The organism is Pararhizobium sp. A13 (genome assembly GCF_040126305.1).
Lineage (GTDB): Bacteria > Pseudomonadota > Alphaproteobacteria > Rhizobiales > Rhizobiaceae > Pararhizobium.
Window position 1 is genome coordinate 1,376,236 of record NZ_CP149511.1, and the last position, 56,837, is coordinate 1,433,072.

Sequence of the window (56,837 nt, forward strand, 5' to 3'; positions counted from 1 at the left end):
ACGCCCGCAAGGACTTCGGTCCAGATTTTGTGTTCGGTGTCGCGATGGCGGCCCATCAAATCGAAGGCGGACAGGCCGACGGCAGGGGCTCATCCATATGGGACAGCTTTGCCGCCACGCCTGGCAATATCAAGAACGCTGAAAACGGCGCGGTTGCCTGCAACCACTATAACCGATGGGCGGAAGATCTCGATCTTATCCGGGACGGCGGGTTTGACGCTTACCGGTTTTCATTTTCCTGGTCCCGTCTCATTCCAGACGGCACAGGAGCCCTGAACGAAGCAGGGTTCGACTTCTACGACCGCCTCATCGACGGCATGCTGGAACGCAATATCAAGCCATTCGCGACGCTCTATCACTGGGATCTTCCCAGCGCCCTTCAGGACAGGGGCGGTTGGATGAACAGGGATACACCCGGTGCTTTTGCGGACTACGCCACGCAGATCACGCGGCGTTTCGGTGATCGGCTGGCCACCACTGCGACCCTCAATGAGCCTTGGTGCATCACGATATTGAGCCATTTTCTCGGGATACACGCACCGGGCTATCGCGACATCCGTGCTGCATCCCGGGCGATGCACCATGTCTTGCTCGCCCATGGCCTGGGCATCGACGCCATGCGCGCCGAGGGCGGCAAAAATCTCGGCATCGTGGTGAACATGGAAAAAGCTGAACCGCTCACTCAGGCCCCGCAGGACATTGCGGCCGCTGAACTCGGCGACGCAATCTTCAACCAATTTTTCCTCGATGGCGTCCTGAAAGGACAGTATCCGAAGCTCGTCACCGACAGAATCGAGCAATATCTGCCCGCAAACTGGCAGAGCGATCTCGATTTGATTTCCCCTCGATTGGACTGGATCGGTCTCAATTACTATACCCGGTCCCTCTATCGATATGATCCCACCGTACCGGTGTTCCCGTTCGCTCAGTCCAGAGGCGAACTCGAAAAGAACGACCTTGGCTGGGAAACCTACCCACAAGCGCTGACGGAGTTTCTCAAGCGCGCCTCCGATCGCTACCCCGGGTTCCCGATCTATGTCACCGAGAACGGCATGTCGGAGAGTGATGACGGCAAGCGCATCGATTTCTTCGACAAGCATTTCGGCGCTATTCGCGATGCGCAGGCGCAAGGGGTCGATGTTAGGGGTTACATGGCCTGGACTTTGATCGACAACTTTGAATGGGCTGAAGGCTACAGCGCAAAGTTCGGCATCGTTGCCATGGACCCGGTCACGCGAAACAGGGCGCCCAAAGGCAGCTATCGGGCGTTTCAGAAAATGCTTGGCAGATGATTTTCGTGTGATGAGGCATCGGCGCACATCGACAGCGCTCATCCTATTGTCCTGTCTCATCGTCTTCTCCTCGATTTGAAGACCCATCGCGGTCCGTCACGGCGGTCGAAGCGCGAAGGCCGGTTACGGCGCACTGGTTGGCGACATTCGAGGTTTCAGAGGATGAGATCCGGGACCGACCGCATGGACGTGACATGCGCACACAACAAAGCCGGCGCCCTTGCAGCCCGACCGCATCAATCGGAACGAGAGCGGGGCCGAAGCCCCACCGTCGTCCTGTTCGAATGCTGCCATCTGGGCAGTGGCCGCATTTCTGAGAACGTGGGCCTGCAGGCCCATGTCGGCGGCGAATTCGCGTTTGCGCTGGGCGCGGCTGTCGAACCCGACAGGACCTTCAGGATTTTCGTCGCGATAGTCGTTGGAGAGTTTGGCGGTGAGGTCGCGGGCTTCTGTCACCGAGCGGCTGTGCTGGAAAGTCTCCACCGTTTTTGCGATCTCGGGATCATCGGCCGGGTCGCCGTCCGGCTGATAGCCGAATTGCCACAGAAGGAAGTCGCTTGCCACCCGGCCCTGGTCACGCTGGAGATCAACACCAAGGCCATATTACTCCTCACTGGCCCATGGTATGATTTCAGGTCTGGCGAAATGCGCGCCGCTGGCATAGCGGCTGGCGATTGCCGGCAGGCGGGCCCGCTGCGCAGTTTGTGGGCACCGCTCTCGTGTGCCAAATTGCGGTATCAAGGCGGAAGGCTTTTCCATGCACCGCATCCTTGCCGTCGCTGTTGTCGCGCTTGCAGCCGTGGTTGGTTACTCCGCGCAGGCCGAGGTGCTGGTCGGAGTTTCCGCCGCGATGACAGGACGGCTCGCCTGGATCGGTGAGCAGGGCCAGCGTGGCGCAGAGATGGCGGTTGCCGATCTCAATGCGACGGGCGGCGTGCTCGGCCATCAGGTGCGGCTCATCACCGTCGACGACTTCTGTGATCCCGAGCAAGCAGTGGCCGCCGCCGAAAAGCTCGTGGCTGATGGTGTCGTGCTCGTCGTCGGGCATTACTGTTCTGGAGCCTCGATCCCGGCATCGAAAGTGTACGAGGCGGCGGGAGTTTTGCAGATTTCGCCAGGGTCGACCAATCCGCTGTTGACCGAACAAGGCCGTGCCAACGTGTTCCGCGTCATTGGTCGCGACGATGCGCAGGGGGTCGTGGCCGGCAACTACCTGGCCGATCATTGGGGCGACAAGAAGATTGCGATCCTTCACGACGGCACCACGTATGGCAAGGGTCTTGCCGATGAGACCAGAAAGCAGTTGAAGAAGCGGGGTGTGGCCGAGGCGATCTATCAGGCGTACACGCCTGCGAAGAGCGACTATTCGGCTGAGATCGCTGCACTAAAGGCTGCGGATGTCGCCGTGGCGTATGTTGGCGGCTATCATGCCGAGGTTGCGCTGATTGTTCGTGGCGCACGTGACCGCGGCGACACGGTTCAGCTCATCTCCGGCGATGCCCTGGCGACCGAGGAATTTGCCCTGATCGCCGGTCCCGCCGCCGAGGGAACTCTCTTTACGTTCTCCGCGGACGCACGGCGAAATCCCCAAGCGGCCCCGGTGGTGGAGCGGTTCCGTGCAGAAAATTTCGAACCCGCAGGCTATACGCTGCTGAGCTACGGCGCCGTTCAAGCCTGGGCGCAGGCGGTCAAGGAAGCCGGTTCGCTGGACCTGCGCGAAGTCATTACGTCATTGCGCACCCATCAATTCGATACCGTGCTGGGCCGTATCGACTTTGACGACAAGGGCGACCTCACGGTCCAGAGCTGGGTATGGTATATCTGGAAGGATGGCGAATACGTGCCATTGAAATAACACAACGCTGATCACTGCGGATCGCGTTCGAGAAAAAAGCTGTGCGGGCCATGTTGACCACATCAGCCGGATCGATGGGTCGCCGCGATGTTTGAACGTCTCGGCATACGTGGCCGGTTACTCTTCGCTTTCTTTGGGATCAGCACCTTCGCGGTGCTCGCGACCGCCGCGGCCGTGTATGCCTTCCTCCAGGTGGGCGAGGTCGTCGAGCGGATCACGGATCGCCGGGTTCCGTCCGCGCTCGGATCGCTCGAAGTCTCCCGCCAGGCTGAGCGGGTCGCCGCCACAGCACCGGCCGTCCTTGCTACCACCAGCACGGTTCAGCACAATGAGGTCTCGGCTGCGATCGGAGCGGAGATGGCGCGCCTCGAAGATTTGCTCGCCGCGCTCAAAGGCACCGCGGTAAACGCGGCGGCCGTAGCTGAGATCGAAGCCGCGGTGATCGGCCTGCGGCGCAATCTCAAAGCTCTCGACGATCTTGTCGCCGCTCGCCTCACCGTGGTTGCACGCAAAGAGGAACTCCTGCGCCGTTTGTCAGCGACGACAACTGCAAGCGAGCGTCTCGTGGCGCCCGGCATTCTGGTGATGAACTCGAAGGTCCCCCAGTGGCGTGCAATCGTGGCGGATGCCGCCGCGCCACCGACGCGCGCGCGACAGCGACGACAGACCTTGCGCAGGCAATCTCCTCCTACATACCGCAACAGAAGGCGCAACGGGAGATTTCGGCGATCAACGAAGCGCTGCTCAAGGCGGCGATAGCGCCGACGCCCGGCGATCTGGAGCTGATGTCCTTTCCGTTGCGCCGCTCGGTCGACTCCCTTGCGGCGGTGACGCCTGAGATAGATGAGAAGCTGCGGACGCGGTTCCGCCAGCGCGTTGACGAGTTCGAGGGGCTGATCGACGGTTCGACGAGCATCCCAAAGGCGCGCGAAGAAGAGCTCGCAGTGCTCGCAAAGGGCGGGAAGCTCTTGGCGGAGAATGATCAGCTGTCGCACAATTTAACCGGTGCCGTGAACCGTCTCGTAGCCGCGGCCAACCGCGACATCTCCGAGGCTGGCCGCGAAGCAGCAACCGTCCAGCACTTTGGTACCGGAGTTGTCCTTGGCTCAGCTGTCCTGAGCCTACTCAGTTCAGTTCTGGTCGTTTGGCTGTATGTCGACCGCAGTCTTCTCGCTCGTCTGGCGGGCTTGAGCCAAAGCATGCTCGCCATCGCCGGTGGCAATCTTCGGGCGCCACTGCCTGCCACGGGCCGCGACGAGATCGGTCGCATGGCCAAGGCACTTCGGCTGTTCCGTGACACTGCGGTCGAGGTCGAGGAAAAAAATCTGCGCGAGGTCGCCGAAGCGCGCCAGCGACTCGTCGATGCAATCGAGAGCATCTCCGAAGGCTTCGCCCTATACGATGCTGAGGACCGACTTGTCCTGTGCAACAGCCGCTACAAGGACATCCTCTATCCCGACATAGCCGATGCCGTGGTGCCGGGCGCGCAATTTGAGACGATTGTCCGCAAGGCCGTGAAACAGGGCCTCGTCGAGGATGCGAAAGGCCAAGAGGAGGAATGGCTCGCCGCGCGGCTTGAGGCACATCGCAATCCTAAGCAGACGCTGGTTCAACATCGCAGCCACGACCGCTGGGTTCAGGTTAATGAGCGACGCATTACCGGCGGCGGCACGGTCGCGGTCTACACAGACATCAGCAAGCTCAAGCGGCACGAGACGGAGCTCGAGATCGCGCGGGACGTGGCCATGGCGGCGACCCAGGCCAAGAGCAAGTTCCTTGCCAGCATGAGCCACGAGTTGCGCACCCCGCTGAACGCCATCTTGGGCATTACCGAAATGCTGCAGGAAGATGCCAACGAAGCTGGCCAAGGCGAATTGATCGAACCGCTTGGACGGGTCGCGGGAGCCGGCAAGCATCTGCTCAAGCTTATTAACGAGGTGCTCGATCTGTCCAAGATCGAGGCCGGCCGCCTGGAATTGCATATCGAGGCATTCGATATCGCAGGTATGGTTCAAGATGCCGCGACAACCGCGCAGCCACTTGCACAGAAAAACCGCAACCGGCTCATCATCCACCGCCCGGATGACATTGGCAGCATGCGCGCCGATCCGCTTCGGGTTCGTCAGATCCTCCTCAACCTGCTGAGCAATGCATGCAAGTTCACGGAAAATGGCGAGGTGACAATTGCGGCGACGTGGGCGAAGGTTGATGGAGCCGAGGGCGTGTTGTTTACGGTTGCCGATACCGGCATCGGCATTACGCCGCAGCAGATGACGAACCTGTTCCAGGAGTTTAGCCAGGCCGACAGTTCCACTACCCGCAAGTACGGCGGCACCGGACTTGGGCTTGCCATCAGCCAACGCCTGTGCCGCGCAATGGGTGGCCACGTCACCGTGGACAGCACTCCTGGCGTCGGCACCAAGTTCACCGTGTGGCTGCCGTCGGCGATCGAGGCGCCTCCCACGCTGGCACAGCCGCCGATCCCTGGCGTCGCCGCTGACGATCATGTTCGCCTCGTCTCGAACGTGGTCCTCGTCGTTGATGACGATGAGGCGGTGCGGGACCAGATGCGCCGGTTTCTGGTCCGCGAGGGCTGCGATGTGGTGACGGCCAAGGACGGTGCAGAAGGCCTTAAACTGGCACGGCAACTGAAGCCAGCACTCATCACCCTTGACGTGCTGATGCCGGGCTGCGACGGCTGGAGCGTCCTGCAGGAACTGAAGGCGGATCCTGAACTCGCGACTATCCCCGTCGTGATGCTCACCATGGCCGACGAGAGGAACCGGGGGTACACGCTCGGTGCCGCCGATTACATGGTTAAGCCGATCGAGCGCGATACGCTGCGGAAACTCATTGCGAAATTCTGGTCCGGCGCGTCTGGCTCAGCGCTGCGGGTTCTGATCGTCGAGGACGATGAGAACACGCGTCAGCAATGGCGGCGCATATTGAGCACAGAGGGTTGCGACGTGGACGAGGCCGAGAATGGCCGGTTCGCGCTGGAACGTCTCATCCACGCGCTTCCGGACCTCATCATTCTAGATCTCATCATGCCGGAAATGGACGGCTTCGAGTTCCTTGTCGAATTGCGCAGACAGCCTGCCTTCAAGGCGGTGCCGGTCGTGGTCGTGACGGCGGCGACCCTCAGCAAGGAAGATCACCGGCGCCTCAGCGGTGGTGTCGAGCGCGTGCTCGCCAAGACCGCCTTCAGCCACGACGAGCTTCTTGAGGAGCTGCGCAAGACGGTTGCACTATACGTTCTCAAACGAAACTCGCCTGACAAGGATCGCCATCGTGTTTAGGATCCTCTACGTCGAAGACAATGAGGACAACATCTACATGCTGTCCGCGCGGCTCAGACGCAAAGGCTACGAGGTAATCGTCGCCACGGATGGCGATCAGGGTGTGGCGCGTGCGCGATCGGACGCACCGGCGCTGATCCTGATGGACCTGAGCCTTCCCGTCCTTGACGGCTGGGAGGCGACAAGACGTCTCAAGGCATTGGCTGAGACACGCGATATTCCCGTGATTGCGCTCTCGTCGCACGCGATGGCTGGCGACCGCGAAGCAGCAATGGCAGCCGGGTGCGATGACTTCGATACCAAACCCGTCGACCTCGCGCGCCTGCTTGCAAAGATCAAGGCCCTACTCCCAAAGGGGTCGATGCCATGAGCGAGGTTGGACCTGCTCTGCTCGTCGTCGATGATAACGATGACAATCGCTTTACGCTGACCGAGCGGTTGAAGCGAGAAGGCTACGGCACCGTGGTATGCGCCAGCAATGGACGCGAGGCGCTCGAGCTGCTGGCGACGAGGCCATTCGATCTCGTACTGCTCGACATTACGATGCCGGAAATGGACGGCTACCAGGTGCTCGAGCAGGTCAAGGCCGACACAACGCTGCGCAACATTCCGGTTGTCATGATATCGGCGGTCGATGAAATCGACAGTGTGGCGCGCTGCATCGGCCTCGGCGCTGAGGATTATCTCGCCAAACCGTTCAACGCGGTTCTTTTGCGTGCGCGTGTGGCCGCCTGCCTGGAAAAGAAGAGGCTGCGCGACCAAGAGGCGGTGTACACGCAACAGATTGAAAACGAAAAGCGCCGAGCAGACGAGCTTCTGTACGCCATGCTGCCCCCCGGCGCCGTGCGCGAGCTCAAAGCGACCAATGAGGTCCGCCCCCGTCGCTACAACGAAGTCGCGGTGCTATTTTGCGATATCGTTGGCTTCACGGCCTACTGCGACGAGAATTCGCCGGAGAAGGTGGTGGAGGATCTCCAGGCGCTGATCGGCGAATATGAACGAATCGTGCGTCAGCATGAGATGGAGAAGATTAAAACGATCGGCGACGCCTTTATGGCGACGGCCGGCCTGTTCAATACCATGCCAGATCCGGTTTTTGCCAGTTTGCAATGCGGTCTCGACATGGTGAAGGTATCACGCCGCATCGAACCCAAATGGGAGGTTCGGGTCGGCGTCCAGTTCGGGCCTGTCGTGGCGGGTATCATCGGGCACCGACAATACGTGTTTGACCTGTGGGGCGACACAGTAAATATGGCCTCCCGGATCGCAGCCCATGCTCGTCCTGGAACTGTAGCGACCAGTGGGGCCACCTGGCATCGCGTTCGCGAACGAGGCCGCGGGCACTCCCTGGGCTTCGTGGACATCAAGGGCAAGGGTCGGATCGAACTCATCGAATGCCAGGAACTGAGGGAACCGGAACAATCCTAGAAGCACTTGCCATTGCCATTGCCGGAATCTGACATTCGCGGAGCCGTCACCAGACGATCAGCTCGCTTTAGGCGAAGGAGCGCAGGCGCCGCAGCGGACGGGACACTGTCGGAAAGCACCCTGCGGCTACTTCCTTTTTGGATAAGGGAACCTCGCCGCGCGTGATTCGTTATCAGTCTCGAAGGAGGTGCGCCATGGAAGCTACCTGGATGCTCGCCTTGCTTATTGGAGCCACGATCATTGGCTCTTCGCTCGCCTACGGCGTGTTTATCAACCGGCAATGCAATGCCCAAATGAGGCCGACCAAGCAGGACAGGATTGATGAGATGTCCTGGCGAGAGGAACTCCTCGGTGACTAGATGTCTGTCGTGTGACATAGTGCGAAGATGACAGCGCGGGAAGTCCTGATACTGATAGTCAGCGCGTTCTGAGTGGTCGCATTGCTGCTCATTTACAACGGCTATTACACTCCGGTTTCACAAAGCGACACAGTCTACGCTGGTCGGGCCCTTCCGCGTTGCGGACCACCGCGCGAACAGGATCTGTGATGTGAGCGCCGGGCTGCCTGGCATAGGCCGAGCGAGGAAATGCGGCACGGTACTGGTCGTTGCAGAACACCAGCCTGCCCTCGGGATTGAACATGGCAAGCCCGTCCGACATTTCTCTCATAGCTTGTGAAAGCACGTTCCGGCTATCAAGGGCCCTCCTGTACCAAGCGCTTTTTCTCGGTTACGTCACGGGTCACGCCCGCGAGCCCGAACAATGCGCCCTGACGATTTCGCAACGGCACCTTTGACGTCAGGAACCAGCGCTCTTGACCATCCTCTTCGTGAAAGGGTTCTTCGAAGTCTACCAGCGGCTGTCCGCTCGACATAATCGCCTGCTCGCGATCGAAAAAGGTTTGAGCCATTTCGCGGGGGTAGAGATCGAAGTCCGTGAGGCCAACCATCTCAGACGACTTCGTGCGGCCATGTTGATGCGCGACATTCAGGTTGGTGACTGGAATGCCGAGCGCTGCGAGTGGGAGTGCGGCCAGACACGATGAAGGCGCAAGAAACATAATCCCTACGCCTTCAAATTCGGTCTACCGAACGGAGCGTGCCTTATTGCAATCAGCTTGCAATCAGCGCTGAGCGACTGTTGACCTCCTCAGCGGAGCTTCACGTTGGCGTGCTGGTTGGCGGCATCCGTGTCGGTGGCCGGCGTCTGGGTGTCGTGACCGGTGAACGGACTTCCCTGACCGGGTGCCGAGGTCCCGCTGTGGCCGGCACTGTTGGTCGTAAAGGCGTGCGTCGTGGACGACGCCGTGCCGCCGGACTTCAATCCATGCTGTTGCGCCTGGAAAAGGTGGTCGTCCGCCTGGGCAAGGGCGCAGGAGGAGATCAGAAAGGCCGCCGACGCGGTCATCAAGGTGTGCATCTTCATCACAAAACTCCTTTTGTTTTCTGCCCCACACGTACGACACACCAGCTGCCGCCGATATTCCCCGATTCCCATCACATCGTCGTGAGCCGCATCCTGAAGAACGATCACATCGGCTCCGACGTCGAGGATAGGTATCGGCCCTGATTGGCCCTGCTAGACTGATTGCGAAGGAGTTGTTCGCGCAGGACGACCCGACGGGACCGCAACACTGCTGCGGCTGCGGCGAGCCATTCGGCAGCTACTACCGGCCCGACGCCGGAGATTGCCATAATGCCCAGACCAGTTGAATGCCCCCAGCACCGATGCCCGCCCCAGTGCCCGCACCCTCTGCCGCCGCTGTCGCTTCGAACACGTTGATGAGCGCCCCCCCAACGGAGAAACCCCAGGAAGACCTTGGAGAATTGTTAGATCACCCCCTCAAAGACGTCTAGCTCGCTGATTTACAGGGGCGTACGTTAGATGCCGAGCGCACCCTATCAAAAACCGGCCGCGGGATGCGCGGCCGGTTTTTCAGAGTTTGAATTGTGACCCGGAAGCCTTACGCCGCGGTAGCGGACTTGACGGCAGCTATCGCCTTCGCGACCGGCGCTTCGTAGGGCTTGTAGGCGTCCTTGGCGAGATTTGCATACAGTTCGCCGATCTTCGTGGCTTCGGCGATATAGCCTTCGTAAGCAGACTTCACATATTTGGTCTGCAGTTCGAAAGCAGCTTCGACGCTCTTGACGGTGCTGATCTTCTCGATGTGAGCAACGCTGTCTTCAAAAGACTTCTTGGAATAGTCGGCGGCTTCGGTGGCGATCGCCTCAAAAGCCTTTGTCACCGCTGCATAGCTCTTGAAAACCGTATCCATCGTCTCTTTGCTTTTCTTGTTTGCATCTTCGAAATTGAACATCAGGCTGCTCCTCTTTTGACGCCTTGCAACGATATCACTTTATGTGCACCGCACAATAAAGTCAATGTATACGGCAATGCGATAAAGTACTTCCATTGCAACATCTTGATGAAAAATGGCGGAGGTGGAGCTTTTTTTCGCGGGAAAATAAATAAAAGAATAAACAAAAGTATGACTTTACTAACAAATAATTCCTTAATATTAGGAGCTGATCAAAAAGGATGAGCTCAACTGTAACGAGCGATTGGCGCTCGATGTGCAGTTCGCCATTGTTTGCCGAAAGCTCGGTATGTTCACGAGAGGCACCGATGCAACTCCATTTCCGCCGTTACGCCCTCGTGAGCAGGCTATCAGATCATAGGCAATCGCTCTTGGTCGCGGTTGCGCTGATCGGGCTTGTTGGCGGATTCGCGCTTCAATTCATGGACATGCCCTCTTCATCGCGACTCCTGTGGGGAAGCGCGACAGTTCCCATATTGGGCATGCTGCTTGTGACCGCCGGCAACTCCCTTTTTCGAGGCGACTTCGGCCTGGACCTGATTGCCGCTCTCTCCATGACCGTGGCCCTGGCGTTCGGCGAAACGCTGGCAGCAAACGTCGTTGCACTTATGTACGCTGGCGGACAAATGCTCGAAGCGTTTGCATCCGGCCGCGCGGCGCAAGAGATGACCGCATTGCTCGGGCGGGTACCGAAACGGGCAATGCGTTACAGCGGTGACCGACTTAACGAGGAGCCCATCTCCTCACTCGTTCCTGGTGACCGACTTCTGGTTCGACAGGGTGAGGTTATACCTGTCGATGGTTTGATCGTGTCGGGATCCGCCCTGCTAGATCAGTCGGCCCTGACCGGTGAGTCCCTCCCCGTCGAGCGCCGGCCGCGGGATGAAGTCCTGAGCGGCAGTACCTCGCTCGGTCGCGCCTTTGACATGCAGGTCCTCCGTCCGGCGGCCGAGAGCACCTATGCAGGTATCGTGCGACTGGTGGAGGCTGCGCAGAAAAGCAAAGCGCCGATGGCGCGCTTGGCTGATCGCTATGCCGTCGTCTTTCTCCTTCTGACGATTGGGTTGTCCGTCGCAGCATGGCTTCTGTCCGGTGAGCCCCGCCGCGCACTCCCCGCCGCGCACTGGCGGTCCTTGTTGTCGCAACCCCCTGTCCGTTGATCCTTGCCGTACCGATTGCTCTCGTCTCCGGCCTCTCCCGCTCTGCGAAAATCGGGGTATTGATAAAGGGAGGCGATGTTCTTGAGGCGCTCAGCCGCGTGCGTGTGGCTGTGCTCGACAAGACCGGCACATTGACCTTGGGCTCTGCGGAAATCGTGGAAATCCGTGCGGTTCAATGGGTCTCGGATGCGGAGCTTCTCCGGCTCGCAGCATCGCTGGACCAGGCGTCAAACCACGTGATGGCGGCAGCGCTCGTCGCCGCTGCCGGCAAGCGCGGGCTGCTACTCTCGTCACCCACCAATGTTCGAGAAGAAGCTGGCGCTGGGTTGGAAGGCCTCGTTGACGGAAAAAAGGTCATCATTGGAGGAAGCGGTTACGTTGTCGCCAACAGCAACGAGGGCGATCCGAGATCGTTCCGCTCAGATGTAAAACCGGGTCAAATGGTCGTGGCGGTAGCAATTGACGGCATCGTTGCCGGGATAATCGTCATGGCCGATCAAGTCAGAACGGACGCGTCCGCAGCCGTTGCCCGCTTCCGGGAAGCAGGAATTACAAAAATCATACTTGCAACGGGGGATCGTCTCGACGTCGCGTCTGTCATCAGCGATGGATTGGGAATTGATCAGGTTCTCGCAGACCTTACGCCGGAGCAGAAAGTGGGGGCCATTCTCGCCGCTCGTCGATCCGGTCCTGTGATGATGGTCGGTGATGGCGTCAATGATGCCCCGGCCCTGGCATCCGCCGATGTAGGTGTCGCCATGGGGGCACGCGGTGCGGCGGCCTCCTCGGAGGCCGCCGGTGTGGTCCTGCTCGTCGACAAACTTACACCTCTCGCACAGGCGATCGCGATTTCGCACCGGGCACTTGCGATTGCGCGGCAAAGTGTGATTGCCGGCCTCGGTCTGTCGTTAGCCGCAATGTTTCTGGCGGCTTTCGGTTACCTGCCTCCGGTCCAGGGCGCACTCCTGCAGGAGATCATCGATCTCACTGTCATCCTCAATGCAATGCGTGCGCTACGGTGAGTAGACCGCAAATCGCCTGCCGCGCTCGGTCGATCAAACGACGACCAACCTACCTTCGACCGCTGTGACGCCTGGCACGGACCAGGCAGCACTTTCTGCCGTGGTGCGTTCTCGCCATGTATTTACCTTGCCGTTCAACGTCACCTTTCCCCCCGAAACATCGACGTTAATGCCGTCTGCCTCAATCTCCGCATTCCGCGTGAGCGCGGTTTCGATGGAATTTTTGATGCTGGCAATGTCGATCCGCGGGCGGATCGACAACATATTGTTGACACCCGAAACGCCGGAGTTTGCACACCGCTTTTTCCGCTGCAGCGCTTGGAAGTGCCAGTCAACTTGACCCGATAGCGTCACACATCCCCTTTGAACATTGATATGAACTTTTCCGTCCGGAATGGCCACGTTCCACGCAATGATCTTCGCGGCGCGCCCGGCGATCTCGTCGTCTGCCGTCTTCTTGTCTTCGGGAAATCTGACTTCGATATCCTGCGCGATGGCGCGCACTCCCTTGATGTGTTGTACCACACGTTCAGTCATCGTCTTCTCCGCGTAGCTACCGACATGCCCGGTAAGCGTGACAACACCGTTGTCGACAGTGACACCGATGTGCTCGGCCTCGAGGCTTCCGGTGCGGGCCGGATGACGCCGGCCGGTTGCGCGACCGGCCAGCGTCATCGCGAAACGTCTTCAATGGATCATCAGTACCGGAATGTTCGCCGACTCGAGCATCGCTCTCGTGACGCCGCCGAAGATGCGTTCCCGCAGACGAGAGTGACTATAGCCCCCCATCACCATCAGATCAGCCGAAACGTCAAGCGCATGCTGATTGAGGACGTCGTCGACGGGTCGGCCGCCGCTTGCCAACCGGTCGACCGTGACCTCGATCCCATGCCGCGCAAGATAGGCGGCAATATCGGCGCCGGGTTCCTCTCCGTTTCTCGCGGAAGATGCCCGAGGGTCAACGAGGGTCACATGGACCTCGGCGTTCTTCATCATGTCGATCGCCTCGCGCGCTGCCCTGGCGGCTTCCAGGCGGGAGTCCCAGGCAAGGATGATCGTCCTGGGAGAAAGTGTCGGCTTGCCGCGTTTTGGAACAATGAGAACAGGTCGCGCAGACTTGAAGAGACAGCCGTCGATGGCACGCACCCGGAGTTCCGGGTCCAGTTTAAGGCCGGGCCCAAGGAGTGAGATGTCGGCATAGGAGGCACGCTCACCGATTTCCTCATCGGACCACGCAATCTCCGTGTAGATCGTATCGACGTCGAAAGATATGCCGGTTTGGGCAAGTAAGGCCTTGGCATCTTCCGCCCGTTCGTCAAGTTTTGCAATTTCGCGGCTGCGCTCATCGAGCCAGTCAACCGACACGGCGGCAGCATATTCACCAATCGGTGGCGATGCCGACAACGCGACGACCAAGGCGGAGAGATGCGCGCCGGCGGAAGCGCATAGCTCTGCCGCTGCCCGCAGATCATCGTCGGACTGATGAATCCCAGTCACGCTGAGAACGGTTTTATAGCTCATTGAAATGTCCCTTTCGAAGATCATTGAACTGTGAGTTCGCAGCTTAGGCCTTACCGCCGCGTTCACATTGATCTCCGTCAAGGATGTCCGCGCGGTTGGTCAGGAAGAGCGCCTCATCGAGCAGCACTCGCTCGGCAGCGCCATCGAGGTCATCGTACTGGCCGCTTCGCAGTGCCCATAGAAAGGAAGCAAGACCCATAGCGCCGAGGAAAAGCGCTATCGGAAGGAGATAGATCAAGGTTGCCATTATAGTGGCACCTCTTTTTTGGGCGACGAATGCTGGCGAAAAGTACGCGCAGACATCGTATGTCCCTTGCCGGATCGCAGCCGCAGTGCATTACCGATGACCAGCAGCGACGAACCACTCATGGCAATGGCCGCAATCAGCGGCGTGACGAAGCCGAGGATGGCGATCGGCACTGCGATCAGATTGTAGATGACGGCCAGCGCGAAGTTCTGTCTTATGAGCCGGTCGGCGTTGCGGGCGATCTGCAGCGATAATGGCACCGCCATCAGACTGTCCCGCAGGAAGATGAAATCGGCCGCGTTTCGGCCAATGTCCGCTCCTGTCGCGGGGGCCATGGAGACATGCGCCGAAGACAAAGCGGGCGCGTCGTTCAAGCCATCCCCGACCATCAGAACCTTGTTGCCCGCTGCGCGTAGTTGGTCGAGACGATCGACTTTCCCGCTGGGCATGACCGACGCATTGAACATGCCGATCGACAATAAATCGGCAACCTCTGCGACCGCCGACGCCTTGTCGCCGGAGAGAATCTCCAGCGACAGGCCAGTCCCGGCCAGTTCGCAAATGGCGACCTTTGCCCCCTCACGCAGGCTGTCGATACAATCGAATGACGCGCGCAGGGCGCCATCAACGGCAAACGCAGTTCCCGCCGATGAATTCGGAATTTCTCTCCCATCCAGCGCCCACGACGTTCGTCCGAGCCTGTAACGCCTGCCATCAAGCGTCGCCTCTATACCGAGACCCGGATGCTCGACCACATTCTCGTAGGTCACCGGCTGGCGTGAACGCCCGGAGAAAGCCGCATCGATCGCGACGGAAACCGGGTGACGGGAAAAACTGGCGAGACTTGCCGCCATTGCCAGGTCGTCTTCGTTCACGAAGGTCACGTCCCTCGGCCCCACCCGTCCCATGGTCAGCGTGCCGGTCTTGTCGAAGACGACCGTATCGATCTCGGCCAACCGCTCCATGGCCGAGCCGTCCTTGACCATGATGCCCTTTTCGAACAGGCGGCGGGCGGCGACCACCTGGACGATCGGCACGGCAAGGCCGAGCGCGCAGGGGCATGTGATGATCAGCACGGCGGTCGCGATCGTGACCGACAAGTGCCAATCTCCGGTGGCAGCCATCCAGCCGAGAAAGCTCAGGAGCGCGGCAAGGTGCACGACGGGGGAATAGAGCGCCGAGACCCGGTCGGCGATGCGCCGGTAGGCGCCCTTGCCCTGCTCGGCCGCCTCCATCAACCGCACCATCTCGGCAAGGAATGAATCTTTGGCCGCGGCGGTTGCCTCGATGGTGAGCGGGCCTGTGAGGTTTTGAACGCCCGCCAGCACGGCTCCACCCGGCTCGATGCGCTGCGATCCGCTTTCGCCCGTCACTAGCGAACAATCGAGATCGGAACGCCCCTCAAGCACGACCGCGTTCACGGGGATACGCTCGCCGGCAGCAACAAACAGCCGCATGCCGGGCTCGATATCGGCCAGCGGCAGATATCCGCGCCGGCCATCGGCACCGATGACCACGGCACCGCGCGGCGACAGGCGAATGAGACCGCTGACAGCGGCGCGCGCGCGGTCGCGCATGAGATGATCAAGCGTCCGGCCGATCAGAAGGAAGAACAGCAGCGAAACCGAGGCGTCAAAATAAGCGTGGTGCCCGTGGGTGATCGTCTCGTAGAGGCTCATCGAATAGGCGAGAGACACACCGAGCGAAATCGGCACATCCATGTTCATGCGTCCGTGCCGCAGGGCATTCCACGCCGAACGGAAGTAAATGCGTCCGGAAAAGGCCATGACGGGTGCGGCGATCAGGGCCGACAACCAGTGAAACAGGTCGCGTGTCGCGCCGTCGGCACCGGCCCACACGGATACCGACAGGAGCATGATATTGCCGGTCGCAAAACCGGCGACGGCGACGGCCGTGATCAGTTCGGCCAGGGTGCCGTCCTTCTCGATCGCAGGATCATCGGCAAGGTGAGCGGGATAACCAAGCCGGGCGAGCGTCGGGACGATGTCCGGAACATCGCCGCCGCGCCAGCTTACGGAGACGCGTTTGGTCGACAGATTGACACGGGCGCGTTCCACACCGAAAAGCCCGGACAGGCCGGTTTCGATGGCCTGAATGCAGGCACCGCAATGAACGGATGGCACGGAGAGATCAATCTGGCTCAGCCCATTGCCGAGTGCGCGGCGCGCCAGTAGAATCTCGTCATCGGAAGGACCGGCGCTTTTCGCCCGCTCGATGTCGAGCACCATGTCGATCGCCGGGGCGCAGCAGCTCATTGGATGCCTCCGTTGCTGATTGTGACGCGCCGTACCTCGGCATAGGGCCTCTCAAGGCCGATGTCGCTTTCGATCGTCACGATCCAGACGCCGTCGCGCAGGTCGTGGCGCCCGGAAAATCTCTCGCCATTTCCTGCCGTCAGGTCGATGGACCAGTCTGCGGTCTCATAGACGGGGTGGCGGAAAACGACGCGAACAGCCGTTGCCTGCACAGGTTTGCCCTTTGCGTCGGCCAACTCGTAGGCGACCTCGCCGTCACGCGCAGTCAGGGTACCTTTTAGCCCAAGTGCCAGTTGCTCGCGGCTTTCCTGGAGCCGGCGATTGAAATCCTGCCCCGCGACGTAGGAATTCTCGACAACCAGTCCGGACCAGGACGATCCGGCAAGCATAGCCATGGTCACGTTCACCACAATGATGGTCGCAAAGAAGGCGATCATGACGCACAGCATATGGATGCCGGTGAACGGTTGCCGTAGGTTGGTCTGTAGTTTCATCGCGCTTTCTCCGGTGCGTTGAAGGTCGCCTTGTAGTCCGCACGTTCCCCGGTGTTGTCTTCGATAGCCAATTCAAACTCCTGCGTGGATGCGAGCGCTTGCGCTGCAGGTTGCCGGACAAACACCCGGATGGTCTTCAGCCGGTCAGGCTCAAGATTGATGTCGAACGAGAGCCCCTCCGACCGGTCGCTGCCCAGCACCGACATCGATGCAGCCGGCAGATCACCCGCCAGGGAGAGCTTCACGCTGCGCTGCCGCGGCACCATATTGAGCAGCTTCAGCGTATAGCCGTTGCGAATGGAGCCATCGGACAACACGACGAACTGCGGATTGCGATCATGCAGGACGTTGAGCTCCAGCCGGTCGCGCGTGAGCAGCGCGTAGATCATGAGCACGCCTGCAGCACTCCAGACGCAGAGATAAATGAGGGTGCGCGGCTGCAAAAGCTTTCGTAGGTTCATATGCGCCACTTTGCCCGAGAGGCGGCCGTCCGGTTCCCGAACACGGACGGGATTGACCGGAGACGTTCCCCCGGCGGTTGCGAGCGCCATATTGGCATTGTAGTCATTAAGCGTCGTGTAGGAGATCAGTCCGCGCTCCTTGCCGAGCTTGTCCATCACGCCGTCGCAGGCGTCGACGCACAGGGCGCAGGTGATGCATTCGAGTTGCTGGCCTTCGCGAATATCAATGCCCATCGGACAGACCGCGACGCAGGCATTGCAATCAACGCAGTCGCCGATGCTTTCGCCGGCCGCTGCCATCTTCTTGGTGTGACGCGACCGCGGCTCGCCCCGCCAGTCATTGTAAGTGACTGTCAGAGAGTTTTCGTCGAGCATGGCCGCTTGAATACGCGGCCATGGGCACATGTAGGTGCATACCTGCTCGCGCATGAGCCCGCCGAAGACATAAGTGGTCGCGGTGAGGATCGCGACAGTGATATAGGCGGCGGGCACCGCCTGTCCGGCGACGAAATGGGCGACCAGTTGCGGCGCATCGGCGAAATAGAAGATCCATGCACCTCCAGTCGCCACCGCGATGCAGAGCCAGACGGTGTGCTTGAGGACGCGGACGGCCATCTTGCGCGGCGACCACGGAGCCGCATCGAGCTTGATCCGTGCGTTGCGATCCCCCTCGACGGCCCGCTCGACCACCAGGAACAGATCGACCCAGACGGTTTGCGGGCAAGCATAGCCGCACCAGGCGCGGCCAACCGTCGACGTGACGAGAAACAATCCTATGCCCGCCATGACCAGCAGGCCGGCCACGAAGAAGAATTCCTGCGGCCATATCTCGATGAAGAAGAAATAGAAGCGGCGGTTCGCCAGGTCAACCAGCACTGCCTGATCCGGTGCGAACGGACCGCGGTCCCAGCGCAACCATGGCGTCAGATAGTAAATGCCGAGCGTGATCGCCATGACGATCCATTTGAACCGACGAAAATCGCCCGAGGCGCGTTTGGGGAAGATCTTGCGGCGCGCTGCATAGAGGGGCTGGCGAATCCTGGCTGAATTTACGGCGTCCGCTTCCAGCTGAACGACTTCGCTTTGATCCTGCATCGGGGCACCAGTTTCCAAATAAGAGTTTGCGTCACCGACGCTCGCCGAGTGGACGTCATCAACTGACACGCCCACCATGCGGACCCGATGTCCGGCGCGCCTTGATCAAAATCAAAGCGCGCCGGACAGTTCGTCACTCGCCACCCCCGAGCGAGTGGACGAAAACGGCAAGTTCCTTGATGGTCGTCTCGCCGAGGCGATCGCCCCATGCGGGCATGACGCCCATTTTCGGAGCCTTCACCTGCGCGGCAATCGCTGCCTCGCCCGAACCGTTCAACCAGATGGCATCGGTGAGGTCGGGCGCGCCGAGCTCGCGATTGCCCTTCGCCTTTTCGCCATGGCAGGCGGCGCAGTTTTCCGCGAAAATCGCCGCGCCCGGGGCGAGACTGCTCTGCTCGGCTACCGGACCGGAGAGGCTCGCGACGAAGGCGCTGACCTGCAGGATCTGTTGGCGGTCAAGGACATCCACGAAGGCGGGCATCACGGAATCGCGCGCTTGGCCGTCACTTGCAAAGCGGATGCCATGGTTGATCGTCTGCTGGATCGCATCCGGTTTGCCGCCCCACAGCCAGTCGTCATCGTTCAGGTTCGGATAGCCGGACGAGCCCTGCGCACCCGACCCATGGCACTGGACACAGTTCACCTTGAACGCGGCCCCCCCGGCGGAGACGGCGATCGCGCGCAGCGTCTCGTCGCCGAGGATGTCGTCGATCGTCTTGCCCTTGATCATGTCGACATAGGTGCCCTTAAGGGCATCCGCAGCGGCGATGTCCCGGGATACCTCGGCGCGGCTCGAATAGCCGAAAAGTCCTTTCGTCGAGGACGTGAGAAGCGGCCAGGCGGGATAGGCGATAGTATAGGCGAGCGCCCAGAAAATCGTCAGATAGAACGTCCAGAGCCACCAGCGCGGCAACGGATTGTTCAGCTCGCGTATGCCATCCCACTCATGTCCCGTGGTTGAAACGCCGGAAACCTTATCGATATGCTTGTCGGTCATGTCAGTCATCCTTCAGGGGGATGCGGGAGGCCTCGTCGCTGAGCGCCTTGCTGCCGGGGCGGAAGGCGAAGATCGAAGCGCCGATGAAGAACATGAGCATTGCAAGGAGGCCCCAACTGTCCGCAAATGTCCGCATTATGTGATAGTCCATTGCTGCCCCCTTAGCGGTCTCCGCCGGTTTCGACATAGGTTTTGAAATCGACGAGCGTGCCCAGCATTTGCAGATAGGCGATCAACGCGTCCATCTCTGTCAGCTGCTGCGGGTCGCCGTCGAAATCGCCGACCTTGGCTTTCGGGTAACGGGCTTCGAGCCCGGACGTGTCGGCGTTTGGATCAGCCTGCGCCCTGACATCCGCATCGGCATTGTCGATCATCTCCTGGGTGTAGGGCACAGTCACCGCAGCATTGGCTTTGAGATGCGAGGCCAGATCTTTGGCATCGAGTGGCGTGGTCTTCAGGAAGGCGTAGCTCGGCATGATCGATTCCGGCACAACGGCGCTCGGTTCGATCAGATGCTGGGCATGCCACTCGTTGGAGTAGCGGTCGCCGACACGGGCAAGATCCGGTCCGGTTCGCTTGGAACCCCACTGAAAGGGGTGATCGTACATGGACTCCGCCGCCAGGCTGTAGTGGCCGTAGCGTTCCACCTCGTCGCGAAAGGGCCGGATCATCTGGCTATGACAGACATAGCAGCCCTCGCGGACGTAGATGTTGCGTCCGGCAAGCTCCAGTGGCGAATAGGGCCGCATCCCCTCCGCCTTCTCGATGGTGTTCTGCAAGTAGAACAGCGGAGCTATCTCGACGATGCCGCCGATCGTGACGACCAGGAGAGAACCGACCAGAAGCAGGGTGGCGTTGCGTTCGATGATCGCGTGTTTGTCCATCAATGACATGGAAAGTCCCCTATTCTGCTGGCTGCATGACGGTAGGCGCACCGCCGATGGCCTCTTCGTCGCGTTGATAACCGAGGATCGTCATGGTCATGTTCCACGCCATGATCAGTGCTCCTAGTAGGTAGAGCCCGCCACCGAGAGCGCGGATCAGGTAGTAAGGATGCAGCGCTGCAACGCTTTCGACGAAGGAATAGACCAGGAAGCCCTGCTCATCGTGCTCGCGCCACATCAGCCCCTGCTGGATGCCGGCCACCCACATTACCGCCGCATAGATGACGATGCCGAGCGTGGCGCACCAGAAATGCCAGCTGACCATCCGCATCGAGTAGAGCCGCTCGCGGTTCCACAGCTTCGGCACCATGTAGTAGAGCGCGGCAAAGGCGATCAGTCCGTTCCAACCGAGCGCCCCGGAATGCACGTGGCCGATGGTCCAGTCGGTATAGTGGGAGAGCGAATTGACGGTCTTGATCGACATCATCGGCCCTTCGAAGGTCGACATGCCGTAGAAGGCGATGGCGGCGACCATCATGCGAATGATCGGGTCGGTGCGCAGCTTGTCCCAGGCGCCCGACAGCGTCATCAGGCCGTTGATCATCCCGCCCCAGGACGGCATCCACAGCATGATCGAGAACACCATGCCGAGTGTCTGCGCCCAGTCCGGCAGGGCGGTAAAGTGGAGATGGTGCGGCCCGGCCCAGATATAGAGGAAGATCAGCGCCCAGAAATGGATGATAGAGAGGCGGTAGGAATAGACCGGGCGGTTGGCCTGCTTAGGCACGAAATAATACATCATGCCGAGAAAGCCCGCGGTCAGGAAGAAGCCCACGGCATTGTGCCCGTACCACCATTGCGTCAGCGCATCCTGCACGCCGGAGAAAGCCGAATAGCTCTTGCTTCCGAGCAGCGAGACCGGCATCGACAGGTTGTTGACGACATGCAGCATTGCGACGGTGACGATGAACGACAGATAAAACCAGTTCGCCACATAGATATGCGGCTCTTTCCGTTTCAGGATCGTGCCGAGGAAAACCACCAGATAGGCAACCCAGACGACGGTGAGCCACAGGTCGACATACCATTCCGGTTCAGCATATTCGCGGCTTTCCGAAATGCCGAGCAAATAGCCGGTCGCTGCCATGACGATGAAGAGCTGGTAACCCCAGAAGACGAACCAGACGAGATCGCCGCCGAACAGGCGCGCCCTTGTCGTCCGCTGCACGACATAGAATGACGTCGTCAGCAGCGCGTTGCCGCAGAAGGCGAAGATCACCGCCGATGTGTGCAGCGGCCGCATCCGGCCGAAGTTGAACCATGGCTCGATGTTGAGATCGGGATAGGCAAGCTGCAACGCGACAACGACGCCGACGAGCAGTCCGACGACAGCCCACAACATGGTCGCAATGGCGCCGTAGCGGACTGGCTCATCCATGTAGGCAGATGGATTGACGACCGGCGCCGGTTTAAAATTCGTGCTCCGCAACAGCACGACGACCGATATCAGCAGCACGAAAAACAGGACCCACATGTGGCTGGCAAAAGCCGCGTCATAGGCGAATCCGGCGGCAAGCAGCGCCAGGAACGTGGCGGTGCTCAGACCGATGATGGCGGAACCGTGCTTCATTGAATTTTCCCCAAACGCATGTCTGGGGCCACATTTCTCGCATCGGGGGCAAAGACGCTTTGATCTATGTCAAGGCTAGTGCCGCGGATGTCCGCCAATGCTTCAACGACCAGAGCGGAGGAGGCAAGATGTCAATGAGAGGCGGGCGATACAGCCAGGGACCGCGGCACTACCGCGCACCTTTCCGACCGCTTCGAAACGATCAGAGAATGCGCCTGTCCCTCCAGGAAATGCTCTTGATGCATGAGCGAAAACTCACCCTGTGCAGCACGCTGGAGGGCATCGCCGATTCCTTGCCGGACCGAATTGAAAGGCTGACATGCCTGACGGTCGCCAATACGCTCCTGCCTCTCCTGAGCCGTGCTCACCATCTGGAGGAGGCGATCATTTTCCCCGCATACGATGCCCTGCCGGACGCAGCCAAGACGGCTGGGTCCACGCAGCGATTGCGGATCGAGCATGTCGAGGATGAGTGCTTCGCAGACGAACTGACCGAGATTCTGTTCAAGGTTGGGCATGATGGTGTGGTTGCGAATGCCGAAATGTTCGGCTTCATGCTGCGCGGTTTTTTCGAAGGCATGCGCCGGCATGTTGCTTTCGAGAGCGAGCATATAGCGCCGATCGTTCGCGGGGCGCTTGCTAAAGCCCAGCACGAAATCTGAGACGCTCGATATTTTCGACGGTTACACGCCGATTGTTCTCTATCTGGATGACTTTGTCCGCTTTGAGCTTAGTCAACTGCCGGCTGACTGTTTCAATGGTCAGACCGAGGAAATCCGCGATTTCGGTACGTGTCAGAGGCAATTCGAAGACGGCCGATCCAGAACGCGGATCGAACTCCGGATCGATATATGTCGCGATCAACAGCAGAAAGCTCGCGACCTTTTCGCCCGCAGTCTTGCGGCCGAGCGTCACCATCCAATCGCGCGCTTCATCCAGTTCCCGAAGCGTTTGCTCAAGCAACCGGTGTTCTAGAGCGGGCGACTTCCTCAGCATGCCTTCTATTGTGAGTCGTGGAAATGAACACAACGATACGTCGGTCGCGGCTTGCGCGGTGAGCGCGCTTTCTTGTTTGAAGGGGCGGCCAAGAAAATCGGGCGCAAATTGCAGGCCAACAATCTGTTCGCGCCCATCCGAGAGCGTCTTCGTCAACTTGACGACGCCGGAAAGGATGTTGGAGTAACCATCCACCGTTTCCATGTCGCCGATCAATTCCGCGCCGCTCGTCACACGACGCTTCGAAGAAGTTTTGGCAAGAGCGATCAACTGCTCCGGCTCAAGCGCGCCGCAGACACCCCGATGCCGGGCCTCGCAGGCCTGACAGAGGACTGGAATGCCTGCGCTGTGCACATCAAGCCGTTCGGTCATCAAATCACCATGTGGATCCTGATTGGCATTTGCGCGCAAAGAAAACGAAATACAATCGGCTAAACTGTCGCTGCGATTTGATTGAAATCAAGACCACCTCTCCTCTTTTCAGCGACATCACGGGGAAACAGGAGAGCGAACCGATGACAGTCTTCACACCGGACATCGTACTTGAAAATGTGCCTCGATACACGAGCTATCCCACGGCGCCTCATTTTCATGCGGGCGTCGGTCATGGTCAATTCGACTCTTGGCTGAGGGCGATAAAGCCCGGTCAAACCGTAAGTCTCTATATTCATATACCCTATTGCGACCAGCTGTGCTGGTTTTGCGCATGCACCACCAAGCACACCCAGCGCTATGATGTGGTCACGTCTTTCCTGACATACCTGCGAAGGGAGATCGAAACGGTCGGGCGGATCGTCAAGGGCAAGGCGAAGATTGGGGCCGTTCATTTCGGCGGTGGATCCCCGACCATGCTGCAGCCCGACGATCTCTTGGCATTGAAGACCGCGCTTGGCCGCGCCTTTGACATCCGGCCGGATGCAGACATCAGTGTTGAGATCGATCCGCGCGATATGGACGGCGCGCGTTTCCAGGCTCTGGCCTCGATGGGTATGACGCGCGCAAGCCTCGGCATACAGGATTTCGACGAAATGGTTCAGAAGGCGATCAACCGCCACCAAAGCTTCGAACTGACCAGAGCGGTGATCGACAGCGTCCGTATCCACGGAGTAAAGTCGGTGAACGTGGACCTGCTTTACGGACTCCCCTTCCAGACGGTTGACAGCGTCCGGTCGACCATAACTCAGACGCTTAGCCTGAAGCCCGACCGCATCGCGCTGTTCGGCTACGCGCACGTCCCGTGGTTGAAAAAGCATCAGACGATGATCAAGGATGAATGGCTGCCAGACGCCGGCGCCCGGTTTGGCCAGACTTCGGCGGCGCGCGAGATGATTCTGGCGGCGGGTTATGAGGAAATCGGCCTGGATCACTTCGCCCTGCCCGAGGACTCGCTGTCTCTCGTATCCGTCACGGGCAAGCTGCGTCGCAATTTTCAGGGTTACACCGATGATCCGTATACGACCCTGATCGGTCTTGGACCGTCGGCCATCAGCCAGTTTCCACAGGGTTACGTCCAGAACACGCCGACGACGGCCGCTTACCAGAGGGCGATAGCCGAATTTGGATTGGCATCGGCACGTGGCGTCCTTCTCAGCGATGACGACAGGATCAGAGGCTGGATTATTGAACAGCTGATGTGCAATTTTGGCTTTTCCCTATGGGAGCTTGTCAGGAACTTCGGAACCGCAGCGCGCGCCATCGCTACAGAGGCCGAGACAATGGCCGCAATGCATACCAGCGGGCTCTTCGAGTGGCGTGACGAGGGCTTCCGCGTAACGTCTATGGGAAAACCGCTCGTGCGGACGATTGCGGCCCGCTTTGACAAATACCTGTCAACAGGCAGGACAAAACACTCGTCAGCAATCTGAAGGTCAAACGTTTACAGCAGCCGTTGGCATAGCGGACGCGAACGAGTTGTTGTCGAGTCTTTGCGGCCTGCATCTTAATTGCTGATGCGTCGAAGGTCCGATCAGAAGTTCGTCACCGGTCACGGGTGACGGCGACTATGGACCAGCCCCACACTGCCAAAGCTTTGTCAGCTTGATCCAACGTCAAGTTTAACGCGACACGGCGTGTTCGACCGGAGCAAAATCTCCGACAGATCGGGCTCAATGTCGACCGATTTCCGTTTACGGAAAGAGGCGAGCAAAGGGCCATTTCGACACACAGCCGAAAGACCTTCAGCACCTCGCCGACCGCTTGGAGGGTCGTGATCCAGCCTGACCAATCTCGATACGAGGCTCTGTAGACACGGCTGACATTGAGATCGGAGAGGATACCTCCGAGCGGCTGGATGTCATTCCACCGGAGTTCAGGGTCATCGTCACCCACCGCTCTTGGGCGATCGCCGCCGGATGGCCGGAACGTGAGATCGAAGCCCCCATGCTGTGGAATTTTGCAAATGAACGGCCAGGGTTCATCGCTTGCGATAGACTTTTGAAATGGGCGTTAATACAATCGGGGGCACTGCGTTCTGTGAAAGGAGTCATGCAAAATGGCCGAAGAACGCGCCCAACGTCGTCTTGCCGCGATATTGGCTGCCGATGTGGTCGGCTACAGCCGACTCATCGAACTGAACGAGGCGAACACACTTGCAACATTGAAGGAGCGGCGAAGAGCCATTCTGGTACCCTTGGTAGCGCATCACCATGGACGCATTGTCAAAGTGATGGGTGACGGCGTGCTGGTCGAGTTCGCAAGCGCCGTTAACGCGGTCACCTGCGCGGTCGAGTTGCAGAACAGGATGGCAGAAGCCAACATCGGCCTGCCAGAGGATCAAAAGATCGTTCTGCGCGTCGGGATCAATTTGGGCGATGTGATCGTCGATGGCGGCGATCTCTACGGTGACGGCGTTAACGTGGCTGCCCGGCTGCAATCCTTCGCAGCGCCTGAAGACATCTGCGTCTCCGGCAGCGTCTACGAGCAGGTCAAGCGGAAGCTTGATTTCGGCTTTGACGAACTTGGCCCGCAAACGATGAAGAACATCGGCGAACCGGTGCTTGTCTATCGGGTATGGTCGCCGTCATCGACCATGCAGGAATATTGCGGGCCAGTCGAGAAGGCGGTGCTGCCGCTGCCCCTCAAGCCTTCAATTGCCGTTCTTCCGTTCACAAACATGAGCAACGATCCGGAGCAAGAGATATTTGTCGATGGGCTGACCGAAGACCTAATCACGGACCTGTCGAGGACCACTGGATTGTTCGTCATCGCCCGCAACTCGACCTTTGCCTACAAGGGTAGATCGGTGGACGCGCGCCGTATCGCTCGCGATCTTGGCGTGCGCTATCTCCTGGAGGGCAGCGCGCGACGGGCTGCGGGACGAGTACGCATCAATGTTCAGTTGATCGATGCAATCGGAGGGGACCACCTGTGGGCCGAACGATTTGACCGTGGCTTAGAGGATATCTTCGCCGTGCAGGATGAGGTGACAGGCAGGATTGTCGAGGCCTTGGTTGGCCGATTGACAGCTCAACCGGCGCGTAACAAACCGGCGAACTTGGAAGCTTATGAGCTCTGTGTACGCGCGCGGAGTCTGGGCCTTCAAACGGCACAGATCGCGCGGGAGGCGATTTTCTTGCTGGAGCGGGCAATCGGGCTCGATCCGGAATATGCCGAGGCGCATCGCTGGTTGGCGCTTAATCTGTGGTGTGGCTGGGAGTTTTGGGATGAGGCGATGGAGCCCAGCCGGGCAAGGGCAGAGGCAGAAGCGCAACGGGCCGTGGCGCTCGACCCCAACGACGCCGGGAACCGCTGGGTATTGGGCACCATTCTGGGACATGAACGCCGCCCAGCGGAATCGGACGCGGAATTCGATGCCGCCCTTAGACTTGATCCGAACTATGCCGACGCATGGGCGATGCGCTCGGATTTGATTACGCTGAACGGCCGACCAGCCGAAGCCGTCGAACACGTACGCAAGGCGCTCCGACTCAATCCGCACCCACCTGGTTGGTACTACTGGATGCTGGGGCAGGCGCAATATGCGCTTCACGATTACAAGTCCGCTGTCCAGACATTGCTCCGACCTGAAACCTATCGCACGACATCGCGCCGCATTCTCGCGGCGAGCCTGGCGCAACTCGGGCGTGTGGAGGAGGCGCGCCGGGAGGCAGAGATGTTTATGATGAGCAATCCGCATTTCACAATTCGGCATTGGGCGGCTTCGCAACCCTTCCGCGATGAAAACGTGCGGCGGCATTTTGTCGAGGGTTATCGCCTGGCAGGGTTACCAGAGTAAAACCGAAACAAGATGGGGTTGCCGCTGGAACTTTGTTGAGATCACGGCGCGGAAAAGCTTGCGCAGCTTGTTTTGGACGCGACCGAACGCAACACGTCTTTCAAGCGAGCTTGCACCGGCGTCTCCTGCGGTGGCAAGGGACCGATTGCTTCGATTTATGGCGACACGCGCGAGGGTCCTCGAGCGTGTTGATGACAGTTATGGGCGCATTCAGGATGTCTACTACCAGGCTATTGCTCTGATCGGACAATCGTCGGCGAAGCTTTCACCGGAAGATGCCGCGCGCTTGCCGGATCGGATCATGATCTGGCGCAGCAAAAGCGCCCATGGCTATATGGTCGATGTCCCCAACGCGGCCACGGCGCACTTGTCCGATGAGGCTCTCCGGCAGTGGGATATAGCGCTCGCCGCGATGGACCACCCCACAAGCGAGAGGAAGACGCGGAATGGCCCTGAGAGGGGATGGGCCGATTCCCGACGTACGCCAGGCGATTGCCAGGGGTCTGGCACGCCGTGTGACGGACCTTCATCCTTGACTTCATGCGGTGTGGGCGTATGGGAACCCGCAATGATTCAGCCAAAAGAGGAAAGGCTCTAAAACACGAAGCTCTGCGGGAGGAGGTGCATTGCTTCAATGGAATCCGCTCAATCTGCCGGCAGAAGATAGCGAAGCACATGTATTTCGTCTTGGTCAGTCATAGTGATTTCAAGCACTTGATTCACAAGATCGCTGTTCGTGGATAGCTCTAAGAGAGCCTCGTCGAACAAGTCTACCTGCATCGCCAGGTCCATTGTGTCAGGACCGTTCAAGCAGATCAGGCCAGCATGCAGAGCAACATCGGCATACTGGCCCTTTGATCCGGGGTTCGCAGCGGACCCGCGAAAATCAACTGAGTTCTTCGTTACGAAAGTCCAATCTCCGTCAAGGATGAGAGGCTTCAGTTCCCAGTCTTTCCATCCGCTTTTTCCGAGCCAAACGACATGAGACGATTCTCCGTAGCCTGCGGTCTGAGACATCGTTGCAAGTCGAGGGCTTAGGCACTCGTCAATCAGTAACTTCATACCGCTTTCCGGGGTCGCGGCACGCGGCGATCAGTAATAATTGTTGCGCCTTTCGGTAGGTCATTTACCGGCCTCGGTCTCCCACGCGACGGGTTCGCGTCGACATATATCTTCGCGAGATCCACCTGTTTTGCATTGAGGACCGGATAAGCCTCGAGAATGTCTTTAAGCGAATGGCCAGCATTGACCGAGGCAACTACGTCATGAACAGGAATGCGCGTGCCACGGATAACCGGGGCTCCCCCCAAAATATCGGGCGAGGAAACGACCATGGCGCGCGCGGCCTCAAGGGTGGCAAGACGCTCAACCATCTTTCGAACGAACGGAGCAAGGTCGATGGTCAGAAAGTCGTGGTGCATGGTCCAGTCTTTTTTCACCAACGAAGAAAAGGTCAATTCTCTCCATTCGTTCAGTCGAGGCTCCGCCCACCGAATGGTATTGAGGCGCTCGTTAGACGTGAGGCGCTCCGCGCTCTCGAAGTAGAATGAAATCAGGGTGCATGCAGATGCCAACACGTGGCGCCCATTGTCTGCCGAGAAAAAGGCTTCCGGCAGGATGCCCTCATCAATGACCCTATTTACGTCGCGAAGCGCGACGTGCGAGACGACTGCGGCTTCGGTCGTTTTCAACATCTCAGCAACTGGCATCTTCGGCTCCACAATAAATCTTCCGGCTTGTCGGAATATATATGTTTGAAGCGGGAAATTCAATGTCCCAAACAGTCCCCGGAAGAGGAGTCTGTGTGAAAAATCACGACAGCGCAGTCATAGGATGGCAAGTTTTAAACGTGGCCGAGATTTCGCTGCTTGGCTCGGGCTCGTCCCGCGACAGCATTCCTCGGGCGGCAAGGTGCGGCTGGAGCCCGTCTCGAAGGCGGACTTCGCGACCGTTATACTAACATTTCCGAATCTAGTATAACGGGCCTCGTCAGCATGAAACAGATTGAGCTCATCTACCGCACGATGACGGCCGAACTCGGCCAAAGGCTGCTCGATGCCGACTTTGCGGCTGAGTTCCCGGTCGATGGGCCGGTTTGTGCCGGTCACCGTGAAAGATCGCCGCTACTGGTATTTCGATCAGCCGACAGGTGAGGGCAAACAAGCCCGCCGCTATGTTGGTCCTGCCGACGATCAAGAAATTACCAAACGTGTCGAGACGTTCAAGGAAATCAAAGATCACGCCAAGGCTCGCCGGAAGCTCGTTGTGACACTTACCCGCGAGCAGGACTTCCGGCCCCTGAACGGTTCTCGGGCGATGTTGTCGAAGCTCTGGCCCACGCGGGCATCTTCCGGCTGCGGGCTTGCCTCGTCGGATCGGTCGCCTTTGCGGCTTACGGCGCTCTGCTCGGGGTCAGGTTGCCCGCATCGTCGATGATGACAGGGGACGCAGATTTTGCCCAGGATTACGCGATCAGTTCTGAAGTAGGGGATTCACTTCCCCCCATTATCGAAATCCTTCAAACGGTCGATCCCACATTCCGGCCGCTCCCGCATCGCTCGGGCTCCGCTCGATCTACAGCGTTTGCAAATCGCGACAGCTACAAGGTCGAATTTCTCACGGGCAATAGGGGAACTGATGACTACCTCGATAAACCGGCCGACATGCCAGCCTCGGGCGGTGCCTCGGCGGCTGTTCGAAGCGCTCGATGCCGCGAACCGGCTCAAAGACCTGGCTGACGCTCTGCAAGAGGCATGGGGTAGGAGCGAGGCATGGCGCTATGCCATTCAAGCCGGGATGGGCTATATGCCGCGGACAGAAAGGGCGGCAACCGCCGCCCTGTTCCGTGATCTCGGAATCAATCACGAGGTCCAGTAGATTTATGGATCGTGATCTCAATAGAACCAAAAGAAGAAGGCTTATCGTTCGGCGTCTGCTGCTCAACTATCTCTGGGAATTCAGCTTCCAATTCCGCTTTGCACTTGATCAGATACCCTCGCATTGTCTTGACGCTTCCCACGCATCATGTCGACACTATCGAGTATGCAGCGGCAGCTTTCCATGGTGCTCGATGTCGCTGTCGCCGCCGCAGTTCTGAGCGCGTCCCAGCATCTGCTGGCGGTGCGAGCCGCAAGCGACAAGGCCTTAATGGCCGCCCATTTACCGGTCGTCCGAAAGGTAGATGTTGCGAAGGATCACAGCGATCACCAAGGCGATTAGGGTGATTGCCAGTGCTAGAACCATGGCTTGCGTCTCGTCACCGATCGAGGGGTATAGGGCATAACCGCTTCCCAATGGTTGCAGCTTTTTAGTCTTCAAGATTTATACTAGATTGTCAAACGATGACGGCGTGATGGATCAGGACAACCTCTTTCAGGGCACAGGCCAACAGCGTGTGGCCAGAAAAGTACCCGTGCGACGGCGCCGAGGACCGCAAAACTCTGCTGGCGCTCGCGCTCGACAGGGAATCGAAACGTAGCTCCATTGTACTATTAGATCAACTAATTGATATACGTATATAAGTATATATTTATTGTTTATCTTGGGCTATACCAGACCGCAGAGGGTGCCTACTCTCATCCCCTCCCGGAATACCCCCGCCCCCGGATTACTTCCGTCCCAATACTAAATACGTTTCTCCCTCCTTGCCCGTGGCGTCGCCTCCGCGAGTACGTACGCGCGAAGAAGTTCTTCAAGGGCATTCTTTCGAACTCGAAGGCCGCCAATGGCTGACTACCTGCATAGACATTCGGAGTTTGCCAACCTGCTCCGCATCGTCGGCGACGAGATGGGCACTCTTCCGCCCTCGCCATCGCTGGAAACGCTCATTCTTTCAAAAGTCTGGCTTTAGATTTTCTAACAAAGAATGCAACAGTCGCCGGATTGTCAGCCGTGAGCGTGGCGTAAATAATCAACAATAATCAAACATAGGAGCGGGCAATGTTTCGCAAGGACGCTTGGTATGTCGCCGCTTGGCGCCATGAATGCGGTGGAGATCTCATTGCCCCTGTCGTCACGCCCAGCGTTGCAAATTCCGCCCGTGGTACATCCGAAGAACACCCGCTGGACCTCAAAGCAATGCATCAGGGATTGAACGACGAGTCTCGATCTCAAGATCGGCTTCGACGCACATCGTCACCGTCACACGGGCGATCCGATGGCTTACGAAACGAGTGTCGTACGCGCGCGCGGCTGACGAGTAAGGATACTTAGATATGTCGAATGCCTTGACCTCCCAGTCCTTCCCTTTTGAGGTGGTGGCAAAGGTGCGTGAAAGCTCAACCATCACGTCTTTCCACCTGGTACCCCTCGATAGGCACCATTGGCAGCATTTTGAGGCCGGACAATTTCTTACGATCCAGGTTCCGGACCCGTCTACCGGCGGATACGTCCTGCGAAACTATACCGTTTCTTCCGCACCGAGCGACGAGGGCATGTATCGCATCACCGTGAAGCGAGAAGCGGCTTTAGCACCCGGCACGCCCCAAGGACTGGCGTCATGCTGGTTACATGACGTGGTCGAGGAAGGCGCTATCGTCATTATCAATGGCCCGCGCGGCGGCTTCAAACTCGACATGGGCAGCAAGCGGCCCGTCATTCTCTTGTCCGGCGGGGTCGGCATAACGCCGACCATCTCGATGCTCAAGGTGCTTGCCAACGAAAGCGAGCGCCCGGTGTGGTTCATCCACGCCTGCGACTCCGGTGCGGTGCACGCGCTCGAGAAGGAGGTCGAGACCCTGGCCGCCCGTAGGGCCGGCATCCACGTTCACTATTGCTACCGTTTTCCGAGCGGCGATGACGTGGAACGGGCGCGGTTTCATTCTGCCGGTTTCATTTCCCGAGAAACCGTACAGAAGCTGCTGCCGCTCGACGACTATCAAGTCTACATGTGCGGACCGCCACCCTTCATGCAGGCGATGTACAGCTTGCTGACGAGCCTTGGCGTCGGCAAGAAAAACATCGCATACGAGTTCTTCGGGCCTGCAAGCCTGCTGTCGCAAGCCGGGCATGGCGACGTTTCCGGCGTCGCTGCGCCGCCGCCCACACCGATCGTCGATCAATCCGATAACGGAATTCACCTTGTCCTCCAAAAGTCAGACCGCAGGTTTGCGTGGGACGGTTCTTCGGAATCGATCCTGAGCTTCCTTGAGGCGCAAGGCGTGGAACCGCCATTCTCCTGCCGGGCGGGGGTATGCGGCAGCTGCGTCCAGGACCTGGTATCGGGCGATGTCGAATATAGCGAGGAGCCGCTCGACGACATACCGCCCGGCCGGGTTCTTCTCTGCTGCTCCCGGCCCACGACCTCGATCGCGCTCAATCTCTGAGCCGAACACAAAATCTTCCAGACAAACATTGCCGAAAAGGAGGCGATCATGGCCGATTTTCCGAACGCTGGCGTGCGGCTCAATCCTCACGTCGCTGGACTGCCGCCCTACAATGCGGGAATGAATATCGATGTGGCGCGCCGGCGCTGCGGCTTTGAGAACGTCGCCGCCCTTGCAAGCAACGAAAACCCGCACGGGTGTTCGCCCAAGGTAAAGGCGGCCTTGGCACAACTGAACCCATCCCGCTATTCCGATCCGGCTTGCGCGGCCCTGCGCAAGGCGCTCGGCTCGAAGCTCGATGTGGCTCCAGAACGGATCGTGATCGGCAACGGCTCGGAAGAAATGATCGCTGCGATTTGCCGCGCTGTCCTGCGCCCATTTTCCACCGTCGTCACCGTGGTGCCGGGTTTCGGTCTGCACGAGATCGAGCCGCGCGCCAACGGCGCAAAGATCGTCAAGGTAGCAATGACCAGGGACCTTGAGTTCGATCTGGATGCGTTGATCCTAGCCGTTCGCAAGAAACCTTCGATCATTTTTCTGTCGTCGCCTTCCAACCCGGTCGGCCCGGCGCTCGATGGTGACGGCCTTGCGCGCCTGATCGCCGCGGTCCCGAGCGAAACCCTGCTGGTATTGGACGAGGCCTATTTTGAGTTTTCCGACGAGGAAACGCCGGACGGCATCAAGGCCCTGGCGGACACCGGGATTTCCTATGTCGTGCTTCGAACGTTTTCGAAAGCCTATGGCCTCGCCGGGCTACGCGTCGGTTATGCGGTGACATCCGACGAACGGCTGGCGCAGGCAATGTCATCGGCAAAGACGCCGTTCAACGTCAACGCCGCAGCACAGCTTGCGGCGGTGGCGGCACTCGAGGATGAGACCTGGATGCGGCAATCGGTGGCCGCAGTGAAAGCCGAACGCGACCGGATGGCGCGCCGGATTGCGTCTCTCGGCCTGTTCGCTCCGAAATCGCAGACAAACTTCCTCTTCATCGACGTCGGCTATGACAGCATGGCTGCATTCGATCACTTCCTTTCGCATGGCATCGTCGTCAAACCCTGGAAAGAGCCGGGGTTCGAGTCTTTTGTCCGGGTGACGGTCGGCCTGTCCGCCGAGAATGATCGCTTTCTTGATGCCTTGACGCTCCTCATTGGCGAACATGCCGCAGCGAGAACCGGCCGATGAGCGCGGCACCAGCCGAACCGTCGACTGACCTGTCCACCGTCTTTCTCGATAGAATCCGTGCGATCGTCGGTGCCTCCAACCTGAAGGAAGGCCAGGCCATCGCCAATCTGGACTATGGCGTCGCTGCCGGGAATTTCGGCGCGACCGCTGTCGTCCTTCCTGCTTCGACGGAAGAAGTCGCGGCAATCGTTAATGCCGGGACCAAATATGGCGTCTCCATCGTCACCCATGGCGGACGCACCGGACTGGTCGGAGGCGGGCTGTCCTCGCCCGGTCAACTGGTGCTCTCCACTGCGCGGCTGAACCGCATTGTCGGGCTTTCCTCGATCGAGCGCGTCGCCGTTGTCGAGGCTGGCGTGACGCTACAGTCGTTGCAGGCAGCAGCCGCTGAACACCGGCTCGAGCCGGGGATCGATCTGCCGTCACGCGGTTCGGCGACAATTGGCGGCATGGTGTCGACAAATGCCGGCGGCATAACAGCATTTCGCCACGGCGTCATGCGCCACCGCGTTCTCGGGATGGAAATTGTGCTGCCGGATGGTTCTGTTTATTCCGACCTTACACGCGTGGCGAAGAATTCAGCCGGATACGATCTCAAACACCTCTTCATCGGCGCGGAGGGAACGCTTGGCGTCGTCACGCGTATCGCCGTCAAGCTGGAACCGATGCCAGCGGCGACGGCGACCGTGATTTTCGGCCTGCCGTCGGTGGAAGCTGCGCTCGACATCACGCGTTTGGGCTTTGACGTGCGTTTTGGTCACTTGCGTGCCGCCGAAGCAATCTGGAATTCCTACTTCCAGCTGACGGCAGGCCACCATCGATGGTGGGCGGCCGATTATGATCCGAACCACCCGATCAACCTGCTGATTTCACTCGGCGGCGCCGGCGAGGAACAGCTGCAGGCAGAGCTGGAGCGTATCTACGAACTGGTGATTGAGAAATATCCTGAGATCTCGGCAGTGGTCGCGACCACCCAAGCGCAGGAAGAAGAGCTCTGGCGGTTGCGGGAGGATACTGATCTCATCTATCGCAAGCACCCGGCCGCCCCCTCCTACGATGTATCGGTGCCGCTTTCGGAAATCGACGCTTATGTGAGCCGCTGCTTGGTCGAACTCAATTCCATTGCCCCCCGGCTCGATCCGTACATCTTCGGTCATCTCGCGGACGGCAACCTGCATATCGTGCTAAATGCCGCGAGCGCCGAGATGACACCGGAAGAAACGGCCGCGGTCGAAACAGTCCTCTACCGCGATCTCGCCGCCGTCGGCGGTTCCTTCTCGGCCGAGCACGGAATTGGCTCGAAGCGGGTCCACTCCCTCCGCGACACGGCAAATCCGGTGAAGCTCGCGCTGATGAAACGGATCAAGGGCACAGTCGACGCGGCGGATCTTCTTAACCCCGGCAAAGTGATCGAGTAAACCGAACGATCCAAACATCAAGGCGCCGCGCTCCGCGATCCGGGAACGCGGCGTTTGGACTGCCCGTCCTACTCTCCCAAGAATGCCCGCCTTCTTCGCCACCCGGTTCGCGCCGACCGGCCAGCCGTCGCACAAAGCGGGCGTGGACTGCGCGTCAACGCCCCTCGTGCCGCATCAAATGGCGCTCAGTCATCCTGACGAGGCCGATGAGGATGAGGTTGATGACAAGGTAAAGTGCCCCGGCGATCGCAAAAACCTCGAAGATGGCATAGGTCTGGCTCATCAGCCGCTTGGTATAGCCAGTGATCTCCAGAACAGTAATCGTCGAGGCGAGGCTCGTTCCTTTCACGACAAGAACGAGTTCATTGCCGTAAGCCGGGAGCGCCTGACGGATTGCGAGCGGAAATTCGATGCGCCGGAAACGCAGGAACGGCGACATGCCGCCGGCCTTGGCTGCTTCGCGCAAACCGGCGGGGATCGACATCAGTCCGCCACGCAGGATTTCGGACGTGTAGGCAGCAGTATTCAGCGCGATCGCCATCACCGCGCACCGGGTGCCGTCGCTGATAACCCACCAAATGGCTGCGTTGTTTCTGACAAACGGCAGCTGGCCTAGCCCGTAGTAGAACAGGAACAGTTGCACCAGCAGCGGCGTGCCTCGAAATGCCAAGCTGTAGTATTTGGCGAAGCCCGCAACAAACCGGCTCTCGGAAAGCCGAATCAATGCAAGGCCAAGGCCAAGGTTGAACCCGAGCAGGACTGAAAGTCCGGTAAGAAGGGCCGTCATCCAAAGCCCCTTGAGGAGCACCGGAACCGCATGTTGGATAAGTTCAAGATCCATCGGCTTATTTCCTTGCCCGGAGTTTCAACAGGCGTTCAACTGCGTCGAACCCGGTTTGGCTGACGAGCGTAATGACCAGGTAGACCACTGCCGCGATCAGAAAGAAGATAAACGGATGCCGGGTACTGCCGGCCCCGACGAATGCGGCGCGCATCAGTTCCTGCAGGCCGACCACAGACACCAGAGCGGTGTCCTTGATCGTCGTTTGCCACACATTGTTCATGCCCGGGATTGCGATCCTCAGCATCTGCGGCGCAATGATCCGGAGGAAAATGCGGCGAGCGGGCAGACCTAGAGCGCGTGCCGCTTCGAGGTGGCCGGCCGGGATCGATGCCAACGCTCCGCGCACCACTTCGGTCGAATAGGCGCCCGATATCGTGCCGATCGCCACCACCGCGATGACGAAAGCATAGCCGCTTTCGGCCAGCCCGGCATAACCGAATGCCGTCGCTACCTTTGTCACGAATTCGACGGAGGAAAAGAACAAGAGGTAGATGATCAGGAGCTCCGGTACCCCCCGCACAAGAGACGTGTAGGCATCGACGACAAGCGTCAGAGGAAATATCCTGGCCCATTTTACGAGGCCGCAGATAACCCCGATAACTGCGCCGGCCAGCATGCTGACTGCTCCAACGGCCACAGTTATTGTCGCACCGAGCAAAATAGCCCTGATCCAACCGTCCTGCCAAACCTGCAATAGACCAAATTCCATCAGATCTGCCCGTGTGTGTTGCTGCATATGCGCCAGATCGGTGTTGATCCACGGCCAATATTCGCCAGCACGCCTGAATGTTTGTGGTGTGCTTCACGCGCCAACTTGACGCGCGAAGACATCGCTTTGCTGAAAATGTGCCCTCGGGGGCACCTCCGCGGATAGAACATTTCCGTTTTTTCTCGTGTCACGGAAATGTTCTATCCTTTTGTTTTCCTGCAATTCCGGGCGGAAAGCCGCGTCACACCTTTCCGGGAATTGCTTTAGTTGCAGCCACGGGAAATGTCCGACTTGAACCAGGTCTGGCTTGCCTTGCCGATCGAGCCGTCGGCGACAAGCTCGCAAAGTGCGGTGTCGATCTTGGCTTTCAGGGCAGTGTTCTCCTGGGCGATCCCGACGCCAATTCCCTCGCCGAGGGAGGAATCGAATTTGCTCTGCACCTTCACGTCGACGAACTGGAAATCCTTGCCCTCCGGTTTGGCAAGAAAGTCCTGGAGCGCGGACGCATCTGCGAACGCCACGTCGACGCGCCCGCTGGCGAGATCCATCTGCATTTGATCGAGCGTATCATAGGTCTTCAGATCGGCGGTCGGCACGCGTTTTTCGATAAAGTGCGCGTGCGTCGTTCCGGCCTGTACGCCGATCGACTTGCCGTCCAACGCCTTGAGCAAGGTGTCGATGTCCTTGATACCGGCGAGGTCCGACGTTTTCGGCACGAGGAACATGTTGGCGAGTTCGGCGTAACCGACGGAAAAGTCGATCTCTTTCTTCCGGTCCTGGGTAATCGACATTCCGGAAATGATGATATCGAAGCGCTTCGCCTTCAGCGCCGGTATCAGACCGTCGAAGGCCTGAACGACGAAGTGGCACTTCATTTCCAGCTTGTTGCAAAGCAGATTGCCCACGTCGGCGTCAAAGCCGGTGACGTTGCCTGCGGCATCGGCCATGCTCCATGGCGGATAGGCGCCCTCGGTACCGATCGAGAGTTCCCCTTCCGCGGCGTACGCGCCGTTGGAAAGTGCAAGAAGCGCAACGAGTGATAAGGCTTTCAATTTCATATGCTGGTTCCCCTTGTTTGATTGGTTGATGCAGGTGCATCGCCGGGCACCGGGCTCGGCAATTTGCGTATTGGGCGGATCGTCAAATGGTGCGGGCCAGAAACTGGCGCAGGCGCTCGGAACGAGGATTGCTGAACAAATCCGCCGGGGTACTCTCCTCTTCCACCTTTCCCTGATGGAGGAAGAGAATTTTGTGCGACACCTCGCGCGCGAACTGCATCTCGTGCGTCACGAGGATCATCGTGTTGCCTTCTTCGGCCAACTGCCGGATGACCCGAAGCACTTCGCCGACAAGCTCCGGATCGAGCGCTGAGGTGGGTTCGTCGAGCAGAATGACCTTGGGGCGCATTGCCAGCGTTCTGGCGATGGCGGCGCGTTGTTGCTGCCCACCGGAAAGTTGGCCCGGATATTGGGCATGCTTCTCGGCAAGCCCAACCTTCTTCAAGAGTTGATGGGCATGCTCCACGGCGTCCTCTCGGCGCTCCCGCAGGACATGAACCGGCGCCTCCGTGATATTTTCGAGCACGGTCATGTGCGGCCAGAGATTAAAGCTCTGGAACACCATCCCGACGCGGGCGCGAATGCGCTCCACTTGACGCATGTCGGCGGGGGCCGACCTTCCATCCGCAGCGGCTTTCATGCGGATTTCCTCGCCGTCGACGATGATGCGGCCGCTGTTGGGCTGTTCCAGGAGGTTGATGCAACGCAAGAAGGTGCTCTTTCCCGACCCCGAGGAGCCGATCATCGACACGACCTCGCCTGGCCTCGCGGTCAGCCCTACGCCGTTCAGCACCTTGTGGGGCCCGAAGCTCTTGTGCAGGTCATGAACTTCTACCGCCGGCCGCTCATTGCCCTTTGGTCTTGCAGGAACCGTATGCGGCCATTCGGCCGCCGCCGTGTCCGGTGTCGCAATCGTTTCCTCGTTCTGTAGACCCTTGATCGCCTTCAGATCCGCCAAAGCGCGGTCGAAATAGCGGAGGCTCGTCGTGGTGCAACCGTGTTGCCATTCCGAATCCGCAGGAATGAAAGCCGCCCTCAAGTTCTCCTTGATTTTCCGGCCAAGCACGGAATCGAGCGCACCAAACAGATGTAGCCAGTTGTCGGCTTGCACCGCGTCCATGACCACCGCGCCTGGCAGCGTACCGCACTCGACCACCAGCGGTAGCACCCGGGCGTTCGGCATAGCTTTGCGGACCGCAGACGAAACATAGCCTGTCGCGGTCGCAGCGATCCCCGTTTCCGTCGTGGCGTTCTTGCCTGTCAGCACGACCGAAAGCGCTGGCCCATAGATTTTCTTGCCCCAACCGAGGCCGTCATGTTCGGCTTCAGCCACCGAAAGAAGTGCCGCATGGCCATAGGGGCCAGCGCCCGTGTGCAAGTCGAAGACCACAACATCCGAGGCATGCTGGGCGAACGTCAGAAAAATGTCGTTGAGCGTGCGGTTCGACCAGACGGGACCGTCCCCACCATAAAACAAGCCATCCTCGAATTCGTATTGGCCAGCTTCGATGATCGGCGCAATACCGGCGTGACCGGCTATGACTGCCTTCGCATTCGACAGCAGTTCGTCGGCCTTGTCGCGTTCCGGTCCAACCCATTCGCGACAAACAAGCGCTTCGTGCAGGGCTGCATACTTCTCGTTCCTGGGTGCGCCGGTCTCCCAGTCGATGAAGTTGCGGTTCAGGTCCACGTTGTCTTCGTTTACCCGCCGCCCCCAAGCGGTACCCCAGGGATTGATCAGATGGACAATGAGTATCGCGGTGTCATGCGGCAACCTCCAGGGACAGTTCGCCGACAGCCATTCAGCCTGGCAGGTCGACCCAAACTGGCCCTCCACGCCATGGGTGCCGGAGATCAGGACCATCAGCTTTGAAGCATTGCGTTGCCCAAGATAAGCGACATCCGTCGACAGCACCTCACCCCCCGGACCATGCAGCGGATGCTGGTATTCGAACAGTGTGGCGCCTGCTTTGCGAACGGCGCTCAAGAAGCGCTGACGAAGCGTGGAATAGTCAACAGAACAGATCTCGAGCTGCCTGGCATGGCGCATGAAATGTCACTCCCAATTTCAGAGGAAGACGGCCAGATTTGCCGCTCTTTTGTGCGCTATCGATCGACTCCAGCCGAGTGTTTTGCCGGCGGGAGAAACCCTGCCCGTCACCTACTCCGCTGCGGTGGCGATACCGGCATTTTCATTACCGATCAGTTGTGCCAGCTTTCGGCGGAACCGGAGTGGCCCGACATCGATTTTGAGATCCAGGTTCGGGGTTTTCATGTTGGCCAGCCCATGATGAACTGCCTCGAGGACCACCCGATCCTCCTCGAAGGCGCCCCGCACCGAAGTTGCAAACCGCGCCGAAATCTCGGCGTCAGCAGGCGCAAAATTGCGCATCTGGAACCAGTAGTATTTCGTGTGGTTTTCATCCACCGGCGTCATGAAGTTATAGCTGTCCATCAGGAAGGTATTGGGTGGCAGCTCCCGGCCCTCCCCACCGGCTCCCGCCGGCGTGAAGATCGCCTTGATGATGGCGTTGCTGGGGTATCGAACCTCGTAATGCTGCTTGCGATCGCAGTTGCCGGCAAATTGGAGGAAAGGCGCATAAAATGGCGCAGGCTCGGAATCGAGCATCCAACGCCAGACGGTAACGCCATCGTCCTTCACCGTGGTTTCCAACGGCGTTTCCTCGCAGGCCGAACTCGCAAACGATGATTGATGGACCCACGCGACATGGGAGGGGTCGAGGAGATTGTCGGTCATGTAGAGATAATTGCAGTTCAGGGTCATCGACTCGCCGCGATTGACACCCCAGGCGGGATCGCCGAAATGCTCGACGTGGAAGATTTCAGATGGGTCCGCCTTGTCAACCTGTCCCATCCAGACCCAGACGAGGCCGTATTTTTCTTCGACCGGGTAGGCGCGAACCCGCGCGACGTGGGGAATTCGCTCGGCTCCGGGAACGCGGGTGCACGTTCCGGAACAGTCGAACGTCAAGCCATGATAGCCGCACTCGACATCATCGCCTTTGATTCGCCCCATCGAGAGCGGCAGCTTGCGATGAGGACAGGCATCCTCCAGGGCGACAACCTTTCCGTCCTGCCGACGGTAGAGAACAAGATTCTCGCCAAGCATCGTGACCGGCGTCAGTTCGCGTTTGATTTCGTGGTCCCACGTGGCGACGTACCATGCATTCTTGAGAAACATCTGACTTCTCCTGCTCTTCGCTCGATCGGTCGGAGTATTTTCGTTCAAGACCAACGCGACAAGCTGTCCGCCGTTGCGTTCTTGTTTAGATAATCTAAATAGTAGGTAGGAAAACGGAGCCGCTGGACGTGACGATGCCCCCCCTACATGCCCTGCAAGCCTTTGAAGCCGTTGGACGATGCGGAACGATGAGCGCTGCCGCAAAAGAGCTGGGCGTAACGCCAAGTGCCGTCAGCCAACAGGTGCGAAAGCTGGAGGAAAGCCTGGGCGTAACACTCCTGGAACGCATCGGCCGGCGTGTCGAGTTGACGTCGTGGGGCGTGCTTTTTCACAAAGAGATCGCAAAGGGTTTCGGTCAGTTGCTTCATTCCGTCGATGTTTTGGAGCGGGCCCGCAGCCAGACGGGCATCGTCCTCAGCGCGCTGAGTTCGGTCGTCAACAAATGGATCGGACGAAAGGTCTTCGAGTGGCAGGTCATATACCCGGATGCGAACGTCAAGATCATCGGAAGAGATGAGGAGCCGAAAATGGGCGACGGCTCGTGCGACTTCCGCATTACCTATGGCAAGAGAGTTGATGTACACGCACACTTTACAGCGCTTTATACGGATTGGATCGTCCCTGCTTGTTCGCCGCGCTTGCTTGCAAAACGGGCGTTAAATTCGCCCGCCGACATTCTCACGTTTCCGCTCCTCAACATCGAGTGGGAGCAGCACTATCTCCGCCCTCCGCAATGGAGCGAATGGGCACAACTTGTCGGCGCCGTCTGCAATGAAAAGCTGTCTGGCCTGTTCTTCGCCTTGTCGAGCAGCGCCATCGACGCGGCCGTCAACGGCCACGGCTTCGTCCTCGCACAAGTCTCAATGATAGAGGATGAACTAAACTCAGGTACCCTTGTCGCGCCCTACGACATTCGTCTTCAACTGCCGGAAAGCTATTATCTCGCCTGGGACCGGGCGGCGCTTGAGAAGCCCTACGGAAAAGAGTTTCACAAGTGGATCATTTCAATCGCGCGGAAACAGGCCATCATTTCCGCGCCTTGAGTCGGTTTGAGCTCCGCCTCAAGGCGATCAGTGATCACTGAAGTCGCCCATGAGCCAGAGCGGGCCGAAAGCACGGTCTGCCTCGAAGGGCTAAAAAACGAAAATCCGGAAGATCGAACTCGCTATAACCAGAGCCGCAAGCGACAAGGCTTAATGGCCAAGACCGGGATCGTCAGCGTGGTGCGATCTGACGCAACCACGCAGCCACCTCACATGGGAAAGCAGAGACCTCCCGTGCAACACGCCTGATCTCTTCCCCTGAGCGTCAGCGGGACAACGAGACTATTACCCATACAATGAACGCCCAAATCACCAGGGATACGAGGGCTGCAAGCACCAGATTTTTGACCCGCTTCGTCATGGTCAGATAATCCGAAATGCGGCCGCACGGTTCCCGCTTCGATACTTTTTATATTGGGAAGGTCGAGTTAGCCCGGCCCCTTTTTGTTGAGGCTCGCCTTTCTACCTCATTTTGGCGACGTCCCTAATCCTTGACGACGACGTGCACTGTGAGACCATAAAATCTCTCGGTTGCAGTGCGTGGAGGGACGATGGCGGAGAAGCTGACTGGCGTAGCGAAACGGCTGAGAGACGAACTAATAGGCGCAGCAACCCGTCGAACGTTACGTCTCACCTATGGAGAATTTGGGGATCTCGTCGACGTTTCGCCGGCATTATATGTTCGGTTCTTAGACGCAATCGCGGCCCATGAGAGGGACAACGGGAAACCCGATGTGACCTACATCCTAGTCAACAAGGACTTTCGTTATCCGTCGCAGATCGGTGGCAAGTTGGCGAAGCCCCCAAGTCCGGCACAGAAGAAGCTGGCCCGCGAGGAAATGCAGAAAGTCATCAACGCATACTGCGAGGGGGCTGAGAACCCCTATCCGGCGATCCCTTAAGGCCCGTGTTGGCGAGGTGAACACCCAAGCATCCAAAGTCGCCGCGCCGGTCAGAAGGTGAGCTGTATGCCTGATCCCACATCCGAAACACTCGACCGGATCCACGACCGCATCGCCAGCGCCGCGCCTGCGGGTGTCTGGTCGCCTGCCGATTTTCTGGATATCGGGACACCCAATGCTGTAGAAAAGGCGCTACAACGGCTTGTCAATCGAGGCGACATTCGTCGCCCGCACCGCGGTCTTTATGACACGCCGACCACGAGCCAGTTGACCGGCAAGATGGTCTTCCCACCGCGTGCGTCATTCATTGATGCGATTGCCCGGCGTGACAAGCTGCGCGTCCTTGTGGACGGCATGACGGCCGCCAATGACCTCGGTCTAACGACAGCGGTTCCCGCGCACTCGACGACCTATGCGGATACCTATCCAAGGACGATCGAAATCGAAGCCAATGCCGGCGACCCGAACGCGACAAAACCCGTTATCTACACGCTGGACTTTAAACGTATCTCGGCAAAGACCGCCTTCTGGGCGGGGGCTGCGCGGCAATATATCGTCGGCACTCTCAGAGACTTGTTGACCAAGGAAATTGCTGCCGTCGAAGGCGAAGTCGGACAAAGCTGGCACTTCACGCTCGACTTTGGTTACGACGCGTATGGCAAGAAGAAAGCACGCGACATTTTGGTTCTCCGGTACGCTTTTCCCCGCGCGAAAGCGGGATGCCGCGAAAATCAGGTTTTTTCGAAGGCGGGGCTGCCTCCACCCCCAATTGGCAGTTTTATGGGGTTAACCGTCTGTACCACGCTGCTGGGCTATGGCCATGGCGAACACGCCATTTCCAACGCTCCAGTCCGAATAGTCGTTCTCGTGCATGAAAATGAAAATGTCTTTGGGAGATACCGCAGCGTTCGTCTCCAAGTTCCGGGCAATGGCGGCATAGAGCGCACGCTTCATTGCATCGCTTCTTCCTCTTCGCATGGTGATCTCGACGACGATCAGATTGTCAGAGCGGGCGATGCCGTTGAAACTCCGGTCGAAGAAGAACTCGCCATCCCGATATTCGGTCACGAGGTTGAACAGTTCATCCTCTGGCATCCCGATGCCTTCGACCAAGGCATCGTGAATGCCCTGCACTATACTCTTCTTGCGAGTCGGTTCGGTACCGTGGGGTAGAGCGGTTCTGACAAATGGCATAATTCAACCTCATTGGCGTGACGATTGTGCCATTTATCACATTGGCTAGACTGCATATATTGACATCTTGGCCGATTTAATGTGACTTCTGCTCACATGAAAAATCGCAAAAACTTACCGGTCGCAGCGTTGCGCGCATTTGAAGCCGCCGCACGCCATGGCCAACTTACCGCAGCCGCGGAGGAACTCGCCGTGACGCATGGGGCGGTCAGCCGTCATGTCAGCCATCTTGAGGCCTTCATTGGCGTCCCGCTTTTCGAAGGCGCTCGAAATCGCCCGAAACTGACGCCAGAAGGCCGTGTATTCGGCTTTGCGCTCACCGCTGCATTCGATCAGATCGAGGACGCGCTGCGCATCATCGCAAAAGGCGATGACAGCGTTCTGGACGTGGCGTGCCTCAGCACTTTCGCCATGCGGTGGCTTATCCCGCGCCTTCACGATTTCACCGCAAGATATCCGCGCTATGACGTGCGACTTGCGACCGACGACCGGCCACCACGTACCCAGGTCGATGTTCAGATTCTGGTTCTGTCGCCGGATGCTCCGATCCCGGATAATTGCTCGCTCCTATTTCAGGAACAACTGGGGCTGGTCGTTGCGCCGTCGGTAGCGAAAGGAGAGATGGATCGCATTCGGATCGATGCGATCAAGTTGCCTCGACTGGAAACGCGCACGCGCCCTCACGTCTGGCATGAGTGGTCGCGCCTTATGGGCGAGGATGCGCAGGATGCGGTACCGGCAACCAGAATTTTCGACCACTATCATCTCACTATTGAAGCTGCGTTGAGTGGTCTAGGTGCGACAATAGCACCATGGCATCTGGTTGCGGGAGACGTGGCGTGCGGTCGACTGATCGCGCCCTATGGGTTTCTGGAAAGCGACCATCGATATGTTGTGAAAGTGGAGCGGCCCGGGCGGCGAAAGGCAGAGCATTTTGTCGGATGGCTAAGAGAGGCAATTGCGGCGTTTCCAGCACCAACGCATTGAGTGGCTTGTGACCGGGCTACTCGGCCAGGTAAACGACTGTCAGTATCCCGTCATTTCCAGATAGCCCTGCCCCTTCGCACTTCCTTCGAATGTAACTGGTCCCTCCCAGTACGGGGTCGTCGTTGCCATCCATGCCTGGTCATTCAAAGGCCTAGTTGTCACGTCGAACCCGCGCGCAGGGATCCGGACACGCCAGGCCACTGGAATGTCCTTATCCCCCACACGCGCAATGCGGACTGGCATGATATCCAGCGATCCGGCTGGCAAGGGAGTCGGCTTACCATCCGGGGAAATCCAATTCGCGGATGTGTAGTCGCCGCGAGCGTCGCGAAGCCGAAACGCCATTACCTTCTCGCCGGAGTCCAGATGAAGAGAAAACCACTCCCATCCGCTCTGGTCCTTGGCCAGGGGTTGCGAGGACCATTCCCGATCAAGCCATGCCTTGCCGAGGACACGAACGGCCTTCCCGTCGATATCGACAGACCCGGAGACCTCGTAAAAGGGTTGCGAATAATAGTAACTCGCCTGTCCCTCCGCCGATTTCACCGAATAACCCTGGTCTCCCTGCAGCACGAGAGGACCGTTGGCCGAGAGTTCGAGCGTGTAGCTAAAATCCTTCCCGGTCGCGTGCAGGCTGACTTTGTCGAGCTGATCGGCTCCCGAATTTGGTAGGCCCTTCATTTCCCAGTCGTCAATCCAGGCGGAAAACGGCTCGGCCCCGACACCGGCCTGACCGACGCCTCCACGGGCAAGCCGTTCGGCGACGAAATGTTTGTCTTTCGTGGTAATCGCGGCATGGCCCATCCAGATCTGCGGGTCCGACCAGCCGCTCTCGGGCTTTGGCGCAAGCGCGGAACGGAAGAGAGTCCACTGAACACCGAACGGCGTCCCGTCCTCTGCCTGAAGGTTCGCCGTGACGTACCACCATTCGATCCGGAAATCGGGATGGGGGCCGTGATCGGTTGGAAACTCGAGTTGACCGCCTGGATGGGGGATGGCGAAACCGTCCGCGGTGGAGCCAAGCCCGGCAAACCCTTGCGGTATGGCAACGTTCGGAAGGACGAGAACCAAGGTTGCGGTCAGCAGACTCGCTACGATATGTCTAACGTTCATTTGCAAACACCTTCAGCAGATCCGATGGTGCGATCGTCGCCAGACGTCGGAGCGGTATGAAAACGGACACGATGGCCGCAGCCAGCGCCACCGTTCCGAGGACCAGCCAATCCATCGGAAAAATCCGCATCGGGAGACGCCAGCCGAAAGCTTCGACATTGACAATTGACAGCAGCACCCAGGCCAGCGCAAGGCCGACAGGCACGGCGGCAATGAAGGTGGCGAGCCACAGCGCCAGAGTGCGCAGCACTTCGAGCAGGGCGAGATCGCGCCGCCTGATCCCCATGGCCCAGACAGGCGCAAGCTGAGGCACCCGAATGCCCGACAGTGTCAGCAGGCTGGAGAACATCGCAAAGCCCGCGACACCGAGTGTGAAGACATTGAGCGCACCGGTCACGACAAATGTCTGATCAAAGACAGCGCGGGATTGCCGTTTCAAGGAGGCCTGGTCGATGACGTTCTGGGCCGCCAGGCCGAATTCGGATATCAGGCGCTCCTTCAACTCCGGGGCATCGGCCGGGGGAACACGCACGCCGTATCGCAGTTTCGAAACGTCAGGGTAATGCGCTGCCAGCGCGTCTATTCCCACGATGACCTGCCCTTTCGGATTGCCGTAGTCGGAATAGACCCCGACGACCGGCACTTCCCATCCGCCGGGCAAGGTGAGACCATTCCCGATACCAAGACCCTTCCGACGCCAGAGCTGCTCGTTGACAAGTGCACCCTGCCCCGCCGCAACACGGTTCCACACATCGACAGTACCGGACAGGAGTGGCCAGTTGTCCCGATAAGTGGGATCGTCTGCCGCCGCGCCGAAGATCTCTAGCCTGTCTCCAAGCACCTCGCCTTCCACGCTCCAGATGGGAAGCACCGATGTCGAATGGGCCGGCAGCCATTCCCGCAGCCTAGATGCCTCGCTCTCGTCGCGCGCCGTGACATAAAGCTCGGCCGCAAGCCGCTGGTCGAGCCAGCCGATGAAGGTCAGGCGGAAGCTGGACACCATCGTGCCGACACCGACATTGGTTGCCAGAGCGAGCAACAGCGCCATCAGAGCCAGGCTTAACCCCGGCAGTTGCTGCCGTGTATCGGCCCAGAACCAGGTGACGAGTGCCCGCGACGAGCGCTTCTGCAGGACTGCAAGACATGCGGAAAGCACTCCGGGAAGCATCAAGGCTGCTCCCAGCAGCAGACATCCCAGAACCGCGAACCCAACCATCAGCCCGTGTCCGAATGTGGCCAAAGCGCCTGACGTGATCAGCAAGAGCAGACCAGTCGCGAGCTGCAGCCGGATGCCGATTGCCGTCGCACGCACCCAGGCGCGCGGCTGCGCCGCGGTCAGCAACGGCATGCTGCGGACCCGCCAGAGACTCTCGGCCGACGAGACGATCGTTCCGGCAATCGCCATTGCGAGACCGGTTGCCCACCACTCGGGTCGGATGGACAGCGCGCGCGGCACGCTTGCTCCGTAGAGGCCCTGCAGAGTTGCCGCCACACCCGGCAGCAACAGGGAGGCGACGATATATCCGATTACCATACCAACAAGCCCGGCAACGAACGCCAGCACCAAAAGCTCCGTCACCAGCAGCAGGGTCAGCGAAGACAGGGAGAGCCCGAGCGAGCGCAAGGTCCGAAAGGTCGCTCTGCGCTGCTCGAAGGCAAGACCGACCGTCGCGTAGACGATAAAAAGGCCGACAACAAAGGCGAGGAAACCGAAAGCGGTCAGGTTGAGGTGAAAACTATCGGTGAGTTGCGCGACATCGGGCCGGTCTCCCGGCACCCGCATTGCGACCTCGGGGGCGAGCGTGCCGAGCGAAGGCAGATTCGGGCGTTGTTCCAAAGCGACGAGGAGCCGGCTGAGTTCATCGCGTCTTTTAAGAATGCGCCCGGCGATGCCGATATCGGTGAATGCGGCTCCATCCGGCATGTCCGGCGAAATCCGGAGCTGCATCTCGGTGTGCCCCTCGAGCTTCAGGGCGGTCGCCTGCGAGACCATGAGGACGCCGGGCTGCAACATGAAGGCGGTGAGATCGCTCGTTCCTCCGGTTTCGAAGCCGCCTGCTTTTGCCGGCATTGTCAGCGGATCGACGCCGATCAGCCGCACGCGTGTGTTTCCGAAGCGATGGTCGCCCTCGATGATGGGCGAGACATTCCAGCCTGCTCGTCTCAATTTGGCGTAGGTACTTTGCGGGATGGAATCGCCGCCGCGTGGCACGAGTTGCGTCAACTCGTTCTGATCAAGCACCGAGGACGCTCGCGCGTAGCTCGCCCGAGCCTCGGCGTTGATCGCCTGGACACCCGACCAGAGCGCGGTCGCCAGAGAAAGCCCGAGGACAAGGGTGACGAGTTGCAGGGGCCGACGACGCCAATGCGAGAGGAGAGCCGTGGCGGCGGTCCAGAGCATCAGACGATCTTTCCGCCACTGAGATGAACCTTGCGGTCGAGCTTCTGCGCCAGCCTCGAAGAATGCGTCACCATCAACAGCGCGGCACCGGCGCTCTTCGTCAGCGACAGCATGATGCCGAGCACGGCATCTCCGGTCGATTCATCCAGATTTCCGGTCGGTTCGTCGGCGAGCACCAGCGGCGGGCGGGCGGCTAGCGTCCTGCCGACCGCCACCCTCTGTTGCTGGCCTCCGGACAGCTGCTCGGGATACCGGGAGAGGAGCGCCTCGATCCCGAGCCGCTCCACGAGCTCCCCTTCCCAGACGGGATCATGCCGGCCGGCAAGCTTTGCATGAAAGGAAATGTTGGCGGCGACGTCGAGCGACGGAATCAGGTTGAACTGCTGGAAAACCAGCCCGACCGCGGTGCGCCGATACTCGGCCCGTCCCCGATCATCAAGAGCGGCGATATCTCGGCCGGCTGAAAGGATCTGCCCCGCATCGGGATGGTCAAGCCCGCCGGCAAGGTGGAGCAAGGTGCTCTTCCCGCTGCCGGACTCCCCGGTCAGCGCGACGCTCTGACCGGCGTCGAGATCGAAATCGATGCCCTTCAAGATCTCGAGACGACCCTCGGCGGTGCTATAGGATTTGCTGACGTTTCGCAGAGAGAGCAGCATTGGCTCGGATCGATCAATGAGGACGTCAGAATATGTAGGCGTAGCGGTCAGGTTTGTAACCCGTGTCGGGTCGCTAATTTGGGGAAGCCAAGGGACGCTGCAGCATCGTCATCCCCGGCCACATAAACGGATTCGATCCGGCGACCATGAAGATGCGCGGCAAGAGTCGCGTTTTCATTCAAAGATGTGTTTGGTCGCCTTGGGATCCGAACCCCCGGCGCCGTCGTTGCTCCCACCGAATCTTGCATTTTAACCTTTGATCGCATCGAACGCAGCATGATCTTGCACAGTGCCACGCCGCTTTCGTTCGGAGGCGCTCTGGCAATGACTCGCCTTCCGCAAAATGAAGGTGAATAAAGGTCTTGGAAACGTCAGGTTCTTCAACCCATACCGTACCCTCGATCACAGGTCTTCCCGGTCGTCGGATCCAACGGCCAGCGGCGTCAGCGGATACAGTCGCCCCCCAACGTATGGAAACCGCATTCGCCCCGCAATCGCGGCCTGCCGGGCGCATGACCACGATCTTGTCGGCGAGCGATGGCATCAGGCCATTGCACGCAAGAACTCGCTCTTCCCGGAAGCGACGCGGAGGTGCCAGAACCGGGGCGACCATCGCTACACGCCGCAGGCCGCGAAATGAACAAAGTCGCTCCGCCCACCTGCCTCACTCATACGCTTCAACGCATCGCAGATGACTCGTCAAGTATCGAAATTGAGGTGCTCACGCCTTGGACTATTCCGCCTCGATGGCTTATCGCTATTTTGGGGCGCACCGTCAAAACGGCAAGCGCGCATTGTCCTTGACTTCTTTCATGACGAAGAAGGTGCGGGTCTGCCGGACGCCCGGCAGGGCAATCAACTTTTCTCCATGCAGCTTGTTGAAATCCGCCATGTCGCGGACGCGTATTTTGAGCAGGTAGTCGAAATCACCTGCCACCAGATTGCAATCCAGCACATCCTTTATCGCCATCACCGCCCCTTCGAAGGCGGCGAAGCTCTCTGGCGTCGACCGGTCGAGGACCACGCCGACCATGACGAGAGCACCCAGACCGACCGCGGCCGGCGCAATTTCGGCCCGGACGCCGGTGATGTAGCCCTCGTCAAAGAGCCGCTGAGTGCGCCTGTGGCAGGTGGCCGGGCTGACATTCACGAATTCCGCAAGCTCGGCGTTGGTCAGCCGTCCCTTTGATTGCAGGGCGCGCAGGATTTTAAGATCGATCTTGTCGATGGACTCCATGGAAGAATCTTTCATTAATTGCCAACAGAATAGATATATTGATAGATGCGGCAGCCATTATTAGATATATGTAACAAACTTTTCAACAATATTAGAGAGCACCTTTCACGGCATTTCTCCTACACTCTCCGTACAAAATCGATATGGAGGCCTGCTAGATGTCGCTGCTCAATAAGTTCGAACGTTATCCGCTTACATTCGGCCCGACGCCGATCGAGCACCTTCCGAGGCTCACTGCAGCACTCGGGGGAAAGGTGGAGATTTACGCCAAGCGAGAGGACTGCAACTCCGGCCTCGCGATGGGCGGCAACAAGCTCAGGAAGCTGGAATACATCGTACCGGATGCAATCGCATCGGGCGCGGATACGCTGGTCTCGATCGGCGGCGTTCAGTCGAACCACACACGGATGGTCGCCGCGACGGCTGCAAAGATCGGCATGAAATGCGTCGTGATCCAGGAGAAATGGGTTCCGCACTATGATGCCATCTACGATCGTGTCGGCAACATCCTGATGACCCGCCTCATGGGCGCTGACAGCCGGCTCGTGGACGATGGCTTTGACATCGGCATCCGCAAGAGCTGGGAGGATGCCATCCAGTCGGTCAAGGACGGGGGCGGCAAACCCTACCCGATCCCTGCCGGAGCCTCGGTGCACAAATATGGCGCCCTCGGCTATATCGGCTTCGCCGAGGAGGTCGCGGCGCAGGAGAAAAAACTCGGTTTCAAGTTCGATTACATCGTCGTCTGCGTCGTCACCGGCTCCACGCAGGCGGGCATGATCGTGGGCTTTGCCGCGCAGGACCGGGCGGACCGGGTGATCGGCATCGACGCCTCCGGAACGCTCGAGCAGACCCGTGCGCAGGTTCGCCAGATCGTCGATGATACCGCCAGGCTTGTCGAGCTGGGCCGCGACGTCCGCGAAGATGAGATCATCATCAATCCCGACTACGCCTATCCCGCCTATGGCGTGCCCTCGGACGAAACCAACGAGGCGATCCGGCTTGCCGCGCGCACGGAGGCGATGATCACCGACCCCGTCTACGAGGGCAAGTCGATGCAGGGCATGATCGACCTGACACGCAAAGGCTTTTTCCCCGAAGGTTCCAGGGTGCTTTACGCCCATCTCGGCGGCGCGCCCGCAATCAACGGCTACAGCTACTACTACAAGGACGGCTGAGGCAGCGCTCTAACGCACCCAGACCTGGCATTCCCACGCAGCGCAACTGCCAAGGACGTATCATGACCCATTCTGTTCGAAGACACGGCCGAAGCTCTTTCGAAGTGACTGCTTACTGCCCTCGATACCTACGGGCAATGCGACCGGCATGCTAAATATGAACCCGGCCGCACGCCGGGTTCATTTGCCGAAGATCATTCTCCAAAAGGCGGTTGGGAGAGCACGACACCGCCCAACTGCCTGAGCTCAGCTTGAAAGCGAGCCGCAGTTCGGTGGTTCGGTGGCCAAACCATGTCATCTTCCCAGTCCCTAAGAGTAAGGACCAAATGTGATGAAACAGGATTCTGAAGATTAAACCGCGCCAGTGCGTAGCAGATGGGTTGTGATTCCATTGTTTGCGGCACGCCTTGCCGAACGGCACGATGCCCAGGTATTGCTGCTTAAAGCGGGTGGCTCCCACGATCATGGAGCCCAGCCTTGGACTCGGAAGCTGGGATCGGAGCGTGACTGGGCCTTCGAGGGGCAGCTCAGCGCGATATGGTATGAAGCTCACCACGCAACCGGAACCTGCCGGTAGCGCGCAGCATCTGGGAGAGAAAATTCACTAAGGCCGCCGAGCGCAATCTTTTACTGATCGCCCGAAATGAAGGAGCGGGTTCATCCTTCACCGTGTCGAGAACATGCCGTTTGCGTCGCCAATTTCACTACACGCCCTGGCGCGATTGGTCCCTACCCTGGCGGCATAACACCTTCGGGTTATATGCGGTCGCCATCCGCTCAGTCATGTTCTCGTCATAACAAAAAAACGACGGGTGGAGACCTGCGCGGACCTAGCTGAATCGTCTGCACTGCGCGGTTTCCAAGAAGATCAACAAGAACTCTTCGCGGAGGCGGAACATGAACAACACTGTGAAACTTGATCGTACGCTCGGGCTCTGGTCCGTCGTGCTCTTCGGCCTGGCCTACATGACGCCGATGATCGTCTTCGGCACCTTCGGCGCGCTGGCAACAGCAAGCCAAGGGACGACGGCGATGGCCTATCTCGTAGCCGCCGGAGCAATCCTCCTAACAGCCATCAGCTACGGCGTCATGGCGCGCGTTTATCCGGTTGCCGGATCGGCCTATACCTACGCCCGCAGATCGATCAACCCGAGCGTCGGCTTCCTCGTCGGCTGGGCGGTTCTGCTCGACTATTTCTTCCTGCCAATGGTGATCTGGCTGATCGGCGCTGCCTATCTGACATCCGCTTTCCCCGCCATACCAGCCTGGGCCTGGATCATCGGTTTCATCTCGGTGACCACGGTCGTCAACGTCGTCGGCATCGCTTTTGCCAACCGCATCAATTTCATCCTCATGCTGGTGCAGCTCGCGGTTCTGGCAGCGTTCGTTTTCCTGGCTGCGTGGTATGTCGTTACGCTGAACGGGCCCGGCGGCCTTGCCTCCGTCACGCCCTTCTTCAAGGCGGACGTGCCGTTCTCCGCTTCCGTCGCCGGCGCTGCCATCGCCGCTTACTCGTTCCTCGGTTTTGACGCGGTATCCACTCTGACGGAAGAAACCAAGGACGCAAAGCGCACAATGCCGAGGGCGATCCTGATCACGGCCCTCGCCGGCGGCCTGATCTTCATAGCCTCTTCCTATGTCACGCAGCTTGCCCATCCGGGTTTCGAATTTATTGCCGTCGATGCCGCAGCCTCCGAAATTGCCAAATCGATCGGCGGCGATCTGTTCGTCACGATCTTCCTGGCCACCCTTGTCATTGCGCAGTTTACGTCGGGGCTTGCCGCCCAGGCGAGCGTCGGTCGCCTGCTCTACGCCATGGGCCGCGACAAGGTGCTGCCATCATCCTTCTTCGGCAGCCTCCATCCGAAGTGGCATACGCCTGTGCTTAACCTCATCGTCGTCGGCATTGTCGGCCTGCTGGCGTTGACCATGGACGTCACGACATCCACCTCCTTCATCAACTTCGGCGCATTCCTAGCCTTCACGGCCGTCAATATCTCAGTGATCGCGCTATATCTCAAGGACAACGCAGAGGTTAAGCCGCTGGGCGCCCTCATTGGCCTCGTCATCCCGTCGGCCGCGGCCGTCTGCGATCTCTTCCTGCTCTGGAATCTCGACAGCAATGCCAAGATTCTCGGTCTCGTCTGGCTGTTGATCGGCGTTGTCTATCTTGCCTATCTAACGCGCGTCTTCCAGACGGCTCCTCCGGAAATGGACTTTGCGGAATAGTCCAGCAGATCAGAATGAGGCTCAGCCTGCGGCGGGGCCTCATGCCAGGAACAGGCGGAACAACTCCGCCTGGCTCGATATGTTCAGCTTTGAGTAAACCTGCCGACGATGCACCTTGACCGTATTCGGAGACAGGGAGAGGACCGCAGCAAGCGAGAGATTGGAATGTCCCTTTAGGATCAGCGTGACGATCTCAAGCTCGCGTTTGGTGAGCAAGGGATGCTCGATCTTCGAGGCTGGCGGCGCAGTCTTGATAGCGAGAGAGATGTTCGGGATGTGGAACCAGTGCCGTTCACCCAACGCACAAACGACCGGAGCGGCGGATCGCAGACGTTTCAGATCTTCGCTGGAAAACAGGGGTGCTATACCCGTCCTCGATAGAGAGAGAACGCCGACAAAGTTGCTTTCAAGTTTCATTACGAAGCCGATCTCGTCGACGATCTCGGTTGTCGCGTAGTGCAGCCGGAAATATTCGGTCTGTGCGAAATCATCGGGCGCGAGATCGCGCATCACGATCATGCGTTTGCTGTCGTTGGCGCGGACGGCATCGTAGAACGGGTCGAGCACGAAAGCCCCCGCCAAATAGCGATCGACGATAATCGACCGCTTGGCGACGATACTTTCGTTGTAGAGATCGAAAGCGTTGCCATCTGGAGAATAGACGAAGCCGTTCATCATCTGGAACGGAGACAGAAGGCGCAGCGCAGCTGCCAAGGCATCGGGAAATTCGTGCGAGCCGATCGCGCTTGCTGCAGCACCGAGACTGGCATTCCAGACATCAAAAGACGGCGTCCCTGTGTGCGATACGGCAGTAAAACTCATCGAAAATACGGACCTTTCCCAAAACCAGAAATGGCATCGCTCCCCGCAGCAAGCACGCTTTGCCAGCGAAATGCAATAAGCTCGAAACAACGGAAAAAGACCTCATGAACAAGCTTCAGAACGTCCTTTCAGCGCGCCATCCGCTGGACCTGCCGGCCACCGAAATCGCAAACGGCATTTGTTCGCGACAGTTCACCGCCGAGGCCGTTGTAACGGAATCCATCCGCCGGGCAAAAACTGTCAATGCGACGCTCAATGCGTTCACGGTGATCCGCGATGAGGAGGCGCTCGCTTCGGCGCGTAGCGCGGACCAGGCAATCGCGAACGGCAAGACTGGCGGCCCGCTGCATGGCGTGCCCTTCGCGGCCAAGGATCTGACCCCGACGAAGGGAGACCTGACCACGCTCGGATCCTGGACTTCTGGCGATTGGGTGCCGGAAGAAACCACGCTCTGCATACGCAGGCTTGAAGAGGCCGGCGCCATTCTGATCGGCAAGACCACCACGCCGGAATTCGCGTATGCAAGCTTCACGAAAAGCCCGCGATGGGGCGCCACCCGCAATCCGTGGGATCCTGAACGAACTCCCGGCGGCTCCTCCGGCGGCTCGGCTGTGGCGGTCGCGACGGGCGTCGTACCGTTTGCGGAAGGCACCGACATGGGAGGCTCCGTGCGCATTCCTGCAGCCTTCTGCGGCGTGGTCGGGCTGAAGCCAAGCCTTGGACGCATCCCCATGACGATCCTGCCAAGCGTCTTTGACAACATCTCGCATTTCGGACCGCTGGCTCGGACCATCGGTGATGCCATCGCCTTCATGGACACAGCCAGCGGCCCCAGCGATGACGACATCATGTCGCTCCCACTGAGTTTTTCTGCGGACACCGCGCGAGCGGGAAGCTTAGAAGGCAAGCGTTTCGCATTCTCAATGGATCTCGGATATTATCAGGTCCAGTCCGAAGTCGAAGTTGTCATGCGCAAGGCGATCGAGAAAATTCGCGGCCTGGGTGCTGTCGTCGACGAGGTGCCGATGCAGTGGACCCGGGCCGTCAACGACCGATGGTTCGACGTCTGGTGCGTGTTCATGTCGTCCTTTTTTGGTGACAGGCTGACACAACATGAACATCATATGGACCCGGCCGTCGTCTCGATGATCGAGCGCGGGCTGGTCGCTAACGCGACGGACTACAAACGAGTGGAATTGCTCCGAACCTCGATGTGGCGGGACATGGCAAAACTTTTTGAAACCTACGATGCGCTGCTGTGCCCGACCTGCGCGACCACCGCCCCATCGTTGAACGAGTCAGACGACGACTACGTCGCGACATTGCCGGACGGCAACTTTGCGGGCCTGGACATTACCTGTCCTTTCAACCTGCTGCCCCAGCTTCCCGCTCTATCGCTGCCTGCCGGACTTGCGTCCAACGGTTTGCCGGTCGGGCTTCAGGTCGTCGGCCGGCGCTTTGCCGACGAACAGGTCTTGTCTCTTGGGGCTGGTATTGAGGTAGCTTTGTCATCGAATGGGAAGCAGTGAGCCGCGCCTATGCTGCCGGTGGACGATAGCGTATAGACTTAGCCTTTCCCAGGGCTTCCATCGTATCCTCGACGGTGAGGAGGACAGTGGTCTCAAAAGAACTGAGCGCGCCTCCCGCGCCTATAGCAAGCGCGACAGCCGCCATCGATACGTTGTCGGGCGCCTCCCACAGATTCCAACCATCATGCTCGCCAAAGGCGTACCAGAACCCATGGAGCTTTCCGCCCACAGATTCAATGTAAGTACGTGCCGCGTCTCGGCGATCCTCCGGGTTTTCGATCATCCGCGCCCAAGTCTCGGGCGTGTAGCTGAATCGCGTAAGATACATGGCCATGGTTTGCCTCCTCCGTCAGGATGACGCAGTTAACGCTCAAGCCGGGGAGAACGCGAGTCATTTCCAATGTGCCGGTTTGTCGTGCCGGATGGTTTCAACCTTGCTGCTTTTTGGGCCGGAGCGTTGGTAGCGACTTTGTGGTAATGCTCATCGTGCGGATTTTCTCTAAACCGACCGTGTCGGGGGAGTGATCCTCGTCAGCCGGCCTTGATCGTGTTCCTCCCCTCGCTCACCAACCGTGCGGCAGCATCCGCGACGGAGATCGTG

The 56,837-nt window shown here is 59.2% G+C and carries 52 protein-coding genes and 5 pseudogenes (2 of these 57 only partly in view); 25 read left to right on the plus strand and 32 right to left on the minus strand.

All coding sequences use genetic code 11. From position 1 onward, the window contains the following. Positions 1–1,292, plus strand: partial view of a GH1 family beta-glucosidase gene (locus WI754_RS28155; RefSeq protein WP_349438028.1) — the 3' portion only. The gene continues 10 nt to the left of window position 1, outside the view; 1,292 of the gene's 1,302 nt are visible here — the last part of the coding sequence; the start codon falls outside the window, past its left edge; the stop codon is at positions 1,290–1,292. A gap of 276 nt (positions 1,293–1,568) precedes the next feature. Here the strand turns inward: WI754_RS28155 and WI754_RS28160 are convergent. Next, positions 1,569–1,760, minus strand: a pseudogene (locus WI754_RS28160) (hypothetical protein); the annotation flags it as partial. A gap of 289 nt (positions 1,761–2,049) precedes the next feature. On the opposite strand from WI754_RS28160, the gene WI754_RS28165 reads away from it, so the two are divergent. The 6 genes and pseudogenes from WI754_RS28165 to WI754_RS28190 all read left to right on the plus strand — a co-directional run bounded on the left by WI754_RS28165 (position 2,050) and on the right by WI754_RS28190 (position 8,233). Next, on the plus strand, positions 2,050–3,147 hold the full coding sequence (locus WI754_RS28165) for a branched-chain amino acid ABC transporter substrate-binding protein (protein WP_341487258.1): 1,098 nt from the start codon (positions 2,050–2,052) through the stop codon (positions 3,145–3,147). 87 nt (positions 3,148–3,234) lie between these two features. After that, a pseudogene (locus WI754_RS28170) lies at positions 3,235–4,928 on the plus strand (PAS-domain containing protein); the annotation flags it as partial. Positions 4,929–4,931: 3 nt separating this feature from the next. Beyond that, a complete protein-coding gene (locus tag WI754_RS28175) occupies positions 4,932–6,446 on the plus strand; it encodes a response regulator (protein ID WP_341488032.1) in 1,515 nt (504 codons plus the stop codon). Next, positions 6,439–6,816 (plus strand): response regulator, encoded by a 378-nt coding sequence (locus WI754_RS28180; RefSeq protein ID WP_341487259.1) that lies wholly within the window; start codon positions 6,439–6,441, stop codon positions 6,814–6,816. The genes WI754_RS28175 and WI754_RS28180 overlap by 8 nt, the downstream gene beginning before the upstream one ends. Further along, complete coding sequence (locus WI754_RS28185) at positions 6,813–7,874, plus strand: adenylate/guanylate cyclase domain-containing protein (protein ID WP_341487260.1); 1,062 nt, start codon at positions 6,813–6,815, stop codon at positions 7,872–7,874. Before WI754_RS28180 ends, WI754_RS28185 begins: the two co-directional genes overlap by 4 nt. Positions 7,875–8,068: 194 nt before the next feature. After that, on the plus strand, positions 8,069–8,233 hold the full coding sequence (locus WI754_RS28190; protein ID WP_341487261.1) for a hypothetical protein: 165 nt from the start codon (positions 8,069–8,071) through the stop codon (positions 8,231–8,233). A gap of 88 nt (positions 8,234–8,321) precedes the next feature. Here WI754_RS28190 and WI754_RS28195 read toward each other — a convergent pair whose 3' ends face one another. The 4 genes from WI754_RS28195 to WI754_RS28210 form a co-directional block, all read right to left on the minus strand. Further along, a complete protein-coding gene (locus WI754_RS28195; protein WP_341488033.1) occupies positions 8,322–8,543 on the minus strand; it encodes a PAS-domain containing protein in 222 nt (73 codons plus the stop codon). Positions 8,544–8,568: 25 nt separating this feature from the next. Beyond that, complete coding sequence (locus WI754_RS28200) at positions 8,569–8,934, minus strand: PAS domain-containing protein (protein WP_341487262.1); 366 nt, start codon at positions 8,932–8,934, stop codon at positions 8,569–8,571. Positions 8,935–9,023: 89 nt separating this feature from the next. Next, on the minus strand, positions 9,024–9,299 hold the full coding sequence (locus WI754_RS28205; protein ID WP_341487263.1) for a hypothetical protein: 276 nt from the start codon (positions 9,297–9,299) through the stop codon (positions 9,024–9,026). 538 nt (positions 9,300–9,837) lie between these two features. Then, entirely contained in the window at positions 9,838–10,191 is a 354-nt protein-coding gene (locus tag WI754_RS28210) for a phasin family protein (protein ID WP_341487264.1), read from the minus strand. Between the two features lie 371 nt (positions 10,192–10,562). Between WI754_RS28210 and WI754_RS28215 the strand changes: the two genes are divergently transcribed. Beyond that, positions 10,563–11,351: a hypothetical protein gene (locus tag WI754_RS28215; protein ID WP_349438029.1), complete on the plus strand. Its 789-nt coding sequence runs from the start codon at positions 10,563–10,565 to the stop codon at positions 11,349–11,351. After that, the gene (locus tag WI754_RS28220) at positions 11,348–12,373 is read left to right on the plus strand and encodes an HAD-IC family P-type ATPase (RefSeq protein WP_341487266.1); all 1,026 of its coding nucleotides are present in this window, start codon (positions 11,348–11,350) and stop codon (positions 12,371–12,373) included. The genes WI754_RS28215 and WI754_RS28220 overlap by 4 nt, the downstream gene beginning before the upstream one ends. A gap of 33 nt (positions 12,374–12,406) precedes the next feature. Here the strand turns inward: WI754_RS28220 and WI754_RS28225 are convergent, their stop codons facing one another. The 10 genes from WI754_RS28225 to ccoN all read right to left on the minus strand — a co-directional run bounded on the left by WI754_RS28225 (position 12,407) and on the right by ccoN (position 21,978). Beyond that, the gene (locus WI754_RS28225; protein ID WP_341487267.1) at positions 12,407–13,048 is read right to left on the minus strand and encodes a BON domain-containing protein; all 642 of its coding nucleotides are present in this window, start codon (positions 13,046–13,048) and stop codon (positions 12,407–12,409) included. Positions 13,049–13,060: 12 nt separating this feature from the next. Beyond that, on the minus strand, positions 13,061–13,894 hold the full coding sequence (locus WI754_RS28230; protein ID WP_341487268.1) for a universal stress protein: 834 nt from the start codon (positions 13,892–13,894) through the stop codon (positions 13,061–13,063). Between the two features lie 43 nt (positions 13,895–13,937). Then, complete coding sequence (gene ccoS, locus WI754_RS28235; protein WP_341487269.1) at positions 13,938–14,141, minus strand: cbb3-type cytochrome oxidase assembly protein CcoS; 204 nt, start codon at positions 14,139–14,141, stop codon at positions 13,938–13,940. Next, the gene (locus WI754_RS28240) at positions 14,141–16,417 is read right to left on the minus strand and encodes a cation-translocating P-type ATPase (protein ID WP_341487270.1); all 2,277 of its coding nucleotides are present in this window, start codon (positions 16,415–16,417) and stop codon (positions 14,141–14,143) included. Before WI754_RS28240 ends, ccoS begins: the two co-directional genes overlap by 1 nt. Next, complete coding sequence (locus tag WI754_RS28245) at positions 16,414–16,911, minus strand: FixH family protein (protein ID WP_341487271.1); 498 nt, start codon at positions 16,909–16,911, stop codon at positions 16,414–16,416. The genes WI754_RS28240 and WI754_RS28245 overlap by 4 nt, the downstream gene beginning before the upstream one ends. Next, complete coding sequence (gene ccoG / locus WI754_RS28250) at positions 16,908–18,467, minus strand: cytochrome c oxidase accessory protein CcoG (protein WP_341487272.1); 1,560 nt, start codon at positions 18,465–18,467, stop codon at positions 16,908–16,910. The genes WI754_RS28245 and ccoG overlap by 4 nt, the downstream gene beginning before the upstream one ends. Positions 18,468–18,600: 133 nt before the next feature. Next, a complete protein-coding gene (ccoP, locus tag WI754_RS28255; RefSeq protein WP_341487273.1) occupies positions 18,601–19,464 on the minus strand; it encodes a cytochrome-c oxidase, cbb3-type subunit III in 864 nt (287 codons plus the stop codon). A gap of 1 nt (position 19,465) precedes the next feature. Further along, positions 19,466–19,615, minus strand: a complete 150-nt coding sequence (locus tag WI754_RS28260) for a cbb3-type cytochrome c oxidase subunit 3 (protein WP_341487274.1) — start codon at positions 19,613–19,615, stop codon at positions 19,466–19,468. Between the two features lie 10 nt (positions 19,616–19,625). Continuing rightward, a complete protein-coding gene (ccoO, locus tag WI754_RS28265) occupies positions 19,626–20,357 on the minus strand; it encodes a cytochrome-c oxidase, cbb3-type subunit II (protein ID WP_341487275.1) in 732 nt (243 codons plus the stop codon). Positions 20,358–20,367: 10 nt separating this feature from the next. Next, the gene (ccoN, locus tag WI754_RS28270) at positions 20,368–21,978 is read right to left on the minus strand and encodes a cytochrome-c oxidase, cbb3-type subunit I (protein WP_341487276.1); all 1,611 of its coding nucleotides are present in this window, start codon (positions 21,976–21,978) and stop codon (positions 20,368–20,370) included. A 209-nt stretch (positions 21,979–22,187) separates the two neighbouring features. Between ccoN and WI754_RS28275 the strand changes: the two genes are divergently transcribed. Next, a complete protein-coding gene (locus WI754_RS28275; RefSeq protein ID WP_341487277.1) occupies positions 22,188–22,640 on the plus strand; it encodes a hemerythrin domain-containing protein in 453 nt (150 codons plus the stop codon). Here the strand turns inward: WI754_RS28275 and WI754_RS28280 are convergent. After that, complete coding sequence (locus WI754_RS28280) at positions 22,618–23,346, minus strand: Crp/Fnr family transcriptional regulator (protein ID WP_341487278.1); 729 nt, start codon at positions 23,344–23,346, stop codon at positions 22,618–22,620. The genes WI754_RS28275 and WI754_RS28280 overlap by 23 nt on opposite strands. 143 nt (positions 23,347–23,489) lie before the next feature. Here WI754_RS28280 and hemN point away from each other — a divergent pair, with 143 nt between their 5' ends. Both hemN and WI754_RS28290 read left to right on the plus strand, forming a co-directional pair. Then, complete coding sequence (gene hemN / locus WI754_RS28285; protein ID WP_341487279.1) at positions 23,490–24,839, plus strand: oxygen-independent coproporphyrinogen III oxidase; 1,350 nt, start codon at positions 23,490–23,492, stop codon at positions 24,837–24,839. Between the two features lie 626 nt (positions 24,840–25,465). Next, positions 25,466–27,208, plus strand: coding sequence for an adenylate/guanylate cyclase domain-containing protein (locus WI754_RS28290; RefSeq protein ID WP_341487280.1), 1,743 nt, complete (start codon positions 25,466–25,468; stop codon positions 27,206–27,208). 645 nt (positions 27,209–27,853) lie between these two features. Here the strand turns inward: WI754_RS28290 and WI754_RS28295 are convergent. Both WI754_RS28295 and WI754_RS28300 read right to left on the minus strand, forming a co-directional pair. After that, complete coding sequence (locus WI754_RS28295; protein ID WP_341487281.1) at positions 27,854–28,270, minus strand: DUF5615 family PIN-like protein; 417 nt, start codon at positions 28,268–28,270, stop codon at positions 27,854–27,856. Then, entirely contained in the window at positions 28,267–28,917 is a 651-nt protein-coding gene (locus WI754_RS28300) for a DUF433 domain-containing protein (protein ID WP_341487282.1), read from the minus strand. Before WI754_RS28300 ends, WI754_RS28295 begins: the two co-directional genes overlap by 4 nt. Positions 28,918–29,050: 133 nt before the next feature. On the opposite strand from WI754_RS28300, the pseudogene WI754_RS28305 reads away from it, so the two are divergent. Together WI754_RS28305 and WI754_RS28310 are read left to right on the plus strand one after the other, a co-directional pair. Next, positions 29,051–29,143: pseudogene (locus WI754_RS28305) on the plus strand (transposase); the annotation flags it as partial. A gap of 59 nt (positions 29,144–29,202) precedes the next feature. Then, positions 29,203–30,085: pseudogene (locus tag WI754_RS28310) on the plus strand (GSU2403 family nucleotidyltransferase fold protein). A gap of 282 nt (positions 30,086–30,367) precedes the next feature. Here WI754_RS28310 and WI754_RS28315 read toward each other — a convergent pair. Further along, the gene (locus WI754_RS28315) at positions 30,368–30,526 is read right to left on the minus strand and encodes a hypothetical protein (RefSeq protein ID WP_341487283.1); all 159 of its coding nucleotides are present in this window, start codon (positions 30,524–30,526) and stop codon (positions 30,368–30,370) included. Positions 30,527–30,932: 406 nt separating this feature from the next. On the opposite strand from WI754_RS28315, the gene WI754_RS28320 reads away from it, so the two are divergent. The 4 genes from WI754_RS28320 to WI754_RS28335 all read left to right on the plus strand — a co-directional run bounded on the left by WI754_RS28320 (position 30,933) and on the right by WI754_RS28335 (position 35,132). Further along, on the plus strand, positions 30,933–31,058 hold the full coding sequence (locus tag WI754_RS28320) for a hypothetical protein (protein ID WP_341487284.1): 126 nt from the start codon (positions 30,933–30,935) through the stop codon (positions 31,056–31,058). Positions 31,059–31,422: 364 nt separating this feature from the next. Further along, the gene (locus WI754_RS28325) at positions 31,423–32,532 is read left to right on the plus strand and encodes a 2Fe-2S iron-sulfur cluster-binding protein (RefSeq protein WP_341487285.1); all 1,110 of its coding nucleotides are present in this window, start codon (positions 31,423–31,425) and stop codon (positions 32,530–32,532) included. A 48-nt stretch (positions 32,533–32,580) separates the two neighbouring features. Continuing rightward, on the plus strand, positions 32,581–33,714 hold the full coding sequence (gene hisC, locus WI754_RS28330; RefSeq protein WP_341487286.1) for a histidinol-phosphate transaminase: 1,134 nt from the start codon (positions 32,581–32,583) through the stop codon (positions 33,712–33,714). Continuing rightward, a complete protein-coding gene (locus WI754_RS28335; RefSeq protein ID WP_341487287.1) occupies positions 33,711–35,132 on the plus strand; it encodes an FAD-binding oxidoreductase in 1,422 nt (473 codons plus the stop codon). Before hisC ends, WI754_RS28335 begins: the two co-directional genes overlap by 4 nt. Positions 35,133–35,286: 154 nt before the next feature. Here the strand turns inward: WI754_RS28335 and WI754_RS28340 are convergent, their stop codons facing one another. The 5 genes from WI754_RS28340 to WI754_RS28360 all read right to left on the minus strand — a co-directional run bounded on the left by WI754_RS28340 (position 35,287) and on the right by WI754_RS28360 (position 40,945). Then, positions 35,287–35,973: an ABC transporter permease subunit gene (locus WI754_RS28340; RefSeq protein ID WP_341487288.1), complete on the minus strand. Its 687-nt coding sequence runs from the start codon at positions 35,971–35,973 to the stop codon at positions 35,287–35,289. A 4-nt stretch (positions 35,974–35,977) separates the two neighbouring features. Beyond that, positions 35,978–36,685, minus strand: a complete 708-nt coding sequence (locus WI754_RS28345; RefSeq protein WP_341487289.1) for an ABC transporter permease subunit — start codon at positions 36,683–36,685, stop codon at positions 35,978–35,980. Positions 36,686–36,948: 263 nt separating this feature from the next. Beyond that, complete coding sequence (locus tag WI754_RS28350; RefSeq protein WP_341487290.1) at positions 36,949–37,743, minus strand: transporter substrate-binding domain-containing protein; 795 nt, start codon at positions 37,741–37,743, stop codon at positions 36,949–36,951. A gap of 82 nt (positions 37,744–37,825) precedes the next feature. After that, positions 37,826–39,793 (minus strand): DUF2817 domain-containing protein, encoded by a 1,968-nt coding sequence (locus WI754_RS28355; protein WP_341487291.1) that lies wholly within the window; start codon positions 39,791–39,793, stop codon positions 37,826–37,828. Positions 39,794–39,904: 111 nt separating this feature from the next. Further along, positions 39,905–40,945, minus strand: coding sequence for an aromatic ring-hydroxylating dioxygenase subunit alpha (locus WI754_RS28360; RefSeq protein ID WP_341487292.1), 1,041 nt, complete (start codon positions 40,943–40,945; stop codon positions 39,905–39,907). A 188-nt stretch (positions 40,946–41,133) separates the two neighbouring features. Between WI754_RS28360 and WI754_RS28365 the strand changes: the two genes are divergently transcribed. The 3 genes and pseudogenes from WI754_RS28365 to WI754_RS28375 all read left to right on the plus strand — a co-directional run. Continuing rightward, entirely contained in the window at positions 41,134–41,988 is an 855-nt protein-coding gene (locus WI754_RS28365) for a LysR family transcriptional regulator (protein ID WP_341487293.1), read from the plus strand. A 551-nt stretch (positions 41,989–42,539) separates the two neighbouring features. Beyond that, positions 42,540–42,890 carry a hypothetical protein gene (locus WI754_RS28370; RefSeq protein WP_341487294.1) on the plus strand — a complete coding sequence of 117 codons (351 nt, stop codon included), beginning with the start codon at positions 42,540–42,542 and terminating at the stop codon, positions 42,888–42,890. 66 nt (positions 42,891–42,956) lie between these two features. Continuing rightward, positions 42,957–43,427: pseudogene (locus tag WI754_RS28375) on the plus strand (DUF6088 family protein); the annotation flags it as partial. Between the two features lie 249 nt (positions 43,428–43,676). On the opposite strand, the gene WI754_RS28380 reads toward WI754_RS28375, so the two are convergent. After that, the gene (locus WI754_RS28380; protein WP_341488034.1) at positions 43,677–44,084 is read right to left on the minus strand and encodes a tautomerase family protein; all 408 of its coding nucleotides are present in this window, start codon (positions 44,082–44,084) and stop codon (positions 43,677–43,679) included. Positions 44,085–44,165: 81 nt separating this feature from the next. Between WI754_RS28380 and WI754_RS28385 the strand changes: the two genes are divergently transcribed. After that, the gene (locus WI754_RS28385) at positions 44,166–45,071 is read left to right on the plus strand and encodes a LysR family transcriptional regulator (RefSeq protein WP_349438030.1); all 906 of its coding nucleotides are present in this window, start codon (positions 44,166–44,168) and stop codon (positions 45,069–45,071) included. A gap of 39 nt (positions 45,072–45,110) precedes the next feature. On the opposite strand, the gene WI754_RS28390 is transcribed toward WI754_RS28385, so the two are convergent. From WI754_RS28390 to WI754_RS28405, 4 genes are all read right to left on the minus strand, one after another. Continuing rightward, on the minus strand, positions 45,111–46,184 hold the full coding sequence (locus tag WI754_RS28390) for a lipocalin-like domain-containing protein (RefSeq protein ID WP_341487296.1): 1,074 nt from the start codon (positions 46,182–46,184) through the stop codon (positions 45,111–45,113). After that, positions 46,174–48,585 (minus strand): ABC transporter permease, encoded by a 2,412-nt coding sequence (locus tag WI754_RS28395; protein ID WP_341487297.1) that lies wholly within the window; start codon positions 48,583–48,585, stop codon positions 46,174–46,176. Before WI754_RS28395 ends, WI754_RS28390 begins: the two co-directional genes overlap by 11 nt. Then, the gene (locus WI754_RS28400; protein WP_341487298.1) at positions 48,585–49,241 is read right to left on the minus strand and encodes an ABC transporter ATP-binding protein; all 657 of its coding nucleotides are present in this window, start codon (positions 49,239–49,241) and stop codon (positions 48,585–48,587) included. The genes WI754_RS28395 and WI754_RS28400 overlap by 1 nt, the downstream gene beginning before the upstream one ends. Positions 49,242–50,016: 775 nt before the next feature. Continuing rightward, entirely contained in the window at positions 50,017–50,493 is a 477-nt protein-coding gene (locus tag WI754_RS28405) for an Lrp/AsnC ligand binding domain-containing protein (protein WP_341487299.1), read from the minus strand. A gap of 143 nt (positions 50,494–50,636) precedes the next feature. Here WI754_RS28405 and WI754_RS28410 point away from each other — a divergent pair, with 143 nt between their 5' ends. Continuing rightward, entirely contained in the window at positions 50,637–51,656 is a 1,020-nt protein-coding gene (locus WI754_RS28410) for a 1-aminocyclopropane-1-carboxylate deaminase (protein WP_341487300.1), read from the plus strand. An 897-nt stretch (positions 51,657–52,553) separates the two neighbouring features. Further along, on the plus strand, positions 52,554–53,885 hold the full coding sequence (locus tag WI754_RS28415) for an APC family permease (RefSeq protein WP_341487301.1): 1,332 nt from the start codon (positions 52,554–52,556) through the stop codon (positions 53,883–53,885). Between the two features lie 39 nt (positions 53,886–53,924). Here WI754_RS28415 and WI754_RS28420 read toward each other — a convergent pair whose 3' ends face one another. Further along, entirely contained in the window at positions 53,925–54,707 is a 783-nt protein-coding gene (locus WI754_RS28420) for a LuxR C-terminal-related transcriptional regulator (protein ID WP_341487302.1), read from the minus strand. A gap of 266 nt (positions 54,708–54,973) precedes the next feature. On the opposite strand from WI754_RS28420, the gene WI754_RS28425 reads away from it, so the two are divergent. Then, entirely contained in the window at positions 54,974–56,236 is a 1,263-nt protein-coding gene (locus WI754_RS28425) for an amidase (RefSeq protein ID WP_349438031.1), read from the plus strand. A gap of 7 nt (positions 56,237–56,243) precedes the next feature. Here the strand turns inward: WI754_RS28425 and WI754_RS28430 are convergent, their stop codons facing one another. Together WI754_RS28430 and WI754_RS28435 are read right to left on the minus strand one after the other, a co-directional pair. After that, a complete protein-coding gene (locus WI754_RS28430; RefSeq protein ID WP_341487304.1) occupies positions 56,244–56,570 on the minus strand; it encodes a GYD domain-containing protein in 327 nt (108 codons plus the stop codon). A gap of 197 nt (positions 56,571–56,767) precedes the next feature. After that, positions 56,768–56,837 carry the final stretch of an ABC transporter substrate-binding protein gene (locus WI754_RS28435; protein ID WP_341487305.1) on the minus strand. It continues 1,226 nt past the right edge of the window, so the window shows 70 of its 1,296 coding nt (coding positions 1,227–1,296); its start codon lies beyond the right edge, outside the window; it ends in the stop codon at positions 56,768–56,770.

What these genes read in the sequence shown, in the direction of transcription:
- WI754_RS28245 (WP_341487271.1), bottom strand. Translation starts at nt 16,911, where the DNA reads ATGAAACTACAGACCAACCTACGGCAACCGTTCACCGGCATCCATATG.
- WI754_RS28200 (WP_341487262.1), bottom strand. Translation starts at nt 8,934, where the DNA reads ATGTTTCTTGCGCCTTCATCGTGTCTGGCCGCACTCCCACTCGCAGCG.
- WI754_RS28370 (WP_341487294.1), top strand. Translation starts at nt 42,540, where the DNA reads ATGGCGGAGAAGCTGACTGGCGTAGCGAAACGGCTGAGAGACGAACTA.
- WI754_RS28275 (WP_341487277.1), top strand. Translation starts at nt 22,188, where the DNA reads ATGCGCCTGTCCCTCCAGGAAATGCTCTTGATGCATGAGCGAAAACTC.
- WI754_RS28320 (WP_341487284.1), top strand. Translation starts at nt 30,933, where the DNA reads ATGGCTGACTACCTGCATAGACATTCGGAGTTTGCCAACCTGCTCCGC.
- hisC (WP_341487286.1), top strand. Translation starts at nt 32,581, where the DNA reads ATGGCCGATTTTCCGAACGCTGGCGTGCGGCTCAATCCTCACGTCGCT.
- WI754_RS28395 (WP_341487297.1), bottom strand. Translation starts at nt 48,585, where the DNA reads ATGCTCTGGACCGCCGCCACGGCTCTCCTCTCGCATTGGCGTCGTCGG.
- ccoG (WP_341487272.1), bottom strand. Translation starts at nt 18,467, where the DNA reads ATGCAGGATCAAAGCGAAGTCGTTCAGCTGGAAGCGGACGCCGTAAAT.
- WI754_RS28295 (WP_341487281.1), bottom strand. Translation starts at nt 28,270, where the DNA reads ATGAAGTTACTGATTGACGAGTGCCTAAGCCCTCGACTTGCAACGATG.
- WI754_RS28165 (WP_341487258.1), top strand. Translation starts at nt 2,050, where the DNA reads ATGCACCGCATCCTTGCCGTCGCTGTTGTCGCGCTTGCAGCCGTGGTT.
- WI754_RS28400 (WP_341487298.1), bottom strand. Translation starts at nt 49,241, where the DNA reads ATGCTGCTCTCTCTGCGAAACGTCAGCAAATCCTATAGCACCGCCGAG.
- WI754_RS28390 (WP_341487296.1), bottom strand. Translation starts at nt 46,184, where the DNA reads ATGAACGTTAGACATATCGTAGCGAGTCTGCTGACCGCAACCTTGGTT.
- WI754_RS28230 (WP_341487268.1), bottom strand. Translation starts at nt 13,894, where the DNA reads ATGAGCTATAAAACCGTTCTCAGCGTGACTGGGATTCATCAGTCCGAC.
- WI754_RS28240 (WP_341487270.1), bottom strand. Translation starts at nt 16,417, where the DNA reads ATGAGCTGCTGCGCCCCGGCGATCGACATGGTGCTCGACATCGAGCGG.
- WI754_RS28175 (WP_341488032.1), top strand. Translation starts at nt 4,932, where the DNA reads ATGAGCCACGAGTTGCGCACCCCGCTGAACGCCATCTTGGGCATTACC.
- WI754_RS28360 (WP_341487292.1), bottom strand. Translation starts at nt 40,945, where the DNA reads ATGTTTCTCAAGAATGCATGGTACGTCGCCACGTGGGACCACGAAATC.
- WI754_RS28290 (WP_341487280.1), top strand. Translation starts at nt 25,466, where the DNA reads ATGGCCGAAGAACGCGCCCAACGTCGTCTTGCCGCGATATTGGCTGCC.
- WI754_RS28210 (WP_341487264.1), bottom strand. Translation starts at nt 10,191, where the DNA reads ATGTTCAATTTCGAAGATGCAAACAAGAAAAGCAAAGAGACGATGGAT.
- WI754_RS28190 (WP_341487261.1), top strand. Translation starts at nt 8,069, where the DNA reads ATGGAAGCTACCTGGATGCTCGCCTTGCTTATTGGAGCCACGATCATT.
- WI754_RS28345 (WP_341487289.1), bottom strand. Translation starts at nt 36,685, where the DNA reads ATGGAATTTGGTCTATTGCAGGTTTGGCAGGACGGTTGGATCAGGGCT.
- WI754_RS28225 (WP_341487267.1), bottom strand. Translation starts at nt 13,048, where the DNA reads ATGACGCTGGCCGGTCGCGCAACCGGCCGGCGTCATCCGGCCCGCACC.
- WI754_RS28410 (WP_341487300.1), top strand. Translation starts at nt 50,637, where the DNA reads ATGTCGCTGCTCAATAAGTTCGAACGTTATCCGCTTACATTCGGCCCG.
- WI754_RS28340 (WP_341487288.1), bottom strand. Translation starts at nt 35,973, where the DNA reads ATGGATCTTGAACTTATCCAACATGCGGTTCCGGTGCTCCTCAAGGGG.
- WI754_RS28195 (WP_341488033.1), bottom strand. Translation starts at nt 8,543, where the DNA reads ATGAGAGAAATGTCGGACGGGCTTGCCATGTTCAATCCCGAGGGCAGG.
- ccoO (WP_341487275.1), bottom strand. Translation starts at nt 20,357, where the DNA reads ATGTCATTGATGGACAAACACGCGATCATCGAACGCAACGCCACCCTG.
- WI754_RS28205 (WP_341487263.1), bottom strand. Translation starts at nt 9,299, where the DNA reads ATGAAGATGCACACCTTGATGACCGCGTCGGCGGCCTTTCTGATCTCC.
- WI754_RS28380 (WP_341488034.1), bottom strand. Translation starts at nt 44,084, where the DNA reads ATGCCATTTGTCAGAACCGCTCTACCCCACGGTACCGAACCGACTCGC.
- WI754_RS28260 (WP_341487274.1), bottom strand. Translation starts at nt 19,615, where the DNA reads ATGGACTATCACATAATGCGGACATTTGCGGACAGTTGGGGCCTCCTT.
- WI754_RS28185 (WP_341487260.1), top strand. Translation starts at nt 6,813, where the DNA reads ATGAGCGAGGTTGGACCTGCTCTGCTCGTCGTCGATGATAACGATGAC.
- WI754_RS28335 (WP_341487287.1), top strand. Translation starts at nt 33,711, where the DNA reads ATGAGCGCGGCACCAGCCGAACCGTCGACTGACCTGTCCACCGTCTTT.
- WI754_RS28355 (WP_341487291.1), bottom strand. Translation starts at nt 39,793, where the DNA reads ATGCGCCATGCCAGGCAGCTCGAGATCTGTTCTGTTGACTATTCCACG.
- WI754_RS28405 (WP_341487299.1), bottom strand. Translation starts at nt 50,493, where the DNA reads ATGAAAGATTCTTCCATGGAGTCCATCGACAAGATCGATCTTAAAATC.
- ccoS (WP_341487269.1), bottom strand. Translation starts at nt 14,141, where the DNA reads ATGGCAACCTTGATCTATCTCCTTCCGATAGCGCTTTTCCTCGGCGCT.
- WI754_RS28365 (WP_341487293.1), top strand. Translation starts at nt 41,134, where the DNA reads ATGAGCGCTGCCGCAAAAGAGCTGGGCGTAACGCCAAGTGCCGTCAGC.
- WI754_RS28430 (WP_341487304.1), bottom strand. Translation starts at nt 56,570, where the DNA reads ATGGCCATGTATCTTACGCGATTCAGCTACACGCCCGAGACTTGGGCG.
- WI754_RS28300 (WP_341487282.1), bottom strand. Translation starts at nt 28,917, where the DNA reads ATGCCAGTTGCTGAGATGTTGAAAACGACCGAAGCCGCAGTCGTCTCG.
- ccoN (WP_341487276.1), bottom strand. Translation starts at nt 21,978, where the DNA reads ATGAAGCACGGTTCCGCCATCATCGGTCTGAGCACCGCCACGTTCCTG.
- WI754_RS28415 (WP_341487301.1), top strand. Translation starts at nt 52,554, where the DNA reads ATGAACAACACTGTGAAACTTGATCGTACGCTCGGGCTCTGGTCCGTC.
- WI754_RS28325 (WP_341487285.1), top strand. Translation starts at nt 31,423, where the DNA reads ATGTCGAATGCCTTGACCTCCCAGTCCTTCCCTTTTGAGGTGGTGGCA.
- WI754_RS28280 (WP_341487278.1), bottom strand. Translation starts at nt 23,346, where the DNA reads ATGACCGAACGGCTTGATGTGCACAGCGCAGGCATTCCAGTCCTCTGT.
- hemN (WP_341487279.1), top strand. Translation starts at nt 23,490, where the DNA reads ATGACAGTCTTCACACCGGACATCGTACTTGAAAATGTGCCTCGATAC.
- WI754_RS28420 (WP_341487302.1), bottom strand. Translation starts at nt 54,707, where the DNA reads ATGAGTTTTACTGCCGTATCGCACACAGGGACGCCGTCTTTTGATGTC.
- WI754_RS28350 (WP_341487290.1), bottom strand. Translation starts at nt 37,743, where the DNA reads ATGAAATTGAAAGCCTTATCACTCGTTGCGCTTCTTGCACTTTCCAAC.
- ccoP (WP_341487273.1), bottom strand. Translation starts at nt 19,464, where the DNA reads ATGACCGACAAGCATATCGATAAGGTTTCCGGCGTTTCAACCACGGGA.